Here is a 57,671-nt window from a genome sequence, read left to right as displayed (position 1 = left end):
TTTAAAAAGGAATAATAAAAAGGCTATAATCAGGACTGAAAGCAAAAGTGGTATAAGAAATCTGCTTACCTTTTTCATATTTAATAGATTATACTTTAAATATAAAAGTTTATTTTGAGAAAATAAAGAAGCATCAGTGAAACTAAAAATAGGTGAACGAATGACAGCAACTGTATAGGAGGCATCTTTTCAGTTTGAAATAGATAAAAGGAATATTTATAGAATTGTGAAGTCTTTTTTCATACCAATTCTTATACGGTACGAATAAAGGGAATAAAGAACTCAAATTCCTTTTTTTAGCTCATCTTTTAATTCTTCTTCAATTTCAGGACTGACAATCATCCCATAGACAATCTTTTCGTAATATTCTTCAGGAAGAGTACCGGTACATTTTATACCACCTTTTTTGTATAAGATTTCGAATTCCCTAATGGTATACTCGAAGTACTTGTTGCAGTCAACATAGGTGTGTTTGGTTAATTTTGTATCCTCTGTGTAAGCTGGAATAGTAACCATTGTTTCTTCTGGAAACTTTTTTAAGGAAATAAACTTATAGATTGTATCGAATTTAGATGTGCAGCAGGATAAAATCAGCACTCCACCACTCAGTTTCTTGATCACGATGAAATGATGAGGAACATCTGTTATTATCAACTTCTTGGCTGAGAAATAATACATTGCTCTTTCCTTGATCATCGAAGAAAAAACCGATGCAGGAAGATCCATTAACTTAAAGCTTCTTCAAGCTGTTGGCTATCTAAAAAAATTTCTTTGGTAATTTCTAATTCTTCATTTGAATCTGAAAACATCTCGTATTTGTCAACATTTTGGAAGAAGTCATAAATATCCATATTGAATCGCTTCTGAGTTGATATTCTGAATCTTTCTTCAAACCTGCTCCATTCCGGAAACTCATGAGAGATATCAGCGAGATCAAATCTTTCTATGTGATTCCAAGTTGCAATTACATGATCAAGTGATTCAATGTCTGTTTGAGAAAATACTCTTAGGTTAGAGGCATTTACACTATGTATAATTTCATTGCTTAGCTCAACAAAATGATTACCGTATTCAATCGCTTCCTCCAAATTTGGTTCATATGAGGTTTGATTATTCAGGATATCCAAAGACTTAGATGCAACAGGCCCATAAGGCATCGCTACATAATTATCACCTGTTATGGTCCTCCCATATTTCCTTAAATGCAACCTGTCAGCAAGCCATAACAACTTTATCGCTTTCAGTTTGTATACCTCACCGTTGTTTTTTTCGGCAATGTAATTAAAGGCTTGAACCGCTTTTTTGTATTTAAACTGCATATTTTGGGGTTACCAAATTTAACAAACAATTTGAAAAAATGTGTGCAATAATCAAAATAAATCAAATAGTGACTATCGATTTACAATTATTTCAATTTATAACACTTAGGCAATCTTAACCATTATCTATTTTAACTTTGAACTAGCACACTAAACCGACCGGATTAACATATCCTATATTCCCATCATCATTTTCCGTCCAATTTCTAATTTTAAATCCTTGCATCAGCAACCCTCATCCCTCCTTTATTCCCCTATTCACTAACAATCTTTATTGATTCCTAACAACCCAATTTTAAGTACCCATTAAATACTTATATTTTTATAATTTTGAAGATTATAACGGGCTAAATTCTTTTTAGGATTTTCAATACCCTCAAACCATTAGATTTAAAATTTAATACGATATAATGCAGGATCAGATCACTCAATATACTTCCGAAATACTGGCTTTCGAACCATCTTCTGCTGAAGAACTGGAGATCTTCAGAATTAAATTTCTGGGAACAAAAGGGATCATTAAAGACTTATTCGATGCATTCAAAGCTGTTTCTCCAGAGGAAAAACGCCTGCTAGGTAAGGTTTTGAATGAATTTAAAAAAACAACTGAAGAACGGTATTTGCAATTTAAGGATGCTTTTGAATCCGGAAGCGGTGCTGACGATGCTAAATTGGATTTAACCTTACCGGGAGAGGGATTTGAAAATGGATCGCGTCATCCGTTGTCATTGGTCAGGTCTGAAATTATAGAAATCTTTAAGAAATTAGGCTTTACTGTTGCAGAAGGTCCTGAAATTGAGGACGACTGGCATAACTTTTCTGCGCTGAATTTCCCTCAGGAACATCCTGCCCGTGATATGCAGGATACATTCTTTATTAAAAAAGATGCGGAGAACGGTGATATCGCTCTTCGTACGCATACTTCTTCTGTACAGGTACGGATGATGGAAAATGGAAAACCACCTTTCCGGTCTATTATGCCGGGTCGTGTATACCGTAACGAAGCGATTTCTGCTCGTGCGCATTGTTTCTTCCACCAGGTTGAAGGTTTATATATAGATGAAAATGTTTCTTTCGCCGACCTAAAGCAAACTCTGTTTTATTTTGTTCAAGAGATGTTTGGCGAAGGTACTAAAGTTCGTTTCCGTCCTTCTTATTTCCCGTTTACAGAGCCTTCTGCTGAAATGGATATTTCATGTACCATCTGTGGTGGCGACGGATGTGCGTTTTGTAAACATAGCGGTTGGGTTGAAATACTCGGTTGTGGTATGGTTGACCCGAATGTTTTGGAAAATTGCGGTATAGATAGTACCAAATTTACAGGTTATGCATTCGGAATGGGTATTGAACGAATTACTAATCTGAAGTACCAGATTAAAGATCTTCGCCTGTTCTCCGAAAATGATGTTCGCTTTTTAAAGCAATTTCAAAGTGAAATTATATAATGAACAGAATTACGCTTTTAGTTGGAATCTGTCTGATTTTTGTTTCATGTGGGAAAGATCCTTCAGGAGTGCCTGACGTATCGTTTACTTTCCGCGCTACAATTTTCGGGAATCCTCAATATAGTGGGTTATCGGTAGATGGTGGATACGTAGAAGTACCAGGACATGGTGTGGCGGGATTGATTATTTATAGAAAACCTTTTGATAAGCTGGTTGCTTATGACCGCTGCAGTACTGTTAATCCGGAAAAAGAATGTGCCGTTCATGTAACTACTAGGTTTACCGCTACTGACCCTTGCAGCGGAGCCATATTTTCGCTCTTAGATGGATCAGCACAAAACAATATAGCTAAAAAGCCGCTAAAAACATATATCGTCACAGAGAGTAATGGACAAATCTCCGTAAGCAATTAATCAAATGGAAATTGACAATGTAAAGGAGAATATAATAGAGGCGGCTCAGGAGCTATTCCGGAAGTATGGATATTACAAAACCAGTGTCAACGAGATAGCAAAAAAAGCAAAGGTTGCGAAGGCGACCATTTATAAATATTTTGAAAGCAAGGAGGTGTTGCTGCATTATATTTTGATGGATTACATCCATGATAGTGTAGCCGAGATGATTAATTCGGAGTATAACGTAAATGATATGGAGGATTACTTAAGCAAACTTATTTTTAAGACTTGCCGCATCACCTACATCATTTGCAATGAGTTTATCGGCTGGGATTTCATCAGGGAATCTGCCAACTCACAGGGTTTATTAAAACTTTTATCCGATGATCTTGAAATATTACTCATCAAGACCTTTCAGGAAACTATCCCTGTTAAAAACAATGAAAACCTGGCAGGAGGAGTTCGCTTTTTAATTAAAGCAAGCAAAAGTATTGTATTTTCGTATGCGTTCACTTCAGTAAGCGATTCGGATGTGCGCAAAAACTTTGTTAGTTTTCAAAAGGAAATTCTTCCTTACCTGGTTAAGGCTGCCATAAGAGAAACAGCCTAATTAATTTTGATAAACCGGTAATAGGTGAAACCTTATTTATTGGTTTTTAACATAGACAATTCAATGAAAAAAATTCCGGCTGATAAAAAGCAGGTTCAGAATGTACTCATAACCGATATAGCTGAAGAAGGAAAGGGACTTGGAAAATCTGAGGAACTGGTCATATTTGTAGAAAAAGCAATACCCGGCGATATAGTAGATATTGAAATATATCGTAAAAAGAAGAATTTCGCTGAAGCTAAAATTATTCAGATTGTTACTCCTTCAGAGCACAGGACTGATGCTTTTTGTCAGCACTTTGGTGTTTGTGGGGGTTGTAAATGGCAACACATGACCTATGAAGCACAGCTGAAGTTTAAGCAGAAGTCGGTTAATGACGCGCTGGAACGCATTGCAAAGATCGACACTAGCTCTACAGAAACTATTCTTCCTTCCTTTGAAACCCGGTATTACAGAAATAAGCTGGAATATACTTTTTCGCATAAACGTTGGCTGACTGATGTGGATGTTCAGGATGAGCATCAGGACATGAATGCACTGGGATTCCACGTGCCTCTTCGTTTTGATAAGATCCTGAATATTGAAACCTGCTATCTGCAGGGAAGTCCTTCCAATGAAATCAGAAACAGTGTCAGGAAATTCGCTGTCGAAAATGGGATCTCTTTTTATGATCTCCGCAATCATGAAGGTGCCTTGCGTAATTTGATTATCCGCACTTCGACAACGGGTGAGGTGATGGTTATCGTCGTATTTGCTTACGTGGAAGAAACACAGATTCAACTGATGATGGAGCATATTAAGGGGCAATTCGGTGATCTTACTTCCTTGCTGTATATCGTGAATCATAAGAAGAACGACACGATCTTTGATCAGGAGATTCATGTATTCTCCGGAAGGGATTATATCCTGGAAGAAATGGAAGGATTGTCTTTTAAGATTGGCCCAAAGTCATTTTACCAAACGAACTCTTTACAGGCTTATGAGTTATACAGTTTAACCCGCGAGTTTGCAGGCTTTAAAGGCGATGAGCTGGTGTATGATTTGTACACGGGAGCTGGAACGATTGCCAATTTCATTGCCCGTTCGGTTAAACATGTTATTGGCATTGAATATGTGCCTACTGCGATTGAAGATGCGAAAGAGAACTCTTTGTTAAACGGAATCAGCAATACGACGTTTTATGCTGGTGACATGAAAGACGTTTTGACGCCTCATTTTGCGAATGAACATGGGAAGCCGGATGTGATTATCACCGATCCTCCAAGAGCAGGAATGCATGCCGATGTGGTACAGCGTTTGCTGGAAATGGAAGCGCCTAAGATCGTATATGTGAGTTGTAATGCAGCAACGCAGGCCAGAGACATCTTTTTACTGAAGGAAAAGTACGATACAGTACGCATCAGACCGGTTGATATGTTTCCGCATACCCAACATGTGGAAAATGTGGTATTATTGACCCTGCGTCCTGTTGTTCATACTGAAAATTAATAGATCAGATTAATATGGAACTGAAAGATTTAATTAATGCATCGGAGTCAGATGGAAATGACAAACCGGAAAAGATAAGTCCGCTTAAAAGTCTGGAGAAAGACCTTAAGTTTTACAGTGAGTCGATTAAAGAGGTATCTGCGGAAATAGTAAACGAAGGGATCTCTGATTATCCTATTTTCATTGCGCACCAGCATGAGGTAAACATAGGTGAATTAATTTTAGACAAGACTGATTTAGGTACCAGCTGGTCGGTACAGGCTTCTACGCTGGATGAGTTTATAAAAAAAGGAATCATCCATCCCGAGAAGAAAGATCGTTTCATTAAAACGTTCAAGAATCCTGAAGATTTTATCTGTGTCTTCGTCATTGTGCCCGAAGGTGCTAACTTTGTATTTTACCCTTATCATTAACGTATACCAGCATGAACAATCAAATAATCGTTCTGAACCAAAAGCAAATTGAACAAAAGATAGTCCGCATTGCCTATCAGATCTGGGAGGATAACCTGGACGAGAAAGAAATGGTTGTTGCGGGTATTATTGATTTCGGATATATTTTAGCAGGACGGATTAAAACGAAGCTGGAGGAAATTTCGGGGATCAGGATCACGCTGATGAAAATCATGCTGGATAAAAACAGTTCGGATCTAACGGTTCAGACGGATATTCCTGTAGCAGATTGCACCAATAAAGTGGTGATCCTTGTGGATGATGTAGTCAATCAGGGCCGCACAATGGCGCATGGAATAGGGATATTTTTACATACTCCTATTAAAAAGCTCCGTACTGTTGCGTTGGTAAACAGGAGTCACCGTGTATTTCCGGTATCGCCCGATTACACCGGTATAGAACTTTCTACGATTACCAAAGAACATGTGGATGTCGTTTTATCTGACCAGCCGGATACAGAAGATGTGGTTTATTTGTGCTGATCAATAGCCTTCCAAAGTTTAGTGGCGCTCAGTGCCCTACCCGATATAATGATATTGGCTTGAAGATAATGGGGCTCACGTTCAGATAGCTTTCCGGCGATGAAGCCAACCAGTGCTTCTCCTTTATACCCTTGTAATACGGGGCGTTCTTCTTCAGAGCGGTCTAAGCGAACGGCTAAATCTGCAGGACTTAAGGAGATATACACGACTATGCCTTGTGTTTTCATCCAATTCATATTATCAAAGTAGCAGGGTGCGCCGCCTCCTGTAGCAATAATTGTGTTGTCGGGATATTTTTCCGTTTGCAAAACCACACGTTCCATTTCACGGAAAAGCGTTTCACCATGGGTTTTAAAATAATCGGGAATATTTTGACCGGTATGTTGCTCTATTGATTTATCGAGATCAATAAAATTCCAGTCGAGCTTTGCAGCAAGCCTTTTACCGAGGGTAGTTTTACCGGAACCCATAAATCCAACAAGGAAAATTTTCATCTTTTACTTTAAATTACTATCTCTGAAATACTTTGATTCGAGCTCCTCGTATGAAGGCAAGGTGTGGAAATGCCATTTATTGATCACTACGCCATTTTTGAGCAAGAGCAAACCTGGATTGGAGCGAACCATACTTTTCAAGGGAACAGCATCTGCATTAAAGGTTTCCATGATGAGCTTATGTTTTTTGATATACTGATCGGTGGATTCTTTCGTATTTGAGGTGAGTAAAACAGTTCGGATGTTATAATTTTCCGCAGAATTTCTAGCTATGGCATTTAAATCGCCTATGCCCTTTTCATTGGCATTGTCCAGGTTATAGGCTACAATGATCAGATTATAATAGGGATTTTCAATTATTTCGGAGGTATAGTTGGTCCCCTGACTGTCGGTAATCATAAGATCGCGAATCTTCGGTTCATATCCCTTTTTAACCAGTTTATTTTCCGGTTCGCCGATGATTGCCCAATTGTCGTCCTTCCATATTTCTGTTTTCAGGTACTCCTTATCAGTCATTTGCTGTGTATCGCCACTTTTTCTATTTTTAAGCTGATAGGTAATGACGTATTCATCTTTAGGTGCTGAAGAGGGTGTCCGCATATTATTAGGAAGGTTAGCGCCGATGTTATAGGGAAGAAAATCTACAACAGGAAGATAATTGTAGGTAAACAATCCAAAGCCAAAGGAGAATAGTACGGCTACGGCTATTAAAATATGCATTGACCTGTGTGATTTTGTGATTGGATTAATCATTTTCCTTTTATAGAAAATAACCAGGATCAGGGTGAGCAGGATCAGGTCTTTGGAAAAAGATTGCCATGGCGTTAAAGGAATGGCATCTCCAAAACAACCGCAGGTTTTAACGACATCGAAAGCGGCGGACCAGAAGGTAAGAAATGTAAAAAACACGATCAGCAACAGCAATCCCCAACTAATTTGTAATGCCCGGTAACCAACGAGTAGGGCAACTCCTAGAATAATTTCCAATGCGCAAATGGAAATAGAAAGGGCTACGGCATAGTCGTTAAGAAATGTAGTGTGGAAAACTTCGAAATATTCCTCCAGCTTATAGGCAAAGCCGAGTGGATCATTTGCTTTAACTAGTCCGGAGAAAATAAAAAGCACTCCTACAAAGATTCTGGAAAACCATAATAAATAATCGGGACGTGTATTTGATCTTAACATGAGTATGTATATTAATTAATTCGTTGCTTTTACGTAATTTAAAGATTTAGGATGAGCTATAATATCCCGTTTATTACCTGAGAAAAATAGCTGCACTTTTAGGAAATTAAATCTTATCCTTTAAACGTATTTTATTCCAACACATATAATTAATGAATTAATCTTTAATTTGTATTTATAATGAGCGATAAAAGTACATTTTTTCATCAAAAGAATACCATTAATGCAGGCGGGAGTCTCATAGATTTTACAATCCCTAAAGTAATGGGCATCCTGAACATTACGCCAGATTCCTTCTTTGGCGACAGTCGGGTGCAAACAGTTGAGCGAGCATTAATCCGTACCGAGCAATTACTGTCCGAGGGGGCAGACTTGCTGGACCTTGGGGCCTACTCCTCTCGTCCTGGAGCAGTGGAAGTATCCGAAGAAGAAGAAACTAAACGTTTAATTCCTGTTATTGAGGCAATTACCTCTGAATTCCCAGACGCTATATTATCCATTGATACCTTCCGGTCATCCGTTGCCAAGGCATCTATTGAAGCTGGAGCGAACATAATCAACGACATTTCAGGGGGAGAACTTGATCCTCTGATGTTTGAAACGGTGGCAAAGCTACAGGTTCCTTACATTTTAATGCATATGCGGGGCACTCCACAGACCATGAATAAACTGACGAACTATGAAGATATGTTCGCGGAAATACTTGCATATTTTTCTGCTAAAATGGAAAAGTTGAGCGAACTTCATGTCCATGATGTCATTCTTGATCCGGGTTTCGGCTTTGCAAAGACCATTGAACAGAACTTTGAATTACTAAAGCAGCTGGATCGGTTTAAACTGACCGGCCTACCTATCTTGGTTGGATTATCAAGAAAAAGGACAATCTGGAAAACGCTGGATATTTCTACGGAAGAAGCTTTGAACGGAACGACCGTGCTTAATACCATTGCGCTGATGAAAGGAGCTAAGATTTTGCGGGTGCATGATGTGAAGGAAGCCGTTGAAGCAGTAAAATTGACAGGTTGCTTAAAACATTAATTTTATCTGTTTCTTATACAAATTTCCTATATTCGGGTTCAACACAACCGTCCGGAAATATCCTGTATCCGGACCCTAAGTATTTATAAATGGACCGCTTTGATCTTAGTTTTTTACACTTGCGCTTTCTTGATATCGTCGATATTATACTGGTTGCAATCATTATTTATTATCTGTACAATCTGATAAGAGGTACAATAGCGGTAAATATTGTTTTGGGACTGATCATTATATACCTCGTATATATTGTTACGGAGCAGCTGCATATGCGTTTGCTGAGTAATATACTGGGGGGATTTGTGAGTGTGGGTTTTCTGGCGCTGATCATTGTTTTCCAGCAAGAGATCAGGCGATTCCTCTTGTTAATTGGAAAAAATGCGGCTTTACATCGAAATAAGATCTGGGAGACGTTTATTCCCGGAAATAAAGAGGCTGAGAATATTAATATCCCATCGATAAAACATATTATTGAGGCCTGCAAAACGATGCAACATAGTCGCACGGGTGCGCTGATTGTATTCGCTAAATATTTCGATGATCAGTTTTATCAGAATACGGGAGAGGCGATTGATGGGTTTATTTCTAAACGGCTCATTGAATCGATCTTTAAGAAGAATAGTCCGCTGCATGATGGAGCGATGGTTATTTCGGAGGGGAAGATTAAATGTGCCAGCTGTATTCTTCCGGTGAGTGATAATATTAAGCTGCCGGCTCAGTATGGGTTAAGGCATCGGGCAGGAATTGGAATTACGGAACTGAGCGACGCGGTGGCTGTGATTGTTTCGGAAGAGACTGGGCAGCTTGCTTATGCGAAACAAGGCAGGGTAAGAATGGATGTGACGTATGAGGATTTGGAGAAGTTGTTGATTAGGGATATATAATTGTTTGGTTTTTTTCGTTTCTATTTAGATTTCGTTAAATTTACTTATATGAATATACAGGGAGAAAAACTAAATGTACTGCAGCATATTATCAATTCTGATGATGTCACCCTTATTAATGATATAAAGATGTTGATAAGCAGCAGAGACATGGATTGGTTCGATGACTTGAGTAAGGCTCAACAAAACGATGTGACAGAAGGATTAGCTCAGTTAGATAAAGGTGCTGTTTTCAGTCATGAAGATGCAAAGAAAAGATTTGGCTACAAGTAATGACGATTATCTGGTCTGAAAAAGCAGGTGAAACTTTTCAGAGAAACATTGATTATCTTAAAGACAATTGGACTCAGAATGAGGTCGATAAGTTTATTGCCAGGGTCTTTCAATATTTGGATATTTTAAGCAGTGAGCCTTTTATTGCTCGCAGAACTTTCAAAACGAAATATACTCACATTGGTTTAATCATTCCCCACATTTCTGTGGTTTATCGGGTTAAGCCTAGAAAAAACACTCTGGAGATAGTAACTTTTATTGATAATAGACAGAGCTTGAAGAAAAATAGGCGTTTTCTTTAACTCGATCAATATCCGGATATTCTTTTTTAAAAACAACAAATCCCCAAAATGTAAACCTTTGATCAGCTTAAATTTTGAGGATTTAATGATTAAAAGAAGGACCTACAAGTAAGCCTCTTTATATTTTTAGCAGTACTGTTCGAACGCACCGATAAGATTATCAGCGATCATTTGAGCTGGACGTCCTTCAATTTGATGACGTTCAATCATGTGAACCAATTTACCATCTTTAAAAAGGGCTAAAGAAGGAGAAGATGATGGGTAAGGCAACATGTATGCTCTAGCTTTATCAACTGCTTCTTTTTCAACGCCTGCAAAAACTGTTACCAATTTATCAGGATGTTTGGCACTTCCGGCGGCAAGCTTGGCAGCAGGGCGCGCATTAGCAGCAGCACATCCACAAACAGAATTCACAACAACTAATACAGTCCCTTCAGACTCAATTGCAGCAGCAACTTCGTCAGCTGATTTTAAATCCTGAAAACCAGCTACTGTAAGATCTTCCCTCATTGGGGCAACTAAATATTCTGGATACATATTATTAAAAATTATTGATTTACAAAAATAACGCTTCTAAATTAAAGCAGATCAATAATTTGTCACATTTTAAGAGGATTAGTGGAAGGATCGTGTTGTTTAATTAATGATCTCACTGGTGCAGGTAACATCTACCGCTTGCATTTTTTGTTTTATTCCCACAGCGTAAACCCTTTTTGGTGGTCCCGGAGCACTGAACATAAGTAGTAGTTCGATTATATTTTAGTGAACTGACTCTTCGCTTGCTAACAGACTTACTCTTACTACTTGATGGGGAACTTTTCCAAATCCAGGCTGTAGTATTCAAGCTACTTTCAATCAGATTTTCTTGCTTATCAGGCAGTAATGGAAAAAAGTCAATTCCTGTAATTCTTTCTACCTGGTCAATGCTTACTGCAAAATTTAGCAATGACTCGTTTGATCCGGTGTTGGGAATAATGAATCCTATTCCCTTAATGCCAGGGGCATTGTTATCAAGGATTACTTTATAAAAATACTTTGGAACTGCCACCTTATTGTAACCGATAGTAGAAAGACCTTTGGTTAATATGGGTCCGGTAACAATATAAACAGATTTGTAATCAGTGGCCCAGCTCCTTACTAATTCTTCTGCCCGCTTCCAAACACCTCTATTGAAACTAGGGTTCTGTGGAGACATGTTACTGTAATAAAACGATTCCTTCATAGCCGTAGATGACCAACCCATATCACCAGCAGGAGCTAGATGTCCCCTATCATATCCGCTTTCTGCATAATCCTGATTATCTGCTGACCCAGTTTTAACGAGTAAATCAATGCTAAATTTGTTTGTTCGTTTAAATGTGGAGTTAGTTTCTTTACTGGTCAATTCATATGCCACCCAATTTGCTTGTTCGTTTGGCTCATTATAAGAGAGTGAATAGGCGGCATGTGTAATCACATATTGATTTAGTTTTAATCTGGGGATTTCAAGTTTTCTGATTGGTGCTGACTTACCAATATCAAGCCGGTTAATCTTGGGAAGTTTTAACGAGTTAACTTCAGAAATAACTGTTTTTCGTGCAGCCGGATCAATTCGCTCTGATTTTGAATAGGTAACAATGCTTGTGATAAGTATAGCACAAAGTAAGGTATAGAATTTTTTCATTGCATTATGGCCTGGCGGATAAATAAAAGCTTATTTCTCGCTTAAATATCCACAGACGAATGTAGCGAATTAAAGATTGATTTTATCCGTCGGCTAATTCGCATTAAAAAAGACAAAATGATACTTCATTGAGAAGAGTTAAGAAGATTGGACTGGAGAATCACTTCTTCTTTAAGGACATTCTACATTTGGTTAACAGAAAGATTTAAATGCTGCAATTCATCTTTTGGGATTTGAATCAGGGTTTGAATTGGAAGCAGCTTAGTAATAAGTTTTGAATCAGGAGCGGGTAGAGTCGTCTATAACGCAGGTGCCGGATTCAATAGGGATGAAAAAGTAACCCATTTTTGGTTTGGCACATAACGGAATTATTGTATCGGGATTGTAGAAATGGACAGAAATGTTCGGCCTGATACAAATTTGAATTAAGGCTCTGCATACCATTTACCGATTAATTTAATTATATCGTAAATGGTATGCAAAGTTAGTATTTGTAAGAACTCCCTATCTCCATACAAACGTTACAAAAGTTCTGTTAGAGAAACAGTAAAATTGAAGCACCAATTTTACGGCCATAAATAATATGAAACTTAGCAGATCAATGATTCTATCAGGATGTTTCCTCTTGATGATCAATAGTAAATTACTTGCCCAACAAGTGTTAGTTACCGGCTCTCAAAAGCCAATGCCTGCCGAATGGATTGATAAGGATACAGGTCACAAAATAGTTCGCTTATCTGGTAAAACGGGTCCTATTAATAACTGGTATTTCCATAATAATCCTTTCTTAAAGGAAAAGGAGAATGAAGGAGACAAAATGGTATTTTCGGATACCGATGGGCTGCATAACCAGGTTTTTACACTTAACTTGAAGGATAAGGGCATAGAGCAAGTTACTAGTGGAGTTTCTCAAAAGAAAATGCTTTCCATGACTTCACCTAAAACGCGTGAAATTATATACCAGACTGCGGACAGCATCTATGCTACGAACATTGACTCGAAGAAAACCAGACTTTTATATGTTTTTCCTGCTGGAACTAAAGGTGCTATAGCTACAATCAATGCGGATGCTACGTTATTTGCTGGAAGTTATTCGAGTCCTGAGCAGGCTAAAATACTTCAACAATACCCATTAAAGAGTCAATTCTTTAATCGGATTTACGATGCTCATTTATTGAACAGCATTTTTACGGTTGATATTAAAACCGGCAAGTTCAAAGTGATTCATGAAGAGAACAATTGGCTAGGACATATTCAGTTTTCGCCGACTGATCCAAACATACTGATGTTTTGCCATGAAGGGCCATGGGATAAAGTAGACCGTATTTGGAGGTACAAAATCAAAACGGAAGAAACTACATTGATGCATAAACGTACCATGCCTATGGAGATAGCCGGACATGAGTTTTTTCAACCTGACGGAAAAGTGATTTGGTTTGATCTTCAAAAACCAAGAGGTAAGACTTTTTATCTTGCTGGTGCGGATGTGAACACGGGAAAGGAAATGGCTAGTTATGAAATGACTGCTGATGAGTGGTCAATTCATTTTGCTGTATATCCGGATAAGAACATGTTTGCTGGCGATGGCGGTGATTCTACTCAGGTTGCGAAAGCGAAAAACGGAATGTGGATCTATGCCTTTTATCCAGAGGAGAATCATTTCAGATCAGAGCGCCTTGTCAATATGAAAGATCATAATTACAGGGGTCTGGAACCGAATGTACATTTTTCTCCTGATGGTAAATGGATAATTTTTGGTGGAAACTTTGAAGGGAACAAGCAAACCTATGCTGTAGAGATTGCTAAGAGCGAATAGATTAACCTGTGATTTATGAATTATGTATTGTGTATCTTTACGCGATATAATTCACCCTCCTTAGGGGAGTACTAACCTACAGCATATGGTTAAATAATGCAATATTTCAGAAACGTTTTAATATTAGTATTCTTAATACTAGTTAGTCAGGTTGCATTTTTATTTGCTCAAGACACTGGTCCACAATTTACCAGGCTTAAAAGCTCTAACAACATTTCTCAAAACAGTATACAGTGTATGCTGATGGATAGATTTGGTTTTATGTGGTTTGGAACACAGGATGGGTTAAACAAGTTTGATGGTTATAATTTTACGACTTATAAGCACCTATCAAAAAACCCTAAAAGTATAACTGCAAATAATATTTTAGCGATTTGTGAAGATATTAAAGGCAATTTATGGATTGGAACAAGATTAGGCGGTTTAAGTAAGTATAACAGAGAAAAAGATCATTTTATCAATTTTAAAGCTGACATTGACAATCCAAATTCTCTTTCTAATAATACGGTCAATTTTCTTCTTAATGATTCAAAAGGAAACATATGGGTTGGCACTGAAAACGGATTAAATCTTCTTGATAGTAAAACGAATACATTTAAACAGTTCTTTCATAATCCAGGCGATCTTACTAGTTTAAGCAACTCTGACATTTACTCCATATTTGAAGACAGATCGCATAAATTATGGGTAGGGACTACTAAGGGTTTAGATCTTTATAATGATGCCGACCATACTTTCAGGCATTTCACTCATAATGACGAAAATAAAAGAAGTATAAACGATGATTTTGTTTATGCAATTACTGAAGATGAAAATCACAATCTCTGGATTGCAACAAGGAAAGGTTTAAATCTTTTTAATAGGACCAATAATTCATTCCAGAGCTATACTAATGAGATTGATAAATTCACTGCAACTGGATATAATCCAATTTACGCTCTTTCAAGCGATAAGGCCGGACATCTTTGGGTGGGTACCAACACTACGCTACAGTTGTTTGATATAAAAACAAAGGCATTTATAGCAATCAATGAAACATCACACAATGATGACATGCCCAATGATGGAATTTATTCACTTTTGAATGATAGATACAATAACTTATGGTTAGGCACTTCAAGCCAAGGTATTTTAAAGTATGATAAAGCACTAAATATATTTCCTTCTTTCAAAGCCTCAAAAAAAGACTATCCTTCTGCTAAAAACATCATTAGAGGTATTGCGGCCGATAATAAAGGGAAACTTTATTTAGCTACAGATGCCGGAATGGACTATTTTGACCCGACAACTGGTTCTACTACATCTTATACTCATCACTCCAACGCAAATACAAGCTTAACAAGTAACTATACTTCTTCAATATTAATAAACAGGAAAAATAGTGCGGTCTGGATCGGAACCTACAGTAATGGACTAGACTGCTTCAATCCTAAAACGGGGGTCTTTACTCATTATACTTCAGGTATAAAAACGACTGATATGAACAGTAATGCTATTTATTCATTAATGGAGGACCATCTTGGCAATATTTGGATCGCAACTGGCGGAGGTGGCGTAAACGTATTTAACCCTGCAACAAAAACATTTAAAAAATTTACTAATGATCCTAAAAACCCAAACACTATTAGCGACAATTCGGTAGAAGCTCTGTATGAAGACGTAAATGGTAAAATATGGATGGGCGGATACTCGCATGGAGTAAGTATTTATGATCCTGTAAAGGCAAAGTTCCTCCGGATAAGTTCTAAAAACAGTGCCCTTAGTAGTGATGTTATCAGCGATTTCCATGAAGATAAGAAGGGAAACATGTGGATTGGAACGATGGAAGGTGGTCTTAACCGTTTTAATTTAAAAACGAGAAAGATGTCAGCCTATACAGAGGAAAATGGGTTAATAAATAATACCGTAAACTATATTGCAGAAGATGCTCAGGGTTTTTTATGGTTGAGCTCATTGAAAGGAATAACACGATTTGATCCGGTAAAGAAATTATACAGAAACTTTAATGAGCACAATGGGATCAAAAACATGGAATTTAATCTAGGAAGTGGAGTTAAACTGCCTAATGGTAATATTGCATTTGGTAGTATTGACGGATTGAATATTGTTAACCCAACGCACTTAAAGTTTAATTACAATAAACCCATTGTAAGGATAACCGGATTTGAATTATTCAACAAACAGGTTCAGATACATCTGAAAAACTCTCCGGTAATACAAAGTATTTTAACTACAAAAGAAATAATTTTGGATCATTCTCAGTCTGTTTTCTCTTTTGAATTTGCTGCTCTGGATTATACGGTATCTCAAGAAAACGAATATGCCTATAAGCTTGAGGGTTTTGATACAGAATGGAGGTATAATAAAAACAAAAGAAGTACTACATACACAAATCTTGATCCGGGGACTTATACTTTTTGGGTCAAAGCTTCAAACAATGATGGCGTATGGAGTAAAAACGCTACCTCAGTTCGAGTAATCATTACCCCTCCGTATTGGATGACATGGTGGTTTCGAGCACTAGTTATCATTCTGGCTTTTAGTGCATTCTATATCTTATACCAGTTAAAAATTTATTTAATTAAAAAACAAAAGAAAGAGCTGGAAATACAAGTTTTAGATCGCACTGAACAAATAAGTAATCAGGCCAGCTATCTTCAAGACCTGAATGAAGAACTGCAAGTTCAGTCTGAGGAGTATCAGGCCCAATCAGAGGAGTTAAAATTACAGTCTGAGGAATTATTTAACCAAAAGGAAAAGGAACAAAGGGCAAGACTGGAAGCTGAAAGTGCTAAATTTGAAGCAGAAAAGGCGAATATGGCTAAAAGCACCTTTCTTGCTACTATGAGTCATGAAATACGTACACCAATGAACGGTGTGCTTGGAATGGCATCGCTTCTTTCTGAAACGGAACTTGGGATTGAACAACGAGAATATACAGAAGCCATATTAACTAGTGGCGTTTCATTACTAACTGTGATAAATGACATATTAGATTTTTCCAAAATTGAATCAGGAAAAATCGAGCTGGATAATCATGATGTTGAATTGAGAAAATGTATTGAAGAGGTATTTGATCTTTTTGCATCTAAAACAGCACAAACCGGAACCGATCTGGTCTATCATATAGATGATACTATTCCCAGATTTCTATTTACTGACGGCTCCAGACTTCGCCAGATTTTGATTAATTTGGTTGGCAATGCGGTTAAGTTTACCTCTGTTGGTGAGGTATTTCTTGATGTATCCGGATTTACTTTATATGATCATACATTAAATGTACGATTTGAGATAAGAGATACGGGGATAGGAATACGGGCGGACCAGCTTGTTAATTTATTTAAAGCATTCAACCAAATCGACTCATCCATAACGCGAAGATACGGAGGCAGTGGATTGGGACTGGTGATCAGCGAGCGTTTGGTAAAGTTAATGGGGGGTGATATTGAGGTGAAAAGCATACAGGATGTTGGCAGTACATTCACTTTTAATATTAAATGTCAAATAGGCTCTGATTTAACATCTCCTAATCTCTTCCCAGATCTGGCTGTCTTTGAAGGAAAAAGAGCTCTTATTATTGACGACAATTTAACCAACTTAAGAATACTGAATTCTCAATTGAATAATTGGAAATTGATCACCACCGCTGCAACTTCAGGCAAGGAGGCACTAGAATTTTTATCAAATGGGAGAGTCTTCGATTTGATCATTGCAGATATGGAAATGCCGGGTATGGATGGTGCTACACTAGGTGCTAATATCAGAGCTATACAAAATTTTAGTCCTTTAATTTTAATGACCTCGGTTTGCAATGAAAGCAGAAAGATGCTTCCGGATCTATTTGAATCCATACTGATAAAGCCTGTTAAGCAACAGCATTTATTTAATGTAATTGAGTCAGTATTAAAAAAAGAAAGTGTATTAATCACTGAAACGAAAAAAGCTCTTTTATCCAAAGGGTTTGCTTTAAATTATCCTTTTCAAATACTTGTAGCTGAAGACAATATCATAAATCAAGTACTCATTATCAGGGTTTTGAGCAAACTAGGTTATCAACCTGATCTGGCAAACGATGGCAAGGAAGTATTAAGCATGATGGAGTCAAAAAAGTATGACCTCATTTTAATGGATATCCAAATGCCAAATCTTGATGGTTTAGAAGCTACAAAGTTAATCCGAACGACTTACGGCACTAAACCTATGATTTTAGCGATGACCGCAAATGCCCTTACAGAGGATAAAGACATTTGCTTTAAGGCGGGTATGGATGGTTATATGTCAAAGCCAATCGATCTTAAACTGTTAACCTTTTGGTTAGAAGAGTTGTATCTGAAAAATCAGATAAAGTATCAACTATGAGTATTGAGTATAACATATCACTCAAATGCCATTATCACAAGATAGTCATACCATTAATACCCTTTGAAATTAGTCAAAGTATTGCTTATTTTTGATGCGAAATAAGAGGAAGTTTTGATAATGCCTGTGTAATCATTTGCGCCTACCATTTATAACTTACTTTAAATCACTAATAATCAAATAATTAACAAAATCACTATGTCATCAGTAGAGACAACTTACGTTCCTTATAAAGTTAAGGACATTACCCTTGCAGAATGGGGAAGAAAAGAAATCGGATTGGCTGAGGCTGAAATGCCTGGTTTAATGTCACTTCGTGCAGAGTTTGGTCCAACACAGCCATTGAAAGGTGCTCGTATTGCGGGATGTCTTCATATGACGATCCAAACTGCTGTTTTAATTGAAACGTTAACTGCCCTGGGTGCTGAAGTAACCTGGTCATCATGTAACATTTTCTCCACTCAGGATCATGCTGCTGCTGCTATTGCTGCTACAGGTGTTGCTGTTTATGCCTGGAAGGGTATGAATGAGGAAGAATTTGAATGGTGTATTGAGCAAACGCTTCATTTTGGTGAAGATCGTAAACCGCTAACATTGATTTTAGATGATGGTGGTGATTTGACCAATATGGTATTTGATAAGTTCCCTGAGTTGATTCCTGAAATTAAGGGATTGTCTGAAGAAACCACTACCGGTGTTCATCGTTTATACGAGCGCATGAAAAATGGCACTTTACATATTCCTGCTATCAATGTAAATGATTCTGTTACTAAATCAAAGTTTGATAATAAATACGGTTGCCGTGAGTCATTAGTTGACGCGATTCGTCGTGCTACTGATGTAATGATGGCTGGTAAAGTGGCTGTTGTTGCTGGTTACGGTGATGTAGGTAAGGGTTCTGCTGAGTCTTTACGTAGCGCTGGTGTTCGTGTAATTGTTACTGAAATTGACCCTATATGTGCGCTTCAGGCTGCGATGGAAGGTTTTGAAGTAAAGAAATTCAGCACTGCAGTTAAAGAAGCTGATATTGTAGTTACTTGTACTGGAAATTGCAATATCGTTCGTGCTGAGCATTTCAGATCGTTAAAGGACAAAGCGATTGTTTGTAACATTGGTCACTTTGATAATGAAATCGACATGGCTTGGTTAAATGGTAACTATGGCGATTCTAAAATTGAAATCAAACCTCAGGTTGATAAGTATACAATTGATGGTAAAGATGTGATTGTTCTTGCTGAAGGTCGCCTTGTAAACCTGGGTTGTGCAACTGGTCATCCTTCTTTCGTAATGTCAAATTCTTTTACTAATCAGACACTGGCTCAGCTTGAATTGTGGACAAACACTGCTGCATATGAAAACAAGGTTTATACCTTGCCTAAGTATTTAGATGAGAAAGTTGCCCGTCTTCACCTGGCTAAGATTGGTGTTGAATTGGATGTACTGGATCAGGAACAAGCTGAATATATCGGCGTTACTGTTGATGGTCCTTATAAAGCAGAAACATACAGATACTAATTGTCTGTTTTTAATTTTCAAAAAGATGCTTACTTCTGGTAAGCATCTTTACTCTTACTTATGGCTGAGTTTCCACATACCAAACTTTCTATAAACGTTAATAAGATCGCAACGCTGCGTAATTCGAGAGGTGGCAATAACCCCGATCTTGTTCAGACTGCCTTGAATTGTGAATCTTTTGGTGCAGAGGGCATCACTGTTCACCCAAGGCCTGATGAACGGCATATCCGGTATCAGGATGTTTTTGATTTAAAAGCGGCTATTGCTACCGAATTTAACATCGAAGGCAACTGTCAGGAAGAGAAGTTTATTCAGTTGGTATTGGCTAATAAGCCTACTCAGGTGACACTGGTTCCTGATGCGTTGGGACAGATTACTTCCAATCATGGATGGGATACGATTAAAAATCAGGATTATCTGAAAGATATTGTTGCAGTGTTTCAGGATGCGGGTATTCGTGTATCTCTTTTTGTCGATCCTGATCCTAGAATGGTAGAAGCGGCTGCAACAACAGGAACGGACCGGATTGAGTTATATACTGAATCTTATGCCAGCAACTATCGCCTAAACAAGGAATTGGCTATTACGCCTTATCTTCAGGCTGCTAAAGTGGCTCAACAAGCTTCTCTGGGTTTAAATGCTGGTCATGATCTCGATTTGCAAAACCTACGCTATTTTGCTCAAAATATCCCCGGATTACTTGAAGTGAGCATCGGTCACGCACTGATATGTGATGCACTGTATTTGGGACTTGAAGTTACCATTCAACGATATTTAGATCAATTGAAGGGGTAAACGGGTCGTTTTAAAGCGTATTTATACGTAAAATTTTAGTTAATTATAATATTCTTCTTTAATCAAGAGTTATTTCAGGATAATCCATTCTGATTCTCACCAAAGAATAGTCTTTATAAGTCTTTATGAACCTATTATTGTTTCCTTTCTTTTGATTTTTATATAATATAATAATGTGTGACTGCATTAATTAGGAATATATTCTGTTGATGGTAAAAATTCTTCCTCCCTCTTATAAAACCCATCCTATCTCTTAATTCACGCCATTTTCTTATCTTTGCATTGTCTTTTATCCTTCATTTTCATGAATTTAAATACTGATTTTAAAGAAAAATTTGAATCGCGTCATATAGCCCCTGATGGTACAGGAACAGCAGAAATGCTTGCTACAATTGGTGTTAACTCGCTGGATGAGCTTATTCAGCAGACTGTACCGGAACAGATCAGGCTTAAAGTCCCAATGAACCTTCCGGCACCTAAGAGCGAATTTGAGTATATCAATGATTTAAAGCGGACTGCATCAAAAAACAAAGTATTTAAGTCTTTTATAGGCAAAGGATATTACGATACAATCACCCCTCCTGTTATCCAAAGGAATATATTTGAAAACCCAGGATGGTATACTCAATACACGCCTTACCAGGCAGAGGTATCTCAGGGTCGCCTTCAGGCCTTATTGAATTTCCAAACCATGGTTGCTGACCTTACAGGTATGGAAATTGCCAATGCATCTTTACTTGATGAAGGTACTGCGGCAGCTGAAGCGATGTTTATGCAATATGGTTTACGTAAAAATCCACAGGCTAATATCTTCTTTGTCTCTGAAAATCTTTTTCCTCAAACCATAGATGTACTGAAGACCAGGTCTAAACCGTTTGGAATTGAGTTAGTGATTGGTAATCATGAAACTATTGAGCTGAGCGAGATGATGTTTGGTGCAATTGTTCAGTATCCTGCAGGAAATGGTTGTATTTATGACTACACTAACTTTGCTGCTGAGCTTCATGAACGGAATATTAAACTAACTGTAGTTGCTGATATCATGAGTTTAGCTATCCTGACTCCTCCGGGAGAATGGGGAGCTGATGTGGTAGTTGGTTCAACTCAACGTTTTGGTGTACCTATGGGCTTCGGTGGTCCGCATGCGGCATACTTTGCCACCAAGGATGTATATAAAAGAAGCATCCCTGGACGGATCATTGGTGTAACGATTGACAACACGGGCAACTATGCGCTCCGTATGGCTTTGCAAACCAGGGAACAGCATATCCGAAGAGATAAAGCATCATCCAATATTTGTACCGCTCAGGCTTTACTTGCTATCATGGCAGGAATGTATGCGGTATATCATGGCCCTACAGGAATTAAGAATATCGCGGTACGAATTCATAGTTTGGCTACACTGCTTGCAGCATCGCTTGAAAAACTGGATTATAAACAACTTAATATTTCCTTTTTCGACACTATACGTTTTGATCTGGGTCAGCTGAGTACTTCAATTCATGCTGAAGCGATTAATAATGAGTCTAACTTTTCCTACAATGGCTCTGAAGTAACCATTTCTATTGATGAAACAACATCTCTTGGGGATGTAAAAATGATCGTTAAGTTCTTTGCCAAAGTAAAAGGAAAACAGCTGAATGATGCAAATCCTGATCTTCTGAAAAAGGAGATTGTATCAGCTATTCCTTCTGCACTGGAAAGAAGTTCATCTTATCTCACTCATCCTATATTTAATTCACATCATGCAGAGCATGAGATGCTTCGCTATATCAAGTCATTAGAAGCAAAGGATCTTTCCTTATGTCATTCGATGATTCCTTTGGGATCATGTACAATGAAATTGAATGCGACTACCGAGATGCTTCCTGTAACCTGGGCAGAATTTAGTAAAATTCATCCCTTTGCTCCCACCGATCAGGTTGGTGGATATATGCAGGTAATTTCCGAATTAAATGAGTGGTTATGTGCGATTACCGGTTTTGCGGAAATGAGCCTTCAGCCTAATTCAGGCGCTCAGGGTGAATATTCGGGATTAATGGTGATCAGAGCTTACCATGCGGATAGAAATGAGAGTCACCGTAATATTGTGCTGATCCCAGCTTCTGCGCATGGAACTAACCCTGCTTCTGCTTCTATGGCAGGAATGAAAGTGGTGGTGGTTAAGTGTGATGAGAACGGAAATATAGATGTCGAAGATCTGAATGCCAAGGCCATTCAATATAAAGAGAATCTTTGCGCACTGATGGTTACTTATCCTTCTACTCATGGTGTTTTTGAAGAGGCTATTATTGAGATCTGTAGTATCATTCATCAGAATGGTGGCCAGGTTTATATGGATGGTGCAAATATGAACGCTCAGGTAGGACTTACTAGTCCCGCTACTATTGGTGCCGACGTTTGCCATCTGAATCTGCATAAAACCTTCTGTATTCCTCATGGTGGAGGTGGCCCCGGTGTGGGTCCAATTGGTGTAGCTAAACACCTTGTACCTTATTTACCCGGACACTCGGTAGTAAACATTAATAATGAGCATTCCATTTCAGCTGTATCATCAGCTCCCTGGGGATCGGCTTCAATCCTTCTTATATCTCATGCCTATATTGCGATGATGGGTACTGAAGGACTAACAAATGCAACAAGGTATGCGATATTAAACGCTAACTATGTTAAATCACGATTGGAAAATTATTACCCTGTTCTTTACTCCGGTAGCCAGGGAAGATGTGCTCATGAAATGATTTTAGATTGCAGGGCATTTAAGCATGATGGTGTTGAGGTGACTGATATAGCGAAACGATTGATGGACTATGGTTTTCATGCGCCAACGGTCTCCTTTCCTGTAGCTGGAACGTTGATGATTGAACCTACTGAATCAGAACCCAAACATGAGCTTGATCGTTTTTGTGATGCGATGATCGCTATTCGGGCTGAAGTGGATGAGGTTATGAATGGTGCTGATAAACACGATAACATCTTAAAAAATGCACCTCATACTGCGTCGGTTGTTACTGCTGATGTATGGGAGAAGGCATATAGTCGCCATAAAGCGGCATTTCCATTACCTTATGTAGCCGAACATAAATTTTGGCCAGCTGTAGGTAGAGTGAATGATACTCAAGGTGACAGAACATTAATCTGCTCATGTCCTCCTATTGAGGCTTATGCTGAACTTAGTGTTTAAAAAACTTTAATTTTAAATAAGCTGGTAATATAAAATGAAATGCCCCCATAAAGTTTCTAACTTTATGGGGGCATTTCATTTTATATTACCAGCTTATTTTATTAAACAGCTTGCTTTTCTTTCAATTTTCGTTCTGATTAAGAGCAAATACTTTACCAAGATTATCTGAATTACTGCAGCTTACGTGCATATCTTTGACATACCCGGTACTGATATCGACAACCCAACCATGGATTTCCAAATCAGTTCTTTCACGCCATGCATTTTGCACAATAGTAGTTTTACATAAATTGAATACTTGTTCAATTACGTTTAATTCTACCAGACGATTGGCGCGTGTTTTATCATCTGTAATTAGATCTAGTTCATGGGAATGAAGTCTGTAAACATCCTTTATATGTCTTAGCCAGTTATCAATCAAGCCAAACTGTCTATTGGTCATCGCTGCAGCCACTCCTCCGCATCCGTAATGGCCAGCTACAATAACATGTTTTACCTTTAATACATTCACTGCATAATCCAACACGCTAAGCATATTCATGTCTGAATGCACGCATACATTCGCTATATTACGGTGAACAAATATATCACCTGGTTTAGTGTTGGTAACCTGATTTGCAGGAACGCGACTATCTGAACAACCTATCCATAGTACATTTGGGTTCTGCCCGGCAGCCAATTTCTTAAAATAGTCGGGATCTTGTTTCAATTCATTTTCTACAAAGACTTTATTACCCTCAAGTAATTGCTCGTATGTGTATCTTTGTGTATTCTGTAGCTCATTATCTGATACTACTGCATTATTTTCTTTTGTCATGGTTTTTTAATTCTAGGGTTTAAAAATCAGATCTTTTAATTGTGGAATGTCATATTGTTTTTTGACATTAATGAGCCTTACAATTATTGCTTTTGAATAAGCAGAATGCTTGAAGTTGTGAATAACTTCGAGTACATCAGGATCGATATATCTGGAATTTGTTCCGTCAATAATAACGTCTGATTCCTTAGGTAAATTGTTTAAAGTATATGAGATTGCTGCTTTATTCAGGAAAGATACCTCCTCCGAAAGTTTAATATGGATTATTTTCTTATCCCCTTCCCTGCTTATGGTATAAAAATATGGATTGCGCATATTATTACGAAGAATATAAAAGATCCCGATAACCATCCCTATGGCTACGCCTTTAAGTAAATCGGTAAACACAACGGCTACGATAGTTACTATAAAAGGTATAAACTGAGACTTTCCCTCTTTCCACATTTTCTTAAAGAGGTGAACGTTTGCTAGTTTGTAACCAGTGAACAATAACACGGCTGCCAGACAAGACAGTGGGATACTGTTGATTATTCCGGGAATCAGAAGCAGCGATGCTAGCAACCAAATACCATGGAAAAAACTACTCATTTTGGTCTTACCTCCCGAATTTACATTTGCTGAAGAGCGAACGATTACTGCTGTAAGAGGCAATCCACCTATTAATCCAGATGCCATATTTCCTATTCCTTGGGCAATAAGTTCACGGTTGGTTGGAGACACCCTTTTATAGGGGTCAATTTTATCAACAGCTTCTAAACTTAGCAATGACTCTAAACTGGCCACTATTGCAATTGTAAAAGCCACTGTCCATACAAGAGGGTTAGTAATCTGACTAAAATCAGGTGTTACAAATAAGCTTGTAAATTGACCGAATGACTCAACAACGGGAACTCGCACCAGGTGTTCAGCTTGGATGGATAAAGAAGTTCCACTGAATACGATATTTAAAACGATCCCAACAATCACAACGATTAAAGGGGCGGGAATACTGTTTACCTTTTTTACCTTAGGCCAATAAATCAATACAGCTAAAGAAATAAGACTAATAATGACAGCACCATAGCTAATCCGGCTTAACGCCTCACTTAACGCAGAGAAGGTATTATTAGCCCCAGCTACAAAACTCTCATTACCTTCAAAATCATTATCATACCCTACTGCATGGGGAAGTTGTTTTAGAATAAGAATAATTCCGATAGCTGCTAGCATCCCTTCAATTACAGATGAAGGGAAATAGCTGGCAATTGTACCGGCTTTTACAAGACCTAATATTATCTGAATAATGCCTGCTAGCACTACGGCCAGCAAGAAAATGTCGAAACTTTGCAACTGGGCTATTGCAGTGAATACAATTACAGTTAGGCCAGCAGCCGGACCGCTCACGCTTAATTGAGATCCACTTACGGTAGAAACAATAATTCCACCTATAATACCGGTTAATAAACCGGCAAATAGTGGCGCTCCGGATGCAAGGGCAATACCCAAACACAAAGGCAATGCAACCAGAAAGACAACTAAGCTTGCGGGAAGGTCTTTTTTTAAATTTTTAGGCGATAAATATCTCGCAAAAATCTTTGATGCAGGCATAATTTGATCTGCTTAAGTTTAAGAAGGTAAATTTGTATTTATTAACAAAATTTATATCAGAATGGCTGATATAGGATAACTGCAAAAATTAAACGTTTGGAGGAGGGGTAGGTACAACAGGATAGAAGGACCTAATATGTTTATCATGATCAGATATCACAATAACAGGCATTAAAATCAATAAAGGATTTAATGGCGTAATGCTTAACGTGTGAAGATTTAAAAACTCTTTTATTGCGGAGTCCTTAACATCTACTGATTTAGGATGCTCTATCTCCAGTTGCATGATCACACTATTCACGCTTTTTGAATCAAGATGAGCAATAATCAGGGGTGCGATGGAAATCACCATCTTACTTAGAAAGATAGACAAGAAAAATATGCTGAAGAGTCTTTTGGCAAGTGCTTTTCTCATGTGTGTGATAACATCTACAGCAAAACTAACAAAATAGCTTTTAGTTTTATCGTTATCAACGAGGAAATTACACTTAAATTATATATGAAACTTAGATTCCTAGTTCAACCTGAAATAAGGCACCCCAATAATTATTCGTATTGTGGATGTTCCAATCACCTTCTTCCGTATTATAATTTAAGTTAAATTGTGCTTTGATACGATGATTTCTAAAGTATTTAGATAAACCTGCTTCGGCCACTTCCTTTCTATTTTCATATATAGAGGTTTGATGTTCAGGCTGAACAATGGAATACCGGAATGCGGTTTCAATATTATTTTTAAACAAGTAGGAGACCTGATTATTATTTCCCCAACCTGCATATACATACCTAACATCATTTGCTGTATTGAAGGTAAGGGGGTTAACTGATCTGCGTTTAAGAAATTCAGATTGGTAGGCCCAGCCATTATATTTGAAGATTATATCGAATATTGCCGTTCCCATATCCCTTTGAGCATATAATTCTTTGCCTAACTGGCCACCGGTACGATTTGTTTTTACATTATAACTGTACCCTCCTCCTATTGCTAGTTTGGGAGTTTCCTCTCTTTCCAAGTCACCCTCAGAATAGTCACCATCATTTTTAAACAGGCCCAAAGGAAGAATCTCTACTCTTCCGGTGTAAGCCAATCCATTGTCTGTGCCATTTACACTACGGCCTTCGCCTGTTGTAATTGCCGCTTTGACACGGTAAGGCATATCGGCAATCGTATTGTTGTAATAGGCCTTAAGGCCGAAATCACGATCGACTGTAAAGATCCCATTCACTATTGATCGGTCAACAAACTGTAGCTGTCCTGATGAATTCACCCTCTGTCTGTTTCCGGGAAGCTTATTCTGCCCGAAAGCGATATAGAATTTATCAGTAAAGTGATAAAAGACCACGGCATCACGAACAATATTAGCAATCCCGGTATTGTCAAAGTCCTGATCACTTCTTGTGAATGCAAGTTGAATACTATAACCAATTTTAGGACTCAGCACATAGCCGTCTACCCGTAGGCGGAGGCGCCTTACCCGTGCATCCCACTCTGAGATACCCAAATCATCGCCACCTTTTGTATAAAAACCCATTCTGTTTTGCATTCTAAAACGAAAGTTGGCATAGAAAGAGGAATCTTTGGTTACTACTTCTAACCCTTTCATTTTGAAAAGCATTGGACGTTCATCCACTTCACCTTGGGCAAGGACACTATGGGTAATAAATAAAAATAAAAAGGATAAGAAGGTATGCTTAATCTGTGGCATTATTAGTTAATCTTAAAAAAGTAAAACTATTAAGATTACTTAACATTATCAGACTAAATGTTAAATTCATGTTAAGCAATTAATCCTATCTGTATTACGGTTAAAAATAGAATTAGCTGGCATATAACTAGAGTGCAATTCCTCTTCACTTTCTACCCAGCTTCTCCGCAGCTTCTCCACAAGGATATGACTTAAGTGGGGATAGGGTGAAATTTAAATCTTCTATTTTTATGCATTAGTTAACAGGAATAACCTTTTCTTTTATCTTTTCTTCTGTCTATACCGCAGAACAGGAATTTTTTAAATTAATTCCCAGTTGTCTTAATATAGTGTTGACTCTAAAAATTGTAATTTTGCAATGAAAAAATTGATGGATGGCGAAGATTAGCGGAAAAGCATATGATATAAATTTATTAAAAAGGATATACCTCTATATCAAACCTTACCATAAGATGTTCGTATGGTGTGTGGTGTTAACTGTACTTCTGGCCATAGTGGCTCCACTCCGCCCCTTTCTTATTCAATATACACTCGATCATTATGTATTTGAAAATGATTTTCAGGGATTAGTTTTCATGACTATTATACTGATCGTTCTGCTCATTTTGCAAACGATTATTCAATATTTTCATACTTATTTAACCAACGTACTTGGACAGTCTACTATCCGCGATTTAAGGATTCATGTATTTAATCATATCACCAAACTTAAACTTCGTTTTTTTGACCGTACTCCTATCGGGCAACTGATCACACGTACTGTTTCTGACCTGGAAACCATTGCTGATATATTTTCGGAAGGACTGATTGTCATTGTTGGAGATATCCTGCAAGTATTTGCCATCATTGGAGTAATGCTTTACGTGGACTGGAAACTGACCCTCATTGTATTGGCCCCGATGCCTTTGCTGATGTTAGCTACTTATGTATTTAAAGAAGCTATAAAATCGGCTTTTCAGGATGTCCGCAGTCAGGTAAGTAACTTGAATACCTTTTTGCAGGAACATATTACCGGGATGAGCATTATAAAATATTTTGCCCGTGAAAACCAGGAGATGCACAAGTTTAAGAAGATTAACGCTAAACACAGAGATGCAAACATCAGGTCAAACTGGTATTATTCCATATTTTTTCCTGTTGTAGAAGTGATATCGTCACTTTCCATTGGTTTGCTGGTATGGTATGGATCGAAGTCTATTATAGAAAACAACCTGTCTCCGGGTGTGATCGTTTCTTTTATCATGTATATTAATTTATTGTACCGACCCATACGTGAATTGGCAGATAAATTTAACACTCTTCAAATGGGTATGGTTGGAGCCGAACGTGTATTTACTTTGTTGGACAGCAAGGAGGAGGAAGTAAATACAGGCGACTACAGTCCGGAGATTTTTACCGGGTCTATATCCTTTGAGCATGTCTGGTTTGCCTATACCGAAGAGAAATGGGTTCTGAAAGATGTCAGTTTTAAAGTAAAACCAGGCGAAACGTTAGCTATTGTGGGTGCTACCGGCGCAGGCAAATCGTCCATTATTAATATACTGAATAGGTTTTATAGCATAGGAAAAGGAAGTATTAAAATTGATGACCATGATATCAGAGATTACTCCTTACCTTATCTCCGTTCAAAAATAGCCACTGTTATTCAGGATGTTTTCCTTTTTACGGATACGATTGAAAATAACATTACTTTGGGAGACCCCAATATCCAGAAAGCAGATGTAATTGAAGCTGCTAAAGAGGCAGGAGCCCATGAATTCATTGAGCGACTACCTGGTGGGTATGATTATAACGTAATGGAACGGGGTTCCACGCTTTCTGCCGGTCAGGCGCAGCTCATCTCTTTTATCCGTGCTTTAATTTACAATCCTAAAATTCTGGTTTTAGATGAAGCAACATCATCAGTAGATACAGAAACCGAGTTACTAATTCAATCTACACTACAGCGGCTTGTGAAAGGTCGTACCTCTATTGTGATTGCGCATAGGCTGTCTACGGTGCAGAATGCCGATAAAATCATTGTGCTTGATCAGGGAGAGATTCAGGAAATCGGGTCCCATCAGGAACTTTTACAGCTCAATGGATTCTACAAACGGTTGTTCGATCTGCAGTTTAATTCGGCCGGAATTGAAAAATCTACGGTAAGCTGACAAAAAGGTTTGGCTTATTAAGCTAATCTCTTAGTTTTGCATATCTTAAAATCCGACCAATGAGTGTATTAGTTAATAAGAATTCCAAAGTTATTGTTCAGGGCTTCACCGGAAATGAAGGTACTTATCATGCGACCCAAATGATTGAGTACGGAACACAGGTTGTAGGTGGTGTTACTCCAGGAAAAGGAGGACAAACCCATCTGGACCGACCTGTATTCAACACTGTTAAAGAGGCAGTTGAAAAGACTGGTGCTGATGTATCTATCATATTTGTGCCTCCTGCTTTTGCAGGCGACGCTATTTTAGAAGCAGCTGAAGCAGGTATTAAAGTTATCGTTTGTATAACGGAAGGTATTCCTACGAAAGATATGATCCTTGTTAAGGAATATATATCGGGTAAAGATTGTCGCCTTATTGGTCCAAACTGCCCGGGAATAATAACAGCTGACGAAGCAAAGATTGGTATTATGCCAGGATTTATCTTCAAAAAAGGCTCAATTGGCATTGTTTCTAAATCAGGGACATTGACTTATGAAGCAGTAGATCAGGTTGTCAAATCAGGATTAGGGATCACCACTGCTATTGGTATTGGTGGAGATCCGATCATAGGTACACCGACTGTTGAAGCGGTTAAACTGCTCATGGAAGATCCGGAAACAAAAGGAATCGTCATGATTGGTGAAATTGGTGGCGGAATGGAAGCTGAAGCGGCTCTGTGGATTAAAGAAAATGGCACTAAACCTGTTGTTGGGTTCATTGCTGGTCAGACTGCCCCTGCGGGACGTAGAATGGGCCATGCGGGTGCAATAGTAGGTGGTGCTGATGATACAGCTGCTGCTAAAATGCGTATTATGACAGAATGTGGGATCCGCGTAGTGGAATCACCTGCTGAAATAGGTGCTGCAATGGCTGAAGAACTAGCTAAGCTAGGCTAAGGTAATTTTTCAATAGCTGGATAATAATCTTCAATTAGCTATATAATATAAAAGTCCCAGTCAATTGACCGGGACTTTTATATTATTGAATTAACTGAAGATTCTAAACCTCTTATTTCATCCTTATGATATTCAGCGCAGCACCAGCTTTAAACCATTCAATCTGTTGTTGATTGTAGGTATGGTTAACAGCAAAAGACTCAGACTTTCCATCACCATGGTGAAGTACAACATGAAGTTGTTTTTCAGGAGCAAAAGAAGTCAATCCCTCAATGTCAATTACATCATTTTCCTGAACCTTATTATAATCTGCAGGGTCATCAAACGTGATACCCAGCATTCCTTGTTTTTTAAGATTTGTTTCGTGGATTCGGGCAAAAGATTTAACCAATATAACCCGAACTCCTAAATGACGGGGCTCCATAGCAGCGTGTTCACGTGAAGATCCCTCTCCATAGTTTTCATCACCAACTACAATTGTTCCAATACCTGCTGCTTTATAAGCACGTTGAGTAGCTGGAACAGGACCATATACGCCAGTCAGTTGATTCTTGACTGAATCGGTTTGATCTGTATAGTAATTCATCGCACCGATCAACATATTATTAGAAATATTGTCAATGTGTCCTCTGAATTTCAACCAAGGTCCTGCCATAGAGATATGGTCGGTAGTACACTTGCCTTTTGCTTTAATTAATAATTTCAGCCCTTTAAGATCAACGCCTTCCCAAGCAGGGAAAGGTGCAAGAAGTTGCAGTCTGCTGGATTTTTCATCAACAAGTACTTCAACAGCAGTACCATCTTCAGCTGGTTCCTGGTAACCTGCATCTTCCACTGCAAATCCCTTAATTGGCATTTCTATACCTTGAGGTTCTTCCAGTTTAACTGATTCACCATTTTCATTAATCAGAAAATCTGTTAGCGGATTAAATGTCAGGTCTCCCGCAATAGCCAAAGCTGTTACGATTTCAGGAGATGCTACAAAAGCATGTGTATTGGGATTACCATCATTTCGTTTGGCGAAGTTCCTGTTAAATGAGGTTATAATGGAGTTTCTGCGGGTAGGATCATCAGTATGACGAGCCCATTGACCTATACAAGGACCACATGCATTGGCTAATACTACACCGCCAATCTTTTCAAATGTATCCAGATAACCATCGCGCTCTACGGTATATCTCACTAATTCCGATCCAGGAGTTACTGTATATTCTGCTTTTGCAATCAGGTGTTTGTCTACCGCTTGTTGAGCTAGAGATGCTGCCCTTGTAATATCTTCGTAAGAAGAGTTGGTACAAGAACCGATCAAACCAACTTCAAGTTTTGCCGGCCAGTTATGTTCTTTAACTGCTGCTGCAAACTGAGAAATAGGCCATGCTAAATCGGGAGTAAAAGGGCCGTTAATATGAGGTTCAAGTGTGTCGAGGTCAATTTCTATTACCTGATCGAAATAAAGCTCAGGGTTAGCATACACTTCATCATCACCTGTTAAATGGGCGCTTACCTGGTTAGCAAGATCGGCAATTTCTGCCCTTCCTGTTCCGCGCAGATAAATTTCCGCTTTTTTATCGTATCCAAAAACAGATGTTGTAGCACCAATTTCAGCTCCCATATTGCAGATGGTCGCTTTACCGGTTGCAGACAAAGAACGTGCTCCTTCTCCAAAGTATTCAACGATACAACCTGTACCGCCTTTAACGGTTAACACACCAGCAACTTTCAGGATAACATCTTTAGCAGATGCCCAGCCTGACAACTTACCGGTTAATTTAACACCGATCAGTTTAGGGAACTTAAGCTCCCAGGCGAAGCCAGCCATAACATCACAAGCATCAGCACCACCAACACCTATAGCAATCATGCCTAATCCACCTGCATTAGGGGTATGCGAATCAGTACCAATCATCAATCCACCAGGGAAAGCGTAGTTTTCTAATACTACCTGATGAATGATCCCTGCTCCTGGCTTCCAAAAACCAAGTCCATATTTATTACATACCGAAGAAAGGAAGTCGTAAACTTCTTTGTTCGTATTGTTCGCAATTTCTAAATCTTCTGTAGCTCCTATTTTTGCCTGGATCAAATGGTCGCAGTGCACAGTAGAAGGAACTGCAACCTGAGGCCTGCCAGCTTGCATAAATTGCAACAAAGCCATTTGAGCAGTTGCGTCTTGCATGGCTACACGGTCAGGTGCAAAATCCACGTAAGAGGTACCGCGACCGTAAGCTTCTTCGGCATTACCACTCCATAGATGCGAATAAAGAATTTTTTCTGTTAGGGTAAGGGGTTTTCCAACAACTTTTTTGGCAGCTTCAATACGGCTTTCCAAATTGCTGTAAACCTTCTGGATCATTTCTATATCAAATGCCATTGTGAGTTTATTATTAAGGGGTTTACATTTAAAACTCAACTCCATTGAGTTGAGCTCTTGCGAAATTACAAAAAATGGATGACAGGTCACCCATCCAGATAGGACAATTATTATTTGGAAAAGTTCTTGTTAACAGAAATATTTAGAGCTGATTCTTTGGATTATACGGCAATAAGTGTTCCTTTTAGAGTTTTTTAAATTGGTACCTCAATAGAAACAACCCAGTTAGCATGTCCATACTGCCATTATTTTAGAGCTTTTCAAATTGATACCCTTTTTGGGACCAATATTCAAGTGCTCGGGGGAGTACATATTGCAGTCGCTCCAAAGCTTTCAAACTATCATGAAAAACAATAATAGATCCCGGTCGGGTAGCGTGTAGCACTCTTTTGAGGCAGGTTTCGGGACTTAGGTTCTCGTCAAAATCACCCGTTAGGATATCCCACATCACAATGTTTAAATCCGGATATTCTTTTTTCAATAGTTCAATCTGCGACCTTTTTATCTTCCCATAAGGAGGCCTGAACAGGTTAGATTTCACTAATAGGTTGCATTTCTTTATATTTTGGAGATACACCTCATCATCTGTGATCCAGCCCTTTAAATGACTAAAGGTATGATTTCCGATACTATATCCTTCATCAAGCAACTGCTGAAATACTTCAGGATGCTTACGTATATTATCACCTATACAGAAAAACGTAGCAGGAGCTTTATATAATTTTAGCGTTTTTATAACAAAAGGTGTAACAATGGGAATAGGACCATCGTCAAAGGTGATATATATTTTATTTGAATCGTTTAACTTCCTCCACATTAGAGAAGGATAGATTAATCTTAGCCAGGCAGGAGTTTTAACGAGATACATATTATGTTAGGATACGTGCAATACTACAAATTTATTAGTTGAGGAATGACCATCAAAAAAAAATCCTATAACCACCCTATAACTACACTTGCATTTGCATGTTGTTTGCTTATTTCAGGTATTGCCGACGCCCAGGAAAAGATTACACTGGAACAGGCCGTAGACCTTACATTAAAAAACAATTTACAAATCAAGCAAGCTCAGCTCAGTGAATCTTTATCAAAAGAGGATTTGATTGAATCAAAGTTATATTTTTATCCTACTTTAAATGGAGGAGCAAATCTAAATTTTAACTTTGGACGAAATGTAGACCCTTTGACTTATCAGTTCGTCAATCAGAAAACCACCAATTCAAATGGATCACTTAGCACTTCAGTGCCCATTTTCCAGGGTTTCAGGTTATGGCATCAAATATCACAATTTAAATATCAGTTAGAGGCCGATAAAAGTAATACGCGAAAAATCAAGAACGATCTTTCCCTTACAGTTGTTACCACTTACCTGCAGGTATTGAGTTATGAAGATTTACTTAAGGCATCAATTCAACAATTGCAGCTATCACAGTTGCAACTGGACAGAGAAGACAAACAGTTTAAGGTAGGCAGTAAAACGCTGGCAGATCTTTCGCAGGCTAAAGCACAATTTGCTACAGCTGAATTGAATGTAACCAATGCAAAAAATCAACTTGATATAGCCAAGCTTAATCTTGCTCAGCTAATGGAAAGGGATCCTGCACAAGATTTTAGTGTAGAAAAGCCAGTTATCGATCAAATAGGAGATATTAACTCCAATTATGCTGCCGCGGAAATTTACACTAAAGCGGCTGACAATTATCCGGATATTCAACTGGCTAAGAATCGCTCTCTTGCTGCTTTTAAGTCTGTTGATGTGGCTAAAGCAGCTTTATATCCCCGCCTTACCTTTCAGGGAAGTCTGGGATCAGGCTATTCTAACAACCGGCAACACCTGGTAAGCACTGAGTTAACCGGCCAAAATACAGTAATCGGCTTTCTGGAAGGAACGAATCAAAGGATACTAACTCCTGAATTCAATAATACATTTGAGCGAACAAACTTCAATGATCAGTTGAATGAAAATTTCAATCAAGCGCTCGGATTCACACTCAGTATTCCTATTTTCAACAGCTATTCTGCCCGTATTAACGTACGGAGAGCAAAAATCACGTATCAAAATGCACAAGTAACAGAACAGCTTGCCAGGAATAATTTCAATAAGATTATTTATCAGGCAGTAACGGATCTTAGGGCTGCAGATAGTAGGTTTAAATCAGCTAACAGTGCCTTCGAATCTTCCAAAGCGGCTTTTGATGCCATCAGTAAGAGATATGGAGTAGGACTGGTTAATTCTTTAGACTTCAATCAAGCTCAAACAGATCTCAATCAAAAAGAATTTGATGTCATTCAGGCACGATATGATCTGATCTTTAGAAATAAAATTATAGATTTTTACCTGGGTAAACCACTAACATTTTAAGATAGAAACGCCATAAAAATGGAACAGAAAAAAAAGAAAAAAAACACCCTCAAGTTTGTAATAATTGGCGTTGTCCTATTAATCATTGTGTTAGGAATTGCTTTTAAAATGGGGTGGATCGGATCTGGTGATAAGACAATGGTTGCAACGGAAAAGGTGCAAAAAAGAAATATTACCGAAACAGTATCAGCGAGTGGAAAAGTACAAGCTGAAATTGAAGTTAAATTAAGCTCTGAAGTATCGGGTGAAATAGTGGAACTTGAAGTAAAGGAAGGTGATGTTGTAAAGAAGGGAAAGCTTTTATGTAAGATCAGACCGGATATTTTGCAATCAGGTTACAATCGGGCAGTTGCATCGCTTAATACACAGCGTGCCTCTCTAGCAGGAGCCCAACAACAACTTTTACAAGCTGAAGCTACTTTTAGAAACACCCAGGCGAGTTATAAAAGGAGTGTTGAGTTATATAAACAAAAAGTACTTTCTGCGGCTGAAAATGATGTAGCATTAGCTGAGTACCAAAGTGCTAAAGCTAATCTGGAAGCATTAAAACAAAATATTATTGGATCAAAATATGGTGTTGAACAGTCCCAAGCTGTAGTTAAAGAGGCTGCTGACAATCTTGATCGTACCATTATTTATGCTCCTGTAGATGGTGTGGTGTCCAAACTATCTGTAGAACTTGGGGAAAGGGTTGTTGGTACTGCCCAAATGGCCGGTACAGAAATCATGCGTATTTCTAATCTCAACTCCATGGAAGTAAATGTGAATGTGAATGAAAACGACATTAACCGTGTCGCCATTGGCAACCTTGCAGATATAGAAGTCGACGCTTTTCAAGAAAAGAAATTTCAGGGAAAGGTAACTGAGATCGCAAGCTCAGCAAATGTTGTTGGTGAAAGCACAGACCAGGTGACTAATTTTAGTGTTAAAATTAGGATCCTGCCCGAATCTTACGCTTCATACATGAGAAACAGGGATAAAGAGAAATCTCCTTTTCTCCCAGGATTATCAGCTACTGTTGATATTCAAACAAAAAAAGCATCGGGGACTGCCGTACCGATCCAATCGGTCACTACCAGGGAAGATGTAAATATGAATGCCAGTAAGACTGCTAAAAAAGATAAAGACAAGCCGGATGTGAAAGAATATGTGTTTGTTTATAAAAATGGCCTGGTAAGACAGATTGCTGTTACCACAGGTATTCAGAATGACACCTACATACAGGTATTGTCCGGACTTAAAGGAAATGAAGAAATTGTCTCTGCGCCTTTTAGTGCTATATCTAAAACATTAAAGGATAGTATAGTTGTTGAGAAGGTAGGCAAAGATAAATTATTTGAAGGAGAGGCTAAAAAGTAATTTTATCCCCTATATACTAATTCAATATTTATTAATTACCTGGATTTTCAGCTGATCAATAAGAAAAAGGTACTGTTTCCAAAGAAACAGTACCTTTTTCTTTAACACCAGGGCTTACAGTTATACCTAATAATTCGTAAACTTGCGTGTATATCAATTATGGATCAAATTATAAAAATAGCAGTTATCGGAGGAGGAAGCTGGGCAACAGCAAACATTAAAATGCTATCCGATAATCACAGTCCGAAAGAAATATTCTGGTGGATGCGGGACAAGGAAAATATCCAATATATAAAAACATACAAGCATAACGCAAGTTATTTAAGCTCAGTTGAAATTAAAGTTCCGACTGAAAATATCAGCAATGATTTAAACAATATTGTATCTAAATGTGAAATCATCCTGTTAAATATCCCCGCTGCCTTTTTAAAAAATGCCCTTTCCTGCTTATCACCATCCAGCTTCAAAGGAAAAAAGGTTATCTCTGCAATAAAAGGTTTTGTTCCGGAAGAAAATATGATTGTGGGAGAATTTATTAACAAAACATTTGAGGTTCCTTTTGAGGATATCATCGTTCTAAGCGGTCCTTGTCATGCAGAAGAAGTGGCACTAGAGAAATTATCCTATTTAACTGTCGCCTCGCCCAATTGTGAATTAGCTACTCAATTTGCAGCTCTTATAAATACACGATACATTAAAACGAATATATCTGATGATATTTATGGAACAGAGTATGCTGCTGTACTAAAAAACATCTATGCTGTGGCTAGTGGAATTTGTCATGGTGTAGGTTATGGTGATAATTTTCAATCCGTTCTTATCTCAAACGCAATAAGGGAAATAAGTCGTTTTGTAGATATAGTACATCCTATTGACCGCGATATTAAAGAGTCAGCTTATTTGGGCGACTTATTAGTTACTGCCTATTCTCAGTTCAGTAGAAATAGAACATTCGGAAATATGATTGGCAAAGGGTATAATGTACGTTCGGCCCAATTGGAGATGAATATGGTTGCTGAAGGCTATTATGCATCAAAATCATTACATTATATCAACAAGCAATTTAAAGTAAACATGCCTATTTGCAGAGCAGTTTATGCAATTTTATACGAGGGTCATTCTCCTTCTATTGAGATGAAATTGCTGGCAGATCAACTTTCCTAATTTTTATCAAACTTACAAGGGACTGTATTGTTAATTCAAAAAATAATACAGCCATGAAAAATATGATCATTTGGGGAGTAGTTGCAGGAGCAGCAGCAGCTACAATAGTTGCTCTTATTCTCAAAAAAGACGAGACTGACGAATTGCTGAATTCAGCTAAGGGAATAGGGAACCGTCTCATTAGATACGGCAATAGACTAAAAGATAACCTCCTGAACAATGCCAAAGGTCCAAATGGCGAAGACATCTACATCGATATGTACGATCGTCAGTTCTATGAAAACCTTGCTGGCAAACGCATCTATCTGACGGATTAGCTAAAAAATATTGAACATAAAAAAAGACCGTTAATTAAATCAACGGTCTTTTTAACTATATATTATTAGTAACGTTTACGACGTTCACGATCGCCACCACCGGAAGATCTGCCGCTACCGCCACGATCTTCCTTGCGTTTGCCAGAAAAATCACGGTAACCACCGCCACCACCACTACGTTCATGACTTCCACCGCTATGACGTTCGCGACTTCCGCTGCCTTCACGACTTCCACTTCCGCCACCATCACGATCACCAGCAAGTTCGATACGAACTGTACGTCCCTTAAAATCTACCGACTTAAAGTTTTGTTGAACGGTTTCTGCAACTGCGTTTTCTACTTCAAAGAATGTATACACACCCTTCAAGTCGATTTTACCAATTGACTTACCACTGATCTTGGCATTATTACAAATAAAGCCAAGCATATCGCCTCTGGTAAATTCATCTACAGATCCAAGATTGATAAACAATCTGGTGAAGTCAGCACTAGGCGGACGACTTGATCTTTCAGAACGTTCGCCTCTTTCGGGACGATCACCACGATCACTTGAACGATCATCATGTAGAGGAGCATTCAAATCAGGGGCATTCTTGTAATAATCAAGGAAACGATTGAATTCAAGAGAAGCAAAACGTTTGATTATTTCCTCTTTGCTCATCTCAGAAAGATCATCCATTATGCGTTGAATGTAAGACTCCATTTGAGTTTCATTCACTTCAACGTTATGAACACGATGAATTAGAGCAAAAAGTTGTTTCTCACAAACATCAAATCCACTTGGAACTTCAATCTTAGTGAACTTCTTACCTAATGTACGTTCAATCTGTCTGATTTTACCTACTTCCTTTGCATTGATGATTGCAATTGAAATACCCGATTTACCGGCACGCCCTGTACGTCCGCTTCTATGCGTGTAATTCTCAATTTCATCAGGAAGAGAGTAATTTATAACGTGAGTAACGTCATTTACGTCAATTCCGCGAGCAGCTACATCCGTTGCAATCAACAACTGAAGTCCTCTTTCACGGTAACGTTTCATTACTTTATCACGTTGTTGTTGAGAAAGATCACCATGTAAAGAATCGGCATTATAACCGTCCTTAATAAGTGCTTCCGCAATTTCTTGTGTTTCAAGCTTGGTACGACAAAATACGATACCGAAGATCTCTGGATTAAAGTCTACAATACGTTTAAAGGCAGCATATTTATCACGGGCACGAATAATAATATATTCATGTTCGATATTAACATTACCAGTATTTTGTTTACCCATGGTTAATTCATGCGGATCCTTCATGTATTTCTTAGCGATCCGACGAACCTCTGCAGGCATAGTTGCAGAGAATAACCATGTTTTTTTGTCGTTAGGGGTAGTAGAAAGTATACTATCAATATCTTCCTGGAAACCCATGTTGAGCATCTCATCTGCTTCATCTAATACGACGAAACGTACTTGTGAGAAGTCAATAGCCTTACGATTGATAATATCAAGCATACGGCCTGGGGTAGCGACAACGATCTGTACACCACGTTTAATCTGACGAAGCTGATCAGTAATACTTGCACCACCGTATACGGCAACTACACTTACATTACTTAAGTTCTTCGAATAGTTTTTTAGATCGTTGGTAATCTGAAGACATAACTCTCTTGTAGGACACAAAATAAGTGCCTGAGGATAATTTTTGTCAAAGTCTAATAATTCTAATAAGGGGAGGCCGAACGCGGCAGTTTTCCCCGTGCCGGTTTGGGCTAATCCGACAAAATCGTTGCTGCCTGAAAGTAAAACCGGGATTGATTGTTCCTGGATTGGCGTGGGAGTTTCAAATCCCAGATCAGTTATGGCATTAACAATATCATGACGGATACCCAGTGTACTAAATGGGTTCATGATAACAATAAAAAACCGACTGTATTGACGGTATTCTGCAAAGGTAACAAAATTATCGGCAAAATCCGTTTAAACATGCGAATACATGCTATCTTAGACGTTCGGCGGATTTTAACAGCCTAATATCACTCCTGATTCCTCTTAAAGCCATAATAATAAAGAAAATAGATAGAGGCAAAAAGATAATTCCTAAGCCATAATTCTGAAATTGCAATCTCAAATCACCTAAAACCTGTTGTGCTGTAGATGCCAGCCAGAAACTATAGGCCACAATTAAAGCAATGGTGACATAGCATAATATAATTTGACGCTTCCTTTCTTTATACAAAAAAATAACAACGAAAGGCAGTAAAGCCAATAAAACAGTTACAATAGTTATTAATGTAAAATCAGCTGTTTTTACAATTTGCCCACCAACATTCTCATAAACACCAGTCACTTTTATAACTTTAGGCGTCCCCATCGCATTGAAAATTTGCAGATAAGGGAATAAAAACAAGGCAAAGATCATCGTGGTTGACAAAAACAACCATAAGGTTTGTATCCGTTGAAGCATATAAATAAATATCTAACCAAAATTACATATTTATTTTTTCAGGATGAAGAGCCGGATTTATTAATTTTGAAATTGAATATGCGTTACTTTGTTCAACTAGCCTATAATGGCAACCCCTTCCATGGATGGCAAACCCAGCCAAATGCTACTACGGTACAAGAAATACTGGATAAGGCATTATCCATCATACTTCGCCAAAAAATAGACACGCTAGGTTGCGGACGTACCGATGCAGGCGTTCATGCCAGAGAGTTCTATGCTCATTTTGATGTAATCGACCACTCGCATCAGCATGACCTGTTAAGTGCCCGATTTCTTAAAAGTTTAAACTCCCTTTTACCTTATGAGATCGCCATTAAAAAACTTATTCCAGTGGATGATCGGGCACACGCCCGTTATGATGCTACCCTGCGCTCTTACGAATACCTGATCCATCATCACAAAGATCCGTTTTTGCATAACCGCTCATGGCTTCTATTTGACCGGCTCGACATCAACCTAATGAATCAGGCGGCTGCAGAGATGCTCAATTATACCGATTTTACGTCGTTTAGTAAATCCAATACACAGGTCTTCACGAATAATTGCAAGATAATTAAGGCTGAATGGACAGCACATCAAACCGGATTAAAATTTACCATTTCAGCAGATCGCTTTTTAAGAAACATGGTCAGGGCAATTGTGGGGACGTTAGTTCCGATAGGCAAAGGTCTTGATAGTCCCGAGCACATTCACGATGTCATTAAAAGTAAAGATCGTTCAAACGCCGGCAGCTCTGTGCCTGCCTGCGGATTGTATCTTACTGAAGTAAAATATCCATACATCAATGATTATTAAACTTAATACCCTTTCAGCGATGATTATTCAACCTGCATACATCAATGATTATTAAAGAAATTACTATTGAGCAAGTGCTTCCCATCAGACAAATAGTTATGTATCCTGATCAGACATTAGAAGAGCTCACTTTACCACATGACCATGAGGGTATTCATCTGGGAGCATTTGACCAAGCCCATCAGCTCGTTTCTGTCGTTTCTTTATTTAAAAAGGAAAATGACATGCAATTCAGGAAATTTGCTACCCTTCAAAAAGAGCAAGGCAAAGGATATGGAAAACAATTACTAAGTCATATCCTCGAATATAGTAAGGTTCAACAGATCACCCGCGTATGGTGTAATGCCCGGGTAAATGCATTAGGCTTTTACACCCAGTTTGGATTCAAAGAAACCAATCAGACTTATCATCAGGATGGGTACGACTTTGTAATAGCAGAGTTGTTTTTATAGAAAAATCTGCTGCCTAATTTCAATTAACTAATTTTGCCAGCAATAAAGACATGATTATGGATGAAGATAAAAAGATAGTACATATTCCAGTGGTAACCGAGCAGTCACTACAATTTTTAGAAAATTATATCAACAACCCCTCTCCAACAGGATTTGAGTGGGAAGGTCAGCGCTTATGGTTAGATTATATCAAACCTTATACAGATACCCACTTTGTCGACAATTATGGCACAGCGGTAGCTATTATCAATCCAGAAGCGGAATTTAAAGTAGTCATTGAGGCACATGCAGATGAAATCTCCTGGTTTGTCAATTACATCAGTAAAGAAGGATTAATTTATGTGATCCGCAATGGAGGGTCTGATCATCAGATAGCCCCTTCAAAACGTGTCAATATCCATACCGAAAAAGGATTGGTAAAGGCCATATTTGGTTGGCCTGCTATTCATACTCGTAGTGGAGATAAAGAAGAAGCACCTACTTTAAAAAATATATTTCTGGATTGCGGATGTATCTCTGATCAGGAAGTTGAGGCTTTAGGAATTCATGTAGGTTGCGTTATTACCTATGAAGATGAATTCATGGTTCTAAATGACCGCTACTATTTAGGCAGAGCATTAGACAACCGGGTGGGTGGTTTTATGATTGCTGAGGTTGCAAGACTCCTGAAAGAAAACAAGAAAGAACTTTCCTTTGGACTGTATATCGTGAATGCAGTACAGGAAGAAGTAGGTTTGCGTGGTGCAGAAATGATTGCTAACCGTATCAAGCCACAACTGGCTATTGTCACTGACGTAACCCATGACACACAAACACCGATGATCAGCAAGGCTGCTCAAGGTGATCTGGCTTGTGGGAAGGGGCCTGTTTTATCCTATGCTCCTTCTGTTCAAATCAACTTCAATAAGCTGTTGGTTAAAACCGCCCAGGATAATAACATTCCTTTTCAAAGACAAGCATCTTCTCGTTGGACAGGAACTGATACTGACGCTTTCGCCTATTCAAATAATGGAGTAGTATCTGCTTTGATATCTTTACCACTCCGGTACATGCACACAACAGTTGAAATGGTACATAAAGAAGATGTCGATAATGTAATTAGTTTGATTTATAACGCACTTCTGGTTATTGATCCAGAACACGACTTTCGTACATTAAAATAAATCGATTGCAAAATCGTTACAATTACTCATAGGACAAAAAAAGGGCAGCGGATGTTATATCTGCTGCCCTTTTTTTATTATAAAAATTCTTCTATTGGGATACTGTTGTAACCTTTACATCAAAATCAAGTGGTGCAAAAGGGGGAATTGAAACTTGTCCAACTGAAGTAGCCGCAGATCCTGTGATTCCATATGAATATGAGGAAGGAGCTATAAAACGGATTGAACCACCCTCTTTTATCAATGGTATCATAGTTTGCCATGAAGGAATATAAGCACCCAAAACAGCAGTGGCAGCATCGTTGGTTTCAAAAACAGTACTATTTAAAAGTCTCCCAGTATAGTTAAAGATGATTGTAGAATTCAGGCCTATTGTAGTAGTACCAGTACCGGCTTCACTTATCTTGTAATAGATCCCTGTAGTATCATATTCAGCGAATCCTGTAAGGGAGTTGGCAGAAAGATACGTCCTAATCACCGATTCTTCATACTGCTTCAGCTTAGATCTTTCCAATACTTTCACCGTGTATTCTAGACATGCATTTCCGGGAATCGGACCACTGCCATTTCTACCATATGCCAGATTTGAAGGAACAATAACACGTATGGTGCCTCCCTCCTTATTCAACTTAGCCATGATCGTTTTTTTCAAGACTTCCGGAGCAAAATAACCAAAAAATGACGCGTAATGATTGACGAACGTATCTTGACTAGTATAAGAGCCATCTAACGATTTTACCGTATAAATCAGCGGAATCTGCTTGGTGTAGTCAAGATCAGGACCTTTACTCTCTTGCGTAACTGAATAGTAAACGCCAGTAGTATCATTTTTCTGCATGACTAATCCGTTCGTGCTGATATAGGCCTGGATCTGCTGATCATCCTCCTCTGTAATGGTTGCGTACTCTTTTGTACACGCCGCTGTTAATACTATAAACAACAGCACTATGAAGTAAGGGGATTTCTTATTTAAATTCATCAAATATTTTTTAACAATGTATTAATATTACTCTTTCTTTAAACCAACGTCTTACAACTCTTACTTTAATTCAACGTCGAAGTCTAATACTGAATTAGCAGGAATAGAGCCAGCCGCTTTCTGCCCATATGCCAAGTAAGATGGTACCAGCAATCTAATCTTTCCACCTTTTTGAATCAAGGGAATCCCTAACTGCCATCCATATATTAGTTCTCCAAGAGTAAATGGCTGATTTTTAATGGTAGTATCACCGGAATCAAAGACAGAACCGTTAAGTAAGCGTCCTGTATATTTCACATTTATCGCTGTATTTGCATTATATACCACATTACCAGTACCTGGCTCTATAATAACGTAATATAGACCATCTTCTGTCCGCTTTACATTTTCTATCTTATTTGCAACAACGAATTCGTTTATCAGCTTCTCGTCAGTCGCAAGTTGTTTTGCCTGATCATACTCATCTTTTTTACAAGAAGTGATAATCACCATGAATAATATTGCAACCGTAAGTATTTTTCTCATTTTATTAATTAGCCCCTATGATTACTTTGGCGACTTCCGGCCGCAAATTTATATTATTAAATTTTATATCCTATTATCTTAAATTTTATTCCATAGAAAGCTTTCAATAAATCGTGCTTTTATGACGCATCCAACCTTCAATACAAAATTTATGAAGATGAATTACACTTATAATCCGTTGATTAACAAAAAACTGATACTTTTGCAACCACATATTTCTGCTGTCTACCAAACAAACCGACAGCAGTATTGTCATTGTAATATAATTTAATGAATGTATGAAAAAGTTTTTATTATTATTTTTAATTAGCGGCGTTCTTTTATTGGCCGGAACTACTGCTCAGGCACAATACAAAAATGCACTAGGTGTGCGCGTTGGTAAGGCAAACGGGATTACATATAAGACCTTTATTCAACAAAACAAGGCACTTGATTTCATCTTAAACTTTGAAGATGATAATAAGAATGACAGATCATTTTTCCGCCTTACAGGTTTATACGAAGTGCATAACCCAATTAACGACCTTCCCGGTTTGAGATGGTATTATGGTGCTGGTGCTACCATTGGTAATGTAAATTACAAATATAACGACAACAGCGACTTTCTATTTAGCGTGGACGGGGTTTTAGGTCTGGATTATAAATTCAGTGATGCTCCTATAAATCTTGCACTAGATTGGAAACCCGCTTTGGTGTTTAGCCCATATTCCAAATTTGATGAGAAAGGATTAGGTTTATCTGTAAGAATAACATTCTAAATAACAAAGCCATAAAAAAGCTGAATCTTTCACAAGATTCAGCTTTTTTTTATACCAACCAATTCATTTAAAAGAACCAGTTAACAGGCTATTTTACCCACACGGGTAGCATGCCTTCCTCCTTCAAATTCCGTATTTATAAACGTCGTCACAATAGCCATTGTATCCTCCAAAGATATAAACCGCGCAGGGATACATAAAACATTCGCATCATTATGTAACCGTGCCAGTTCAGCAATTTCCTTCGTCCAACAGATTGCTGCCCGAATACCCTGATGTTTATTCGCCGTAATCGCTACTCCATTAGCACTCCCACAGATCAGAATCCCCTTAGTGTAGTCTCCCTTTTCCACAGCAAAAGCTACCGCATGAGCAAAATCAGGATAGTCTGCAGATGCAGTACTATATGTCCCAAAATCCTTAACCTCGTACTCCTTTAAAAATTCTTTTACTAACTCTTTATATTCAAACCCTGCATGGTCCGATCCGATTGCTATAGTCATTTTATACGTTGGGTTTCAAAAACATTATTTCAAAAATGATTTATACAGTTATAAGCCGATTGCCTTGTTCCTCTTTTTATCTACCCGCGCTGAAACACCAATACTGACTTCATAAAGTAAAAACAGGGGAAAACTAACCGTAAGCATCGTTAGAATATCTGGTGTAGGCGTTACAACTGCTGCTATGATCAAAATAACAACCACTGCATACCGCCTTGTCGCCCGCATAAACGTTGGAGTCATGATACCCAACTTAGATAACACAAATATAACGATTGGCAATTCAAACGTAATTCCTGCTCCTAAAGTTAATGTAGCCACAGATGACAGGTACGAATCAATCGTAATCTGATTCTGAATGATCGAACTTATGGTATAATTAGCTAAAAAATTTATCGATAATGGGGCTATAATATAATAGCCGAAAAGGATTCCTAATATAAAAAGCATACTGGCATAAAACACAAAACCACTTGCTGAATTCTTTTCATTCGGATTTAAACCCGGTTTAATAAACCGCCATATCTCATATAACAAATAAGGAAAGCCGAATATCAACCCGATTAGTAAAGATGAGTTCATCTGGAGGGTAAACTGTCCCGCCATATCTGTATTGATGATATTAAAGGGGATATCCTTGATACAGAAATCAGGACCAAGATTAAACTTCTCTCCCACAATACACATCATCCGATACGTCCAGAACTGTGGGTTCTTAGGCCCCATGATGATCGTATCGAAAATGAAGTCGTAATAAATAAAAGAGAGCGATGTAAAAAGAACGATGGCAATAGCTGAACGGATCAGGTGCCACCTTAAAACCTCCAGATGATCAAAGAAAGACATTTCAGCCTCTATCGTTTTACCTTTATCTTTTATAGACTCAATTAAACTCTTTCTTTTATTTTCGCTCATTATCTTTTAAACATGAAACCTGGCATCATTGATAATTGGTATCGAATTCTAATCCTCTTCTTTCTCTTCTACATATTCGAAGGTTTCCATAAACTTAGTGGTAAAATTACCAGCCCTGAAGTTTGGATCCCGCATTAGTTGACAATGAAAGGGGATAGTTGTTTTAACTCCTTCAATAACAAATTCACTTAACGCTCTTTCCATTGTAGAAATCGCTTCTTCGCGTGTCTGACCCGTACAAATTAACTTTGCAATAAGCGAGTCATAATTTGGTGGAATCTGATAACCGGCATAAACATGGGTATCTACACGAACACCATGTCCTCCCGGTGAATGGAAAATGGTAATCCGTCCAGGTGATGGTCTAAAGTCCTTTGCAGGATCTTCCGCATTAATACGGCATTCTATAGCATGCATTGCAGGGTAGTAGTTACGTCCAGAAATAGGCACTCCTGCTGCTACACGAATTTGCTCTTTAATCAGATCGTAATTAATCACTTCTTCCGTAACCGGATGCTCCACCTGAATACGAGTGTTCATTTCCATGAAATAGAAATTACGATGTTTGTCCACTAAAAACTCAATAGTTCCAGCACCTTCATATTGCACCGCTACAGCACCTTTTACAGCTGCATCTCCCATTTTTTCACGGAGAGCCTCGGTCATAAAAGGCGAAGGAGATTCCTCCACTAATTTCTGATGGCGGCGCTGAATAGAACAATCACGCTCTGATAAATGAGATACTGTTCCATACTGGTCCCCTATAATCTGGATCTCAATATGACGTGGATCTTCCACATATTTCTCTAAATATAAACCATCATTCCCAAATGCTGCACCTGATTCCATACGCGCTGAATCCCATGCCGCTTCAAAACCTTCATCTTTCCAAACCACACGCATGCCTCGTCCACCACCACCGGCAGTTGCTTTCAGTATAATTGGATACCCAATTATATTCGCAATCTCGATACCTTCCTTCACACTGGATAATAATCCCTCAGAACCTGGTATCGTTGGAACACCAGCCTTTTTCATACTTTCTTTAGCTGAAGCTTTATCCCCCATCGCATTGATCTGCTCTGGAGTCGCTCCAATAAATTTAATATGGTATTCACGACAAATTGCCGAAAACTTGGCATTCTCAGACAGGAATCCGTAGCCCGGATGAATAGCATCTGCATTCGTTAACTCAGCTGCTGAGATAATATTTGGAATGTTAAGATAAGAATCTTTACTCGCCGGAGGACCAATACATACTGCCTCATCAGCAAATCGCACATGCAAGCTTTCTCTGTCTGCAGTCGAATATACAGCCACGGTCTTAATACCCATCTCCTTACACGTACGAATAATACGTAAAGCAATTTCTCCGCGATTGGCAATTAATATCTTTTTAAACATAATCTACTCAAATGTACAAATATGAAAACGTGCAAACGTACCGATGATTCATATACATCTGCACATTTGCACGTTTTATAATTTAATTAAGCTGGTTCTACCAGAAATAACGGTTGGTCATATTCTACCGGACTTGAATTATCCACAAGAATTTTCACGATCCTTCCGGTAACTTCTGATTCGATTTCATTAAACAACTTCATCGCCTCAATGATACAAACCACTTGTCCGGCCTTCACTTCATCACCTACATTTACAAAGTAAGTTTTGTCCGGACCTGCAGAACGATAGAAAGTACCGATCATAGGCGACTTGACAGTGACATAATTAGCCATATCTTCCGCTGCTGCAATCGCTTTCGCATCAGCTGCTGAAATAACAGGCGCTACCGGAGCGGCTGGTACAGGTTGAGCAACGGCAACAGGGGCCTGTGGTGCAGCAGTTACATAAGTAGGCTGCTGATTTGTCTTTATAGTGATTTTAAAATCCTTCTCTTCAATCGAAACTTCATTAACACCCGACTTTGCGACAAATCTGATGAGTTCCTGAACCTGTTTAATATCCATTTTTACCGGTTAAGTTTTTATTATTCAAGTTTTTCGTCATTAGTAAGCCCATTTTAAATAAATGGAGCCCCATGTAAAACCACCTCCAAAAGCAGCGATAATTAAATTATCACCCTTTTTAAGCTTACTTTCCCAATCCCACAAACATAAAGGAATTGTTCCATTTGTTGTATTACCATACCGCTCGATGTTGATCATCACCTTTTCAGGAGAAACACCTGCACGACTGGCCGTAGCATCAATTATCCGTTTATTTGCCTGATGAGGAACAAGCCATGCTATATCTTCAGGTTTCAAATGGTTTCGTTCCACAATCTCACCTGCTACATCAGCCATACTTCTTACAGCAGCCTTAAAAACAGTTTGCCCTTCCTGATACGCATAATGCTCTTTAGCATCAACCGTTTCATGAGATGCAGGTCTTAAAGATCCACCAGCTTTCAGGTATAAAGAATGAGCACCCGATCCATCACTTTTAAGAATAGAATCAATTAATCCATTTCCTTCGTAATTAGGTTCAAGCAAAACAGCTCCACAACCATCACCAAAAAGTATACAGGTAGAGCGGTCTTCATAGTTAGTTATTGACGACATCTTATCGCCACCAACAACTAAAACCTTTTTGTGTTTTCCCGATTCTATAAACTGAGCACCGGTTGTTAAACCAAAGAGAAAACCTGAACAAGCTGCCTGCAGATCATATCCCCAGGCATTCACTGCACCAATTTTATGAGCCAGAATATTTGCTGTTGCCGGAATATGCATATCAGGAGTAGATGTACAGAAAATGATTAGTTCAATTTCTTCTGCACCTATTCCTCTCTTTTCCAAAAGTCCCAATACGGCAGGTACTGCCAGATCAGAAGTAGCAAGGCCCTCACCCTTCAATATTCTTCTTTCTTTGATACCGGTACGAGATGTTATCCATTCATCGTTGGTATTCACCATCGTTTCCAATTCATGGTTTGTCAATATGTAATCAGGTACATATCCATGAACCGCTGTTATTGCAGCGTTAATTTTTTGCATAATCCTCTATGAATTATTTAAATGCAGCTTTGATTTTATCAATTAGCTTCGTTGTGATCATACTTCTCGATAAGAGAACCATGTTTTTTATAGCTTCAGGCGTTGATATTCCATGTCCAATAATTACCGGTGCGTTTACACCAAGAATTGGACTTCCGCCATATTGTTCATAATTAAACTTCGCGAAAAATTCATCTTCATATCCCTTATTTTTGGTAAGATCATAAAATGTTTCTGCAAGTTTCAAAATCACATTGCCGGTGAACCCGTCACAAACTATTACATCAGCCTTATCGTAAAACAGGTCTCTACCCTCCACATTACCAACAAAATTAAACATATTCGTTTCCTTCATCAGTGAATGTGTTGCAAGCATCAACATATTGCCTTTCCCTTCTTCTTCCCCAATGTTTATTAATCCAACTCTTGGATTCGCAACACCGTGAATATTTTCAGCAAAAAGACTTCCTAATACACCAAATTGCAATAGTGTATCCGGTTTACAATCAGCATTAGCACCAACATCCAGCATAATTCCATATCCCCTTTTTATCTTAGGAACAATAGAAGAAATTGCCGGACGAATGACACCTGGAACAGTCTTAACACTAAACATTGCACCTACCAACATCGCACCTGTATTACCTGCAGAGGAGAAAGAATCAATCTTTCCCTCTTTTAGCATACTAAAACCTATTCCAATACTGGAGTTAGGTTTCTGTGTAATTGCTTTGGTAGGATGTTCGCCCATACCAATCGTTTCCGTAGTATGAATGAACTCAATAAGATCAGGACTAAAATTTTGCTCAGCAAAAACACGCTGAGCCAGGTCTTTATCACCGATAAGTATGAGCTTTTGTTGTGGTTCTAAGGCTTTATAAGCTGCAATTGCACCCAACACTGTCGCGTCGGGAGCAAAATCTCCGCCCATTATATCTAAGCCAATTCTCATTTCTCGAAAATTACCTTAAGCAATAGAGGTATTTTCAATAACTAATTTACCGTTATAGTACAGGTTACCATCTACATTGTAAGCATGATGTGGTAAATGAACCGCTCCTGTAACTTTACAGGTGTACAAGGTAGGGGCCTCAGCTTTGTAATGAGTTCTTCTTTTATCTCTTCTTGATTTAGAAATTTTCCGTTTTGGATGTGCCATCTTCCTGGTTTGTTTATTTTATGTGTTATTTATCTTCTTCAAAGCTTCCCACCGCGGGTCAGCCTCACTCTTTTGTTCTTCTTCTTCTTCTTCTGGTAACTGGTTAGAAAGCTTTTCTAACTTATCCAGCATATCTTTATCGCACCATTCGGTCTTTCCCGGTTCATCACAGCGATTAAAATAAGGTACACCTAAATTGATATATTCATATATCAACGGTGCTACGTCCAGCTCATGCTCGTTTTTACCTAATAGGACGATATCATCTGTATTATCTTCCAGATTCTCATCTCCGGTAAACTTCACAATCTGCCTTTCTTTAATATTCACTTCTATCGGAAAATCAGACACACATCTGTCGCAGCTCAGAAAGATATTACCTTTCCCAACAAACTCCAGTATGAGCATTGTTTCCAGCTTGTTAAGTATCAGGTCAACTTTTATTTTCCCAGTCTTAACAAGAGAATACTCAAACTCATTGAAAAAGCGCTCATCAATTTCATAACTGAATTGATGCTCTCCAATTTTCAATCCTACAAAGGGTATTCTATATTCGTTTAACAAATTCAAAGCACGGCAATTGAGCCTGCAAAGCTACTGAAATTAATGACTTGGAAAAAGTTTTTTTAATTTAGAGTTTCTCCAGCCCCTTTTAGTCCCTGTCTTTCGTCAGTTTATTTATTTTTAATGGGTTAGAAGTTAACTCTGCAATCTCTCTGCGTCGTTTTACAATATGTATGGCACTAAACATCGCTTCCCTGAATGAGCTCTCTGAAGCCTGGTTTTTACCTGCGATATCATACCCTGTCCCATGATCCGGAGAAGTTCGTACTACCGGAAGCCCCGCTGTAAAGTTAATTCCGTTATGAAACTCGATATACTTAAAAGGAATCAAACCCTGATCATGATACATCGCTAAAACCGCGTCAAATTTCAAGTGTGCTCCTGTAGCAAAAAATCCATCTGCCGAATAAGGACCAAATGCAAAAATGCCCTTTTCCTGCGCTTCATCGATAGCTGGTGTGATTATTTCTAACTCCTCCTGACCAATCAACCCGTTATCTCCGGCATGTGGATTGAGTCCCAACACAGCAATTTTTGGCTTTTGTACCCAAAAATCCTTTTTTAGGCTATCCCGCATCATCTCTAGTTTAGACAAGATCACCTCTTTAGTAATATTATTTGCAATTTCAGCAACCGGAACATGTCCCGTAACCACGCCTACTTTTAAATCTTCTCCAATAAGGAACATCAATGAATCCTTTGATCCGGTCCTATGCTGGATATATTCGGTATGTCCCGGAAAATCAAAGTCTGGGTTTTGTATCGTATGTTTATTGATCGGAGCTGTCACCAAAGCATCAATATTTCCTGCTATAAGATCATTTGTAGCCCTGTCCAACGAAAGAAATGCATATTTCCCCCCGATTTCATTTGCTACTCCCGGTTCAATTTTAACTTCCTCTTCCCAGCAGTTAATCATATTCGCACGCTTTGGATTCGCCTGATCCGGCTGATTGATTACATTAAAATTAAAATCTCCTAATGATAATGTCTTGCGGTAAAATGAGGCTACTTTGGTAGTGCCGTACACGATGGGAGTACAATAGTCATATATGGAAGGATCAACCAATGTTTTCAAAATTATCTCAAGTCCTATTCCGTTAACATCCCCAATTGAAATTCCTATTTTTATTTTCTCACTCATATAGTTCATTACATTCTATTACTTAAACGTAATCATACAAATTAAACACTTTACAGACAAATTCTCTTACAATATCTACCTTTTAATTCCTTAATTTGCAAATAAGGATTGTATACAGCCAACAGCGCTTATTTATAGCGGGTTTTGTTGCCTTCTTTTTAATTCCAATACTCATGAGTTCCGTACGCGCAAAGAAACATCTTGGTCAACACTTTCTAACTGACAAAAATATAGCACTAAAAATCGTTGACAGTTTAAAACCGGAAAACCGCTTTTCGCAAGTTTTAGAAGTAGGTCCGGGAATGGGCATACTGTCGGATGTTTTGCTTCAAAACGACCAATACGAAACCTATATGATTGATGTAGATGCCGAATCAGTTGAATTTTTAAATAAGAAATACCCTGCTCTTGGAACTAAATTAATAAAAGGCGACTTTTTGGAGCTTGATTTCCCAGCTATTTTCCCCGGAAATGTAGCAGTAATAGGAAACTTTCCTTACAATATATCTTCTCAAATCCTGTTTAAAATTTTAGATAACCGCGACCAGATTCCTGAAATGGTAGGCATGTTTCAAAAGGAAGTAGCAGAGCGTTGCAATGCGCACCCCGGCACCAAAGAATATGGAATTCTCAGCGTGTTTGTACAAGCCTACTACACCGTACAGTATTTATTCTCCGTAAAACCAGGTGTTTTTAATCCCCCTCCTAAAGTAATGTCTGCTGTCATACGACTAAACAGGAATGAGGTAAAAACGCTGGATTGTGACGAAAAACTTTTCTGGAAAGTGGTAAAAGCAGGTTTTAATCAACGCAGAAAAACACTCCGAAACTCCTTATCCTCGCTGATAAGTAAAGACAGAATGCCCGAAGATCCGGTTTTTGAACTTCGGGCAGAGCGACTAAGCGTGGCCGATTTTGTTCGGTTAACAAACATGATTACAACAGGAATTCATCAACCGGCAAGTTCAGCTGAGTGATCAATCGGCACTCAAACCAAATCCATTTAATAAATATCCCAAAATGAAGAAATTACTGATTGCAGATAAACTTCACCCTATATTTAAAGAAGAAGCACAAAAACTAGGCTATCAGGTGGATGACCGGCCCGAAATTACAAGGGCGGAGACGCTTGCCATTATTCACGATTATACAGGTATCGCCATTCGTACCAAATTTAATATTGACCAGGAACTTATAGATGCTGCTACATCACTCCAATTTATCGCACGTGCCGGCGCAGGGATGGACAATATCAATCTTCCTGCTGCCGAAGCAAGGAACATCGTCTGTATCAATGCTCCCGAAGGAAATCAGGATGCTGTAGGAGAACATGCGATTGGCATGCTTCTTTCGTTATATACCAATTTACGAAAGGCCGATATTGAAGTACGTGAAGGAATTTGGGACCGGGAAGGAAACAGAGGACTAGAGCTTAAAAACAAAACAGTCGGAATTATAGGATTCGGCCACATGGGACAAAGCTTTGCACATAAGCTCAGTGGTTTCGAAGTAGAGGTAATTGCGTATGATAAATATAAAAGCGGCTTTTCTAACCGCTATGCAAAAGAAGTAAGCATGGAGCAAATTGTCAAACATGCCGACATATTGAGCTTGCACATTCCATTAACCCGCGAAACCCAACAAATGGTGAATGACGAATACTTGTTTCATTTTAAAAAGCCCATCATTCTACTGAACACCGCAAGAGGCGAAATTGTCAATACCGCTGCCCTGCTGCGTGCTATAAAACAAGGTAAAATACGTGGTGCAGGTTTAGATGTATTAGAAGTAGAAAAGTTCCCGGCATTGGATGAAATAGAATGGTTTAATGATCTGAAGGAAAATGAAAAAGTGCTGCTCAGCCCTCATGTTGCCGGCTGGACGGTCGAATCATATCGTAAAATATCTGAAGTACTTGCCGAAAAACTAAAATTCATCCGATAATAATATGCTAATTGATAATACTGATACTAGGTTGTTAATAAATTGGGGTTGTATTTTTCAAAATCCTCATAAGCCAGCCAGAGATCTTTAACCGAATTTACCTCTATGTTTTCTCCCCAGGGAGTCCAGCTTGTAAACTTCATTTTGCTGGTCATTTTGCTACCCAGCAATGTGGTTTGTTCATAAACTCCAAAATTTCCCAGCGTGTAATACTTGATTTTTTTTTTATGATGATCCAAACTATGTGATTTGGTTAATTTAAAGCCCATAGTTTTGATCCATTTTTTAATTAATAAAGCTTTATTATGTGTCATAAAAGGCATTTTAATGAATTGGATAAAAATTTAATATTAAACACAAGATATTCATTATCTTCCTAATAATCAACACCTTTTAATGAAAAAGTGTGAATAAGTTTTGTTAACAACCGCCGTTACAAATTAATATATACTATATTACCAACTAAGTACTTTTTAAAAATTCGAAACATAGGACGCTTTTTTGTCTTAAAAAAAAGAGGAACACAAATAATGAAGACTATTATTGTATCGAACCGATTACCCGTTAAAATCACAGAAAATGGCGATCAATTAGCGTTCAAGCAAAGTGAAGGAGGACTAGCCACAGGCCTCGGTTCGATCTATCGTCAAGGGGATAATATGTGGCTGGGTTGGCCAGGTCTTGAAGTCACTTCCACCGAAAAACAAGATGAAATAAAGGATAAATTAAAAGATTTAAGTTTATTTCCTGTATTTCTAACACAGGATGAGATCAATCTATACTATGAAGGGTTTTCAAATGAAACGCTCTGGCCTATTTTCCATTATCATCCCACTTATGCACATTATGAACAAAGTTACTGGGACAGCTATCTAGCCGTCAACCATAAATTTAAAGAAGCCATATTTAAAGTAGCTGAAGCCGGGGATATTATTTGGATCCACGACTATCAACTCTTGCTCCTGGCAGGATTAATCCGTGCCGAAAAACCCGACATTACAATTGGTTTCTTTCTACATATTCCCTTCCCCTCGTATGAACTCTTCAGACTCATACCATGGAGAGCGGAGCTGTTGGAAAATATGCTGGGTGCAGATTTAATTGGGTTCCATACTTTTGACGATGCAAGGCACTTTATTAGTTCCACCACACGGATTCTGCCCGTTCATGCAACAGCCAACCAGATCAACTACAACGACCGTCAAATTGTTGTTGAGGCCTTCCCTATGGGCATAGACGCAGAGAAATTTGAAACCCTAACAGTCAATCCGGTTGTGCTCAACAATGTTGCATTATTAAAAGAGAGCTTTCAGGATTTCAAGATGATACTGTCCATTGACCGCCTGGATTATAGCAAAGGCATCTTACAACGGTTACAGGCATTCGACATCCTGCTCCAAAAAAACCCCGAATATATAGATCATGTGGTTATGTACATGATCGTGGTACCCTCCAGGGACACCGTACCTCAATATAAAGAACTTCGCGATGAAATAGATAAACTAGTGGGCAATATCAATGCTCGCTATCGAACTTTAAACTGGATCCCGGTACATTATTATTACCGGTCTTTTGAGATCGAGATGTTATCTGCTTTGTATCATGTAGCAGAAGTGTGTTTGGTTACTCCTATGCGCGACGGAATGAACCTGGTGAGTAAGGAATACGTGGCAAGTCGCACAGCCAACACAGGTGTCCTTATTTTAAGTGAAATGGCAGGTGCTGCTAAAGAGCTGATTGATGCTGTAATTGTAAATCCAAACAATGTTGGCGAACTTTACAGATCCATGATTGAAGCACTGAGCATGCCAATCGAAGAACAAAATCGCCGAATGATCCCAATGCGAGAGGTGGTTGCCAAGTTTAACGTCAGACATTGGGTAAAAATATACATGAATCAACTCAAAGAAGTAAAAGAATTACAAGCCTCTATGCAAGCTAAACACGTGGGCCCTTTAACCCTGACCTATTTAGAAGACGAATACAAAAAAGCATCACAACGATTGATCTTTTTGGATTACGATGGAACATTAGTAGGCTTCAAGACCAATATAAATCAGGCCTTTCCTGATGATGACTTGTATGAAATACTTAACGAACTGATTGCAGACCCTTTAAATCATGTAGCTATTGTAAGCGGGAGGAACCACGATACCCTTGAAGATTGGTTTGGACATATGCAGATTGATATCATTGCCGAACATGGGGCATGGCAGAAATATGCAAATGAAGACTGGACCAAATTACCAGGTTTGAATGATCAGTGGAAACAAGACCTGATGCCGGTACTCGAAATGTATGTAGACCGCACACCGGGATCCTTTATCGAAGAAAAAAGCTTTTCCCTGGTTTGGCATTATCGCAAGGTAGAAGAAGGCTTAGGTGAATTGAGAGCTAATGAGCTGATGAATAACCTGCGATTTTTAACTGATGATAAGAATTTGCAGATGATGGCCGGAAATAAGGTGATCGAAATCAAAAACTATGAAGTAAACAAAGGAAAGGTGATCTCATGGCTAGATAAATACAAATATGATTACATTCTGGCCCTTGGTGATGACCAGACCGATGAAGATATGTTTAAAGTTTTACCTGCTGAGGCGTACACCATTAAAATAGGTAGCAATATTTCAGCTGCCCGCTTTTATCTGCAAGATTATAAGGAGGTGAGAAAATTTCTCCGCACACTTGCTGCTAAAAGCTAATAATAATTTTCTTCATTTAGAGATTGAATACAATAGGGTTCTGGCGCCCAGTAAGAAAGTATCAGTTAGAAGACTTGTCAGATCCTAAAATAACTATACACTTGAC

The 57,671-nt window shown here is 38.4% G+C and carries 55 protein-coding genes (1 of these 55 running past the window's edge); 28 read left to right on the top strand and 27 right to left on the bottom strand.

Annotated elements, in window-relative coordinates:
* From BFL47_RS07655 to BFL47_RS07645, 3 genes are all read right to left on the bottom strand, one after another.
* Window positions 1–78 carry the 5' portion of a hypothetical protein gene (locus tag BFL47_RS07655; RefSeq protein ID WP_069659219.1) on the bottom strand. The gene continues 300 nt to the left of window position 1, outside the view, so the window shows 78 of its 378 coding nt (coding positions 1–78); it begins with the start codon at window positions 76–78; its stop codon lies beyond the left edge, outside the window.
* A 204-nt stretch (window positions 79–282) separates the two neighbouring features.
* Window positions 283–726: a hypothetical protein gene (locus BFL47_RS07650; RefSeq protein ID WP_069659218.1), complete on the bottom strand. Its 444-nt coding sequence runs from the start codon at window positions 724–726 to the stop codon at window positions 283–285.
* Window positions 726–1,319 carry a Panacea domain-containing protein gene (locus BFL47_RS07645; protein ID WP_069659217.1) on the bottom strand — a complete coding sequence of 198 codons (594 nt, stop codon included), beginning with the start codon at window positions 1,317–1,319 and terminating at the stop codon, window positions 726–728. The genes BFL47_RS07650 and BFL47_RS07645 overlap by 1 nt, the downstream gene beginning before the upstream one ends.
* Window positions 1,320–1,729: 410 nt before the next feature.
* On the opposite strand from BFL47_RS07645, the gene pheS reads away from it, so the two are divergent.
* The 6 genes from pheS (at window position 1,730) to BFL47_RS07615 (ending at window position 6,191) form a co-directional block, all read left to right on the top strand.
* A complete protein-coding gene (gene pheS, locus BFL47_RS07640; protein WP_170827289.1) occupies window positions 1,730–2,764 on the top strand; it encodes a phenylalanine--tRNA ligase subunit alpha in 1,035 nt (344 codons plus the stop codon).
* Window positions 2,764–3,177, top strand: a complete 414-nt coding sequence (locus BFL47_RS07635) for a Rieske (2Fe-2S) protein (RefSeq protein WP_069659215.1) — start codon at window positions 2,764–2,766, stop codon at window positions 3,175–3,177. Before pheS ends, BFL47_RS07635 begins: the two co-directional genes overlap by 1 nt.
* Window positions 3,178–3,181: 4 nt before the next feature.
* On the top strand, window positions 3,182–3,769 hold the full coding sequence (locus BFL47_RS07630) for a TetR/AcrR family transcriptional regulator (protein ID WP_069659214.1): 588 nt from the start codon (window positions 3,182–3,184) through the stop codon (window positions 3,767–3,769).
* A gap of 63 nt (window positions 3,770–3,832) precedes the next feature.
* A complete protein-coding gene (gene rlmD, locus BFL47_RS07625) occupies window positions 3,833–5,257 on the top strand; it encodes a 23S rRNA (uracil(1939)-C(5))-methyltransferase RlmD (RefSeq protein ID WP_069659213.1) in 1,425 nt (474 codons plus the stop codon).
* A gap of 14 nt (window positions 5,258–5,271) precedes the next feature.
* A complete protein-coding gene (locus tag BFL47_RS07620) occupies window positions 5,272–5,670 on the top strand; it encodes a hypothetical protein (protein WP_069659212.1) in 399 nt (132 codons plus the stop codon).
* Between the two features lie 11 nt (window positions 5,671–5,681).
* A complete protein-coding gene (locus tag BFL47_RS07615; RefSeq protein WP_069659211.1) occupies window positions 5,682–6,191 on the top strand; it encodes a phosphoribosyltransferase family protein in 510 nt (169 codons plus the stop codon).
* On the opposite strand, the gene BFL47_RS07610 is transcribed toward BFL47_RS07615, so the two are convergent.
* Window positions 6,179–6,685, bottom strand: coding sequence for a shikimate kinase (locus tag BFL47_RS07610; RefSeq protein WP_069659210.1), 507 nt, complete (start codon window positions 6,683–6,685; stop codon window positions 6,179–6,181). The two genes, BFL47_RS07615 and BFL47_RS07610, sit on opposite strands and share 13 nt — an antisense overlap.
* A gap of 3 nt (window positions 6,686–6,688) precedes the next feature.
* Complete coding sequence (locus BFL47_RS07605; RefSeq protein ID WP_069659209.1) at window positions 6,689–7,870, bottom strand: BT_3928 family protein; 1,182 nt, start codon at window positions 7,868–7,870, stop codon at window positions 6,689–6,691.
* A 180-nt stretch (window positions 7,871–8,050) separates the two neighbouring features.
* On the opposite strand from BFL47_RS07605, the gene folP reads away from it, so the two are divergent.
* The 4 genes from folP to BFL47_RS07585 all read left to right on the top strand — a co-directional run bounded on the left by folP (window position 8,051) and on the right by BFL47_RS07585 (window position 10,364).
* On the top strand, window positions 8,051–8,908 hold the full coding sequence (gene folP, locus BFL47_RS07600; RefSeq protein ID WP_069659208.1) for a dihydropteroate synthase: 858 nt from the start codon (window positions 8,051–8,053) through the stop codon (window positions 8,906–8,908).
* 89 nt (window positions 8,909–8,997) lie between these two features.
* Window positions 8,998–9,789, top strand: a complete 792-nt coding sequence (gene cdaA, locus BFL47_RS07595) for a diadenylate cyclase CdaA (protein ID WP_069659207.1) — start codon at window positions 8,998–9,000, stop codon at window positions 9,787–9,789.
* A gap of 48 nt (window positions 9,790–9,837) precedes the next feature.
* Entirely contained in the window at window positions 9,838–10,062 is a 225-nt protein-coding gene (locus BFL47_RS07590) for a hypothetical protein (RefSeq protein ID WP_069659206.1), read from the top strand.
* On the top strand, window positions 10,062–10,364 hold the full coding sequence (locus BFL47_RS07585) for a type II toxin-antitoxin system RelE/ParE family toxin (RefSeq protein ID WP_069659205.1): 303 nt from the start codon (window positions 10,062–10,064) through the stop codon (window positions 10,362–10,364). Before BFL47_RS07590 ends, BFL47_RS07585 begins: the two co-directional genes overlap by 1 nt.
* Before the next feature lie 126 nt (window positions 10,365–10,490).
* Here BFL47_RS07585 and BFL47_RS07580 read toward each other — a convergent pair whose 3' ends face one another.
* Together BFL47_RS07580 and BFL47_RS07575 are read right to left on the bottom strand one after the other, a co-directional pair.
* Window positions 10,491–10,901, bottom strand: a complete 411-nt coding sequence (locus tag BFL47_RS07580; RefSeq protein WP_069659204.1) for a BrxA/BrxB family bacilliredoxin — start codon at window positions 10,899–10,901, stop codon at window positions 10,491–10,493.
* Between the two features lie 112 nt (window positions 10,902–11,013).
* Window positions 11,014–12,027 carry a DNA/RNA non-specific endonuclease gene (locus BFL47_RS07575; protein WP_069659203.1) on the bottom strand — a complete coding sequence of 338 codons (1,014 nt, stop codon included), beginning with the start codon at window positions 12,025–12,027 and terminating at the stop codon, window positions 11,014–11,016.
* A 583-nt stretch (window positions 12,028–12,610) separates the two neighbouring features.
* Here BFL47_RS07575 and BFL47_RS07570 point away from each other — a divergent pair.
* The 5 genes from BFL47_RS07570 to gcvP all read left to right on the top strand — a co-directional run bounded on the left by BFL47_RS07570 (window position 12,611) and on the right by gcvP (window position 23,696).
* Window positions 12,611–13,843: an oligogalacturonate lyase family protein gene (locus BFL47_RS07570; RefSeq protein ID WP_069659202.1), complete on the top strand. Its 1,233-nt coding sequence runs from the start codon at window positions 12,611–12,613 to the stop codon at window positions 13,841–13,843.
* Between the two features lie 96 nt (window positions 13,844–13,939).
* Window positions 13,940–18,202, top strand: coding sequence for a hybrid sensor histidine kinase/response regulator (locus tag BFL47_RS07565; RefSeq protein ID WP_083257065.1), 4,263 nt, complete (start codon window positions 13,940–13,942; stop codon window positions 18,200–18,202).
* 198 nt (window positions 18,203–18,400) lie between these two features.
* Complete coding sequence (gene ahcY, locus BFL47_RS07560; protein ID WP_069659200.1) at window positions 18,401–19,717, top strand: adenosylhomocysteinase; 1,317 nt, start codon at window positions 18,401–18,403, stop codon at window positions 19,715–19,717.
* Between the two features lie 60 nt (window positions 19,718–19,777).
* Window positions 19,778–20,512: a pyridoxine 5'-phosphate synthase gene (locus BFL47_RS07555; RefSeq protein WP_069659199.1), complete on the top strand. Its 735-nt coding sequence runs from the start codon at window positions 19,778–19,780 to the stop codon at window positions 20,510–20,512.
* 304 nt (window positions 20,513–20,816) lie between these two features.
* On the top strand, window positions 20,817–23,696 hold the full coding sequence (gene gcvP, locus BFL47_RS07550) for an aminomethyl-transferring glycine dehydrogenase (protein WP_069659198.1): 2,880 nt from the start codon (window positions 20,817–20,819) through the stop codon (window positions 23,694–23,696).
* Between the two features lie 121 nt (window positions 23,697–23,817).
* Here the strand turns inward: gcvP and BFL47_RS07545 are convergent, their stop codons facing one another.
* The 4 genes from BFL47_RS07545 to BFL47_RS07530 form a co-directional block, all read right to left on the bottom strand.
* Window positions 23,818–24,513: a carbonic anhydrase gene (locus tag BFL47_RS07545; protein WP_069659197.1), complete on the bottom strand. Its 696-nt coding sequence runs from the start codon at window positions 24,511–24,513 to the stop codon at window positions 23,818–23,820.
* Window positions 24,514–24,525: 12 nt separating this feature from the next.
* A complete protein-coding gene (locus BFL47_RS07540; protein WP_069659196.1) occupies window positions 24,526–26,100 on the bottom strand; it encodes a SulP family inorganic anion transporter in 1,575 nt (524 codons plus the stop codon).
* 88 nt (window positions 26,101–26,188) lie between these two features.
* On the bottom strand, window positions 26,189–26,515 hold the full coding sequence (locus tag BFL47_RS07535) for a hypothetical protein (protein WP_069659195.1): 327 nt from the start codon (window positions 26,513–26,515) through the stop codon (window positions 26,189–26,191).
* Window positions 26,516–26,606: 91 nt separating this feature from the next.
* Window positions 26,607–27,806, bottom strand: a complete 1,200-nt coding sequence (locus BFL47_RS07530; RefSeq protein ID WP_069659194.1) for a porin — start codon at window positions 27,804–27,806, stop codon at window positions 26,607–26,609.
* A gap of 374 nt (window positions 27,807–28,180) precedes the next feature.
* Here BFL47_RS07530 and BFL47_RS07525 point away from each other — a divergent pair, with 374 nt between their 5' ends.
* Window positions 28,181–29,956 carry an ABC transporter ATP-binding protein gene (locus BFL47_RS07525; RefSeq protein WP_069659193.1) on the top strand — a complete coding sequence of 592 codons (1,776 nt, stop codon included), beginning with the start codon at window positions 28,181–28,183 and terminating at the stop codon, window positions 29,954–29,956.
* 59 nt (window positions 29,957–30,015) lie between these two features.
* On the top strand, window positions 30,016–30,894 hold the full coding sequence (gene sucD, locus BFL47_RS07520) for a succinate--CoA ligase subunit alpha (RefSeq protein WP_069659192.1): 879 nt from the start codon (window positions 30,016–30,018) through the stop codon (window positions 30,892–30,894).
* A 112-nt stretch (window positions 30,895–31,006) separates the two neighbouring features.
* Here the strand turns inward: sucD and BFL47_RS07515 are convergent, their stop codons facing one another.
* On the bottom strand, window positions 31,007–33,265 hold the full coding sequence (locus BFL47_RS07515) for an aconitate hydratase (protein WP_069659191.1): 2,259 nt from the start codon (window positions 33,263–33,265) through the stop codon (window positions 31,007–31,009).
* 250 nt (window positions 33,266–33,515) lie between these two features.
* Window positions 33,516–34,133, bottom strand: a complete 618-nt coding sequence (locus BFL47_RS07510) for a polysaccharide deacetylase family protein (protein WP_069659190.1) — start codon at window positions 34,131–34,133, stop codon at window positions 33,516–33,518.
* 45 nt (window positions 34,134–34,178) lie between these two features.
* Between BFL47_RS07510 and BFL47_RS07505 the strand changes: the two genes are divergently transcribed.
* The 4 genes from BFL47_RS07505 to BFL47_RS07490 all read left to right on the top strand — a co-directional run bounded on the left by BFL47_RS07505 (window position 34,179) and on the right by BFL47_RS07490 (window position 38,467).
* A complete protein-coding gene (locus BFL47_RS07505; protein WP_069659189.1) occupies window positions 34,179–35,627 on the top strand; it encodes a TolC family protein in 1,449 nt (482 codons plus the stop codon).
* A gap of 18 nt (window positions 35,628–35,645) precedes the next feature.
* Entirely contained in the window at window positions 35,646–36,986 is a 1,341-nt protein-coding gene (locus BFL47_RS07500; protein WP_069659188.1) for an efflux RND transporter periplasmic adaptor subunit, read from the top strand.
* 159 nt (window positions 36,987–37,145) lie between these two features.
* Window positions 37,146–38,150, top strand: coding sequence for an NAD(P)H-dependent glycerol-3-phosphate dehydrogenase (locus BFL47_RS07495; RefSeq protein WP_069659187.1), 1,005 nt, complete (start codon window positions 37,146–37,148; stop codon window positions 38,148–38,150).
* A gap of 53 nt (window positions 38,151–38,203) precedes the next feature.
* Window positions 38,204–38,467: a hypothetical protein gene (locus BFL47_RS07490; protein WP_069659186.1), complete on the top strand. Its 264-nt coding sequence runs from the start codon at window positions 38,204–38,206 to the stop codon at window positions 38,465–38,467.
* A 65-nt stretch (window positions 38,468–38,532) separates the two neighbouring features.
* Here BFL47_RS07490 and BFL47_RS07485 read toward each other — a convergent pair whose 3' ends face one another.
* On the bottom strand, window positions 38,533–40,362 hold the full coding sequence (locus BFL47_RS07485; protein ID WP_069659185.1) for a DEAD/DEAH box helicase: 1,830 nt from the start codon (window positions 40,360–40,362) through the stop codon (window positions 38,533–38,535).
* Window positions 40,363–40,450: 88 nt separating this feature from the next.
* Complete coding sequence (locus BFL47_RS07480) at window positions 40,451–40,918, bottom strand: DUF4293 domain-containing protein (protein ID WP_069659184.1); 468 nt, start codon at window positions 40,916–40,918, stop codon at window positions 40,451–40,453.
* Between the two features lie 78 nt (window positions 40,919–40,996).
* Between BFL47_RS07480 and truA the strand changes: the two genes are divergently transcribed.
* The 3 genes from truA to BFL47_RS07465 are packed head-to-tail and all read left to right on the top strand — an operon-like array spanning window position 40,997 to window position 43,370.
* Window positions 40,997–41,755: a tRNA pseudouridine(38-40) synthase TruA gene (gene truA, locus BFL47_RS07475; RefSeq protein WP_069659274.1), complete on the top strand. Its 759-nt coding sequence runs from the start codon at window positions 40,997–40,999 to the stop codon at window positions 41,753–41,755.
* Window positions 41,756–41,799: 44 nt separating this feature from the next.
* Window positions 41,800–42,207, top strand: coding sequence for a GNAT family N-acetyltransferase (locus tag BFL47_RS07470; protein ID WP_069659183.1), 408 nt, complete (start codon window positions 41,800–41,802; stop codon window positions 42,205–42,207).
* Window positions 42,208–42,257: 50 nt separating this feature from the next.
* A complete protein-coding gene (locus tag BFL47_RS07465; RefSeq protein WP_069659182.1) occupies window positions 42,258–43,370 on the top strand; it encodes a M42 family metallopeptidase in 1,113 nt (370 codons plus the stop codon).
* Between the two features lie 91 nt (window positions 43,371–43,461).
* Here BFL47_RS07465 and BFL47_RS07460 read toward each other — a convergent pair whose 3' ends face one another.
* Together BFL47_RS07460 and BFL47_RS07455 are read right to left on the bottom strand one after the other, a co-directional pair.
* Complete coding sequence (locus tag BFL47_RS07460; RefSeq protein WP_069659181.1) at window positions 43,462–44,349, bottom strand: FKBP-type peptidyl-prolyl cis-trans isomerase; 888 nt, start codon at window positions 44,347–44,349, stop codon at window positions 43,462–43,464.
* Between the two features lie 60 nt (window positions 44,350–44,409).
* Entirely contained in the window at window positions 44,410–44,874 is a 465-nt protein-coding gene (locus BFL47_RS07455; RefSeq protein ID WP_069659180.1) for an FKBP-type peptidyl-prolyl cis-trans isomerase, read from the bottom strand.
* 278 nt (window positions 44,875–45,152) lie between these two features.
* On the opposite strand from BFL47_RS07455, the gene BFL47_RS07450 reads away from it, so the two are divergent.
* A complete protein-coding gene (locus BFL47_RS07450) occupies window positions 45,153–45,632 on the top strand; it encodes a hypothetical protein (RefSeq protein ID WP_069659179.1) in 480 nt (159 codons plus the stop codon).
* Between the two features lie 80 nt (window positions 45,633–45,712).
* On the opposite strand, the gene rpiB is transcribed toward BFL47_RS07450, so the two are convergent.
* The 9 genes from rpiB to pdxA all read right to left on the bottom strand — a co-directional run bounded on the left by rpiB (window position 45,713) and on the right by pdxA (window position 52,916).
* Window positions 45,713–46,135, bottom strand: a complete 423-nt coding sequence (gene rpiB, locus BFL47_RS07445) for a ribose 5-phosphate isomerase B (protein ID WP_069659178.1) — start codon at window positions 46,133–46,135, stop codon at window positions 45,713–45,715.
* Window positions 46,136–46,183: 48 nt separating this feature from the next.
* Window positions 46,184–47,050: a twin-arginine translocase subunit TatC gene (gene tatC, locus BFL47_RS07440; protein WP_069659177.1), complete on the bottom strand. Its 867-nt coding sequence runs from the start codon at window positions 47,048–47,050 to the stop codon at window positions 46,184–46,186.
* Window positions 47,051–47,098: 48 nt separating this feature from the next.
* Window positions 47,099–48,454 carry an acetyl-CoA carboxylase biotin carboxylase subunit gene (gene accC / locus BFL47_RS07435; RefSeq protein ID WP_069659176.1) on the bottom strand — a complete coding sequence of 452 codons (1,356 nt, stop codon included), beginning with the start codon at window positions 48,452–48,454 and terminating at the stop codon, window positions 47,099–47,101.
* An 86-nt stretch (window positions 48,455–48,540) separates the two neighbouring features.
* Window positions 48,541–49,020 (bottom strand): acetyl-CoA carboxylase biotin carboxyl carrier protein, encoded by a 480-nt coding sequence (gene accB / locus BFL47_RS07430; protein ID WP_069659175.1) that lies wholly within the window; start codon window positions 49,018–49,020, stop codon window positions 48,541–48,543.
* Between the two features lie 39 nt (window positions 49,021–49,059).
* Entirely contained in the window at window positions 49,060–50,049 is a 990-nt protein-coding gene (locus tag BFL47_RS07425) for a beta-ketoacyl-ACP synthase III (RefSeq protein ID WP_069659174.1), read from the bottom strand.
* Window positions 50,050–50,062: 13 nt separating this feature from the next.
* On the bottom strand, window positions 50,063–51,001 hold the full coding sequence (gene plsX / locus BFL47_RS07420) for a phosphate acyltransferase PlsX (RefSeq protein WP_069659173.1): 939 nt from the start codon (window positions 50,999–51,001) through the stop codon (window positions 50,063–50,065).
* 15 nt (window positions 51,002–51,016) lie between these two features.
* Window positions 51,017–51,208, bottom strand: coding sequence for a 50S ribosomal protein L32 (gene rpmF, locus BFL47_RS07415; RefSeq protein ID WP_016194850.1), 192 nt, complete (start codon window positions 51,206–51,208; stop codon window positions 51,017–51,019).
* An 18-nt stretch (window positions 51,209–51,226) separates the two neighbouring features.
* The gene (locus BFL47_RS07410; RefSeq protein WP_069659172.1) at window positions 51,227–51,778 is read right to left on the bottom strand and encodes a YceD family protein; all 552 of its coding nucleotides are present in this window, start codon (window positions 51,776–51,778) and stop codon (window positions 51,227–51,229) included.
* An 82-nt stretch (window positions 51,779–51,860) separates the two neighbouring features.
* Window positions 51,861–52,916, bottom strand: a complete 1,056-nt coding sequence (pdxA, locus tag BFL47_RS07405) for a 4-hydroxythreonine-4-phosphate dehydrogenase PdxA (protein ID WP_069659273.1) — start codon at window positions 52,914–52,916, stop codon at window positions 51,861–51,863.
* 173 nt (window positions 52,917–53,089) lie between these two features.
* Here pdxA and rsmA point away from each other — a divergent pair, with 173 nt between their 5' ends.
* Together rsmA and BFL47_RS07395 are read left to right on the top strand one after the other, a co-directional pair.
* Window positions 53,090–53,893 carry a 16S rRNA (adenine(1518)-N(6)/adenine(1519)-N(6))-dimethyltransferase RsmA gene (rsmA, locus tag BFL47_RS07400; protein ID WP_069659171.1) on the top strand — a complete coding sequence of 268 codons (804 nt, stop codon included), beginning with the start codon at window positions 53,090–53,092 and terminating at the stop codon, window positions 53,891–53,893.
* A 43-nt stretch (window positions 53,894–53,936) separates the two neighbouring features.
* Complete coding sequence (locus BFL47_RS07395) at window positions 53,937–54,860, top strand: NAD(P)-dependent oxidoreductase (RefSeq protein ID WP_069659170.1); 924 nt, start codon at window positions 53,937–53,939, stop codon at window positions 54,858–54,860.
* A gap of 26 nt (window positions 54,861–54,886) precedes the next feature.
* Here BFL47_RS07395 and BFL47_RS07390 read toward each other — a convergent pair whose 3' ends face one another.
* The gene (locus BFL47_RS07390) at window positions 54,887–55,174 is read right to left on the bottom strand and encodes a hypothetical protein (protein ID WP_131678280.1); all 288 of its coding nucleotides are present in this window, start codon (window positions 55,172–55,174) and stop codon (window positions 54,887–54,889) included.
* A 216-nt stretch (window positions 55,175–55,390) separates the two neighbouring features.
* Between BFL47_RS07390 and BFL47_RS07385 the strand changes: the two genes are divergently transcribed.
* Window positions 55,391–57,565 (top strand): bifunctional alpha,alpha-trehalose-phosphate synthase (UDP-forming)/trehalose-phosphatase, encoded by a 2,175-nt coding sequence (locus BFL47_RS07385; RefSeq protein WP_083257064.1) that lies wholly within the window; start codon window positions 55,391–55,393, stop codon window positions 57,563–57,565.
* Window positions 57,566–57,671 lie beyond the last annotated feature (106 nt).

It is taken from the genome of Arcticibacter eurypsychrophilus (assembly GCF_001730525.1).
Lineage (GTDB): Bacteria > Bacteroidota > Bacteroidia > Sphingobacteriales > Sphingobacteriaceae > Arcticibacter > Arcticibacter eurypsychrophilus.
Note: the sequence above shows the minus strand (reverse complement) of the source record. Positions and strands in the feature narration are given on the sequence as shown.

What these genes read in the sequence shown, in the direction of transcription:
- BFL47_RS07650 (WP_069659218.1), bottom strand. Translation starts at nt 726, where the DNA reads ATGGATCTTCCTGCATCGGTTTTTTCTTCGATGATCAAGGAAAGAGCA.
- BFL47_RS07645 (WP_069659217.1), bottom strand. Translation starts at nt 1,319, where the DNA reads ATGCAGTTTAAATACAAAAAAGCGGTTCAAGCCTTTAATTACATTGCC.
- pheS (WP_170827289.1), top strand. Translation starts at nt 1,730, where the DNA reads ATGCAGGATCAGATCACTCAATATACTTCCGAAATACTGGCTTTCGAA.
- BFL47_RS07635 (WP_069659215.1), top strand. Translation starts at nt 2,764, where the DNA reads ATGAACAGAATTACGCTTTTAGTTGGAATCTGTCTGATTTTTGTTTCA.
- BFL47_RS07630 (WP_069659214.1), top strand. Translation starts at nt 3,182, where the DNA reads ATGGAAATTGACAATGTAAAGGAGAATATAATAGAGGCGGCTCAGGAG.
- rlmD (WP_069659213.1), top strand. Translation starts at nt 3,833, where the DNA reads ATGAAAAAAATTCCGGCTGATAAAAAGCAGGTTCAGAATGTACTCATA.
- BFL47_RS07620 (WP_069659212.1), top strand. Translation starts at nt 5,272, where the DNA reads ATGGAACTGAAAGATTTAATTAATGCATCGGAGTCAGATGGAAATGAC.
- BFL47_RS07615 (WP_069659211.1), top strand. Translation starts at nt 5,682, where the DNA reads ATGAACAATCAAATAATCGTTCTGAACCAAAAGCAAATTGAACAAAAG.
- BFL47_RS07610 (WP_069659210.1), bottom strand. Translation starts at nt 6,685, where the DNA reads ATGAAAATTTTCCTTGTTGGATTTATGGGTTCCGGTAAAACTACCCTC.
- BFL47_RS07605 (WP_069659209.1), bottom strand. Translation starts at nt 7,870, where the DNA reads ATGTTAAGATCAAATACACGTCCCGATTATTTATTATGGTTTTCCAGA.
- folP (WP_069659208.1), top strand. Translation starts at nt 8,051, where the DNA reads ATGAGCGATAAAAGTACATTTTTTCATCAAAAGAATACCATTAATGCA.
- cdaA (WP_069659207.1), top strand. Translation starts at nt 8,998, where the DNA reads ATGGACCGCTTTGATCTTAGTTTTTTACACTTGCGCTTTCTTGATATC.
- BFL47_RS07590 (WP_069659206.1), top strand. Translation starts at nt 9,838, where the DNA reads ATGAATATACAGGGAGAAAAACTAAATGTACTGCAGCATATTATCAAT.
- BFL47_RS07585 (WP_069659205.1), top strand. Translation starts at nt 10,062, where the DNA reads ATGACGATTATCTGGTCTGAAAAAGCAGGTGAAACTTTTCAGAGAAAC.
- BFL47_RS07580 (WP_069659204.1), bottom strand. Translation starts at nt 10,901, where the DNA reads ATGTATCCAGAATATTTAGTTGCCCCAATGAGGGAAGATCTTACAGTA.
- BFL47_RS07575 (WP_069659203.1), bottom strand. Translation starts at nt 12,027, where the DNA reads ATGAAAAAATTCTATACCTTACTTTGTGCTATACTTATCACAAGCATT.
- BFL47_RS07570 (WP_069659202.1), top strand. Translation starts at nt 12,611, where the DNA reads ATGAAACTTAGCAGATCAATGATTCTATCAGGATGTTTCCTCTTGATG.
- BFL47_RS07565 (WP_083257065.1), top strand. Translation starts at nt 13,940, where the DNA reads ATGCAATATTTCAGAAACGTTTTAATATTAGTATTCTTAATACTAGTT.
- ahcY (WP_069659200.1), top strand. Translation starts at nt 18,401, where the DNA reads ATGTCATCAGTAGAGACAACTTACGTTCCTTATAAAGTTAAGGACATT.
- BFL47_RS07555 (WP_069659199.1), top strand. Translation starts at nt 19,778, where the DNA reads ATGGCTGAGTTTCCACATACCAAACTTTCTATAAACGTTAATAAGATC.
- gcvP (WP_069659198.1), top strand. Translation starts at nt 20,817, where the DNA reads ATGAATTTAAATACTGATTTTAAAGAAAAATTTGAATCGCGTCATATA.
- BFL47_RS07545 (WP_069659197.1), bottom strand. Translation starts at nt 24,513, where the DNA reads ATGACAAAAGAAAATAATGCAGTAGTATCAGATAATGAGCTACAGAAT.
- BFL47_RS07540 (WP_069659196.1), bottom strand. Translation starts at nt 26,100, where the DNA reads ATGCCTGCATCAAAGATTTTTGCGAGATATTTATCGCCTAAAAATTTA.
- BFL47_RS07535 (WP_069659195.1), bottom strand. Translation starts at nt 26,515, where the DNA reads ATGAGAAAAGCACTTGCCAAAAGACTCTTCAGCATATTTTTCTTGTCT.
- BFL47_RS07530 (WP_069659194.1), bottom strand. Translation starts at nt 27,806, where the DNA reads ATGCCACAGATTAAGCATACCTTCTTATCCTTTTTATTTTTATTTATT.
- BFL47_RS07525 (WP_069659193.1), top strand. Translation starts at nt 28,181, where the DNA reads ATGGCGAAGATTAGCGGAAAAGCATATGATATAAATTTATTAAAAAGG.
- sucD (WP_069659192.1), top strand. Translation starts at nt 30,016, where the DNA reads ATGAGTGTATTAGTTAATAAGAATTCCAAAGTTATTGTTCAGGGCTTC.
- BFL47_RS07515 (WP_069659191.1), bottom strand. Translation starts at nt 33,265, where the DNA reads ATGGCATTTGATATAGAAATGATCCAGAAGGTTTACAGCAATTTGGAA.
- BFL47_RS07510 (WP_069659190.1), bottom strand. Translation starts at nt 34,133, where the DNA reads ATGTATCTCGTTAAAACTCCTGCCTGGCTAAGATTAATCTATCCTTCT.
- BFL47_RS07505 (WP_069659189.1), top strand. Translation starts at nt 34,179, where the DNA reads ATGACCATCAAAAAAAAATCCTATAACCACCCTATAACTACACTTGCA.
- BFL47_RS07500 (WP_069659188.1), top strand. Translation starts at nt 35,646, where the DNA reads ATGGAACAGAAAAAAAAGAAAAAAAACACCCTCAAGTTTGTAATAATT.
- BFL47_RS07495 (WP_069659187.1), top strand. Translation starts at nt 37,146, where the DNA reads ATGGATCAAATTATAAAAATAGCAGTTATCGGAGGAGGAAGCTGGGCA.
- BFL47_RS07490 (WP_069659186.1), top strand. Translation starts at nt 38,204, where the DNA reads ATGAAAAATATGATCATTTGGGGAGTAGTTGCAGGAGCAGCAGCAGCT.
- BFL47_RS07485 (WP_069659185.1), bottom strand. Translation starts at nt 40,362, where the DNA reads ATGAACCCATTTAGTACACTGGGTATCCGTCATGATATTGTTAATGCC.
- BFL47_RS07480 (WP_069659184.1), bottom strand. Translation starts at nt 40,918, where the DNA reads ATGCTTCAACGGATACAAACCTTATGGTTGTTTTTGTCAACCACGATG.
- truA (WP_069659274.1), top strand. Translation starts at nt 40,997, where the DNA reads ATGCGTTACTTTGTTCAACTAGCCTATAATGGCAACCCCTTCCATGGA.
- BFL47_RS07470 (WP_069659183.1), top strand. Translation starts at nt 41,800, where the DNA reads ATGATTATTAAAGAAATTACTATTGAGCAAGTGCTTCCCATCAGACAA.
- BFL47_RS07465 (WP_069659182.1), top strand. Translation starts at nt 42,258, where the DNA reads ATGATTATGGATGAAGATAAAAAGATAGTACATATTCCAGTGGTAACC.
- BFL47_RS07460 (WP_069659181.1), bottom strand. Translation starts at nt 44,349, where the DNA reads ATGAATTTAAATAAGAAATCCCCTTACTTCATAGTGCTGTTGTTTATA.
- BFL47_RS07455 (WP_069659180.1), bottom strand. Translation starts at nt 44,874, where the DNA reads ATGAGAAAAATACTTACGGTTGCAATATTATTCATGGTGATTATCACT.
- BFL47_RS07450 (WP_069659179.1), top strand. Translation starts at nt 45,153, where the DNA reads ATGAAAAAGTTTTTATTATTATTTTTAATTAGCGGCGTTCTTTTATTG.
- rpiB (WP_069659178.1), bottom strand. Translation starts at nt 46,135, where the DNA reads ATGACTATAGCAATCGGATCGGACCATGCAGGGTTTGAATATAAAGAG.
- tatC (WP_069659177.1), bottom strand. Translation starts at nt 47,050, where the DNA reads ATGAGCGAAAATAAAAGAAAGAGTTTAATTGAGTCTATAAAAGATAAA.
- accC (WP_069659176.1), bottom strand. Translation starts at nt 48,454, where the DNA reads ATGTTTAAAAAGATATTAATTGCCAATCGCGGAGAAATTGCTTTACGT.
- accB (WP_069659175.1), bottom strand. Translation starts at nt 49,020, where the DNA reads ATGGATATTAAACAGGTTCAGGAACTCATCAGATTTGTCGCAAAGTCG.
- BFL47_RS07425 (WP_069659174.1), bottom strand. Translation starts at nt 50,049, where the DNA reads ATGCAAAAAATTAACGCTGCAATAACAGCGGTTCATGGATATGTACCT.
- plsX (WP_069659173.1), bottom strand. Translation starts at nt 51,001, where the DNA reads ATGAGAATTGGCTTAGATATAATGGGCGGAGATTTTGCTCCCGACGCG.
- rpmF (WP_016194850.1), bottom strand. Translation starts at nt 51,208, where the DNA reads ATGGCACATCCAAAACGGAAAATTTCTAAATCAAGAAGAGATAAAAGA.
- pdxA (WP_069659273.1), bottom strand. Translation starts at nt 52,916, where the DNA reads ATGAGTGAGAAAATAAAAATAGGAATTTCAATTGGGGATGTTAACGGA.
- rsmA (WP_069659171.1), top strand. Translation starts at nt 53,090, where the DNA reads ATGAGTTCCGTACGCGCAAAGAAACATCTTGGTCAACACTTTCTAACT.
- BFL47_RS07395 (WP_069659170.1), top strand. Translation starts at nt 53,937, where the DNA reads ATGAAGAAATTACTGATTGCAGATAAACTTCACCCTATATTTAAAGAA.
- BFL47_RS07390 (WP_131678280.1), bottom strand. Translation starts at nt 55,174, where the DNA reads ATGACACATAATAAAGCTTTATTAATTAAAAAATGGATCAAAACTATG.
- BFL47_RS07385 (WP_083257064.1), top strand. Translation starts at nt 55,391, where the DNA reads ATGAAGACTATTATTGTATCGAACCGATTACCCGTTAAAATCACAGAA.